General features: G+C 44.9%; 58 protein-coding genes, 9 tRNA genes and 1 other RNA gene (1 of these 68 running past the window's edge). 40 read left to right on the top strand and 28 right to left on the bottom strand.

What is annotated here, in order from left to right; genetic code table 11:
• On the top strand, positions 1-1,846 hold the 3' portion of the coding sequence (gene barA, locus AB4138_RS12755; protein ID WP_372074332.1) for a two-component sensor histidine kinase BarA. 968 nt of this gene lie to the left of the window's left edge; the window shows 1,846 of its 2,814 coding nt (coding positions 969-2,814); its start codon lies beyond the left edge, outside the window; it ends in the stop codon at positions 1,844-1,846.
• A gap of 125 nt (positions 1,847-1,971) precedes the next feature.
• Here the strand turns inward: barA and acpS are convergent, their stop codons facing one another.
• The 11 genes from acpS to rpoE form a co-directional block, all read right to left on the bottom strand.
• Positions 1,972-2,352: a holo-ACP synthase gene (acpS, locus tag AB4138_RS12750; protein WP_017059039.1), complete on the bottom strand. Its 381-nt coding sequence runs from the start codon at positions 2,350-2,352 to the stop codon at positions 1,972-1,974.
• 69 nt (positions 2,353-2,421) lie between these two features.
• On the bottom strand, positions 2,422-3,159 hold the full coding sequence (pdxJ, locus tag AB4138_RS12745; protein WP_017059040.1) for a pyridoxine 5'-phosphate synthase: 738 nt from the start codon (positions 3,157-3,159) through the stop codon (positions 2,422-2,424).
• Complete coding sequence (gene recO / locus AB4138_RS12740; protein WP_019826299.1) at positions 3,156-3,884, bottom strand: DNA repair protein RecO; 729 nt, start codon at positions 3,882-3,884, stop codon at positions 3,156-3,158. The genes pdxJ and recO overlap by 4 nt, the downstream gene beginning before the upstream one ends.
• A gap of 102 nt (positions 3,885-3,986) precedes the next feature.
• Positions 3,987-4,958, bottom strand: coding sequence for a GTPase Era (gene era / locus AB4138_RS12735; protein WP_017059042.1), 972 nt, complete (start codon positions 4,956-4,958; stop codon positions 3,987-3,989).
• Entirely contained in the window at positions 4,951-5,628 is a 678-nt protein-coding gene (rnc, locus tag AB4138_RS12730; protein ID WP_017066012.1) for a ribonuclease III, read from the bottom strand. The genes era and rnc overlap by 8 nt, the downstream gene beginning before the upstream one ends.
• A 26-nt stretch (positions 5,629-5,654) precedes the next feature.
• Positions 5,655-6,551, bottom strand: a complete 897-nt coding sequence (gene lepB / locus AB4138_RS12725) for a signal peptidase I (protein WP_017066013.1) — start codon at positions 6,549-6,551, stop codon at positions 5,655-5,657.
• A gap of 245 nt (positions 6,552-6,796) precedes the next feature.
• A complete protein-coding gene (gene lepA / locus AB4138_RS12720) occupies positions 6,797-8,590 on the bottom strand; it encodes a translation elongation factor 4 (protein WP_017059045.1) in 1,794 nt (597 codons plus the stop codon).
• Between the two features lie 137 nt (positions 8,591-8,727).
• The gene (locus AB4138_RS12715; RefSeq protein WP_017059046.1) at positions 8,728-9,198 is read right to left on the bottom strand and encodes a SoxR reducing system RseC family protein; all 471 of its coding nucleotides are present in this window, start codon (positions 9,196-9,198) and stop codon (positions 8,728-8,730) included.
• Positions 9,195-10,157: a sigma-E factor regulatory protein RseB gene (gene rseB, locus AB4138_RS12710; protein WP_017059047.1), complete on the bottom strand. Its 963-nt coding sequence runs from the start codon at positions 10,155-10,157 to the stop codon at positions 9,195-9,197. Before rseB ends, AB4138_RS12715 begins: the two co-directional genes overlap by 4 nt.
• Entirely contained in the window at positions 10,154-10,777 is a 624-nt protein-coding gene (locus tag AB4138_RS12705) for a sigma-E factor negative regulatory protein (protein ID WP_017063205.1), read from the bottom strand. Before AB4138_RS12705 ends, rseB begins: the two co-directional genes overlap by 4 nt.
• 26 nt (positions 10,778-10,803) lie before the next feature.
• Positions 10,804-11,382, bottom strand: a complete 579-nt coding sequence (gene rpoE / locus AB4138_RS12700; protein ID WP_008223963.1) for an RNA polymerase sigma factor RpoE — start codon at positions 11,380-11,382, stop codon at positions 10,804-10,806.
• A 389-nt stretch (positions 11,383-11,771) separates the two neighbouring features.
• On the opposite strand from rpoE, the gene nadB reads away from it, so the two are divergent.
• Entirely contained in the window at positions 11,772-13,388 is a 1,617-nt protein-coding gene (nadB, locus tag AB4138_RS12695; protein WP_017059049.1) for an L-aspartate oxidase, read from the top strand.
• Positions 13,389-13,523: 135 nt separating this feature from the next.
• On the opposite strand, the gene AB4138_RS12690 is transcribed toward nadB, so the two are convergent.
• Both AB4138_RS12690 and AB4138_RS12685 read right to left on the bottom strand, forming a co-directional pair.
• Positions 13,524-13,943, bottom strand: coding sequence for a protein YgfX (locus AB4138_RS12690; protein ID WP_324295273.1), 420 nt, complete (start codon positions 13,941-13,943; stop codon positions 13,524-13,526).
• Entirely contained in the window at positions 13,891-14,151 is a 261-nt protein-coding gene (locus AB4138_RS12685; protein ID WP_004735374.1) for a succinate dehydrogenase assembly factor 2, read from the bottom strand. Before AB4138_RS12685 ends, AB4138_RS12690 begins: the two co-directional genes overlap by 53 nt.
• A 167-nt stretch (positions 14,152-14,318) precedes the next feature.
• Between AB4138_RS12685 and ygfZ the strand changes: the two genes are divergently transcribed.
• The 3 genes from ygfZ (at position 14,319) to AB4138_RS12670 (ending at position 16,520) form a co-directional block, all read left to right on the top strand.
• Positions 14,319-15,290, top strand: a complete 972-nt coding sequence (gene ygfZ, locus AB4138_RS12680) for a tRNA-modifying protein YgfZ (RefSeq protein ID WP_137001312.1) — start codon at positions 14,319-14,321, stop codon at positions 15,288-15,290.
• Between the two features lie 4 nt (positions 15,291-15,294).
• Entirely contained in the window at positions 15,295-15,756 is a 462-nt protein-coding gene (locus AB4138_RS12675) for an aminoacyl-tRNA deacylase (RefSeq protein WP_029235114.1), read from the top strand.
• Between the two features lie 557 nt (positions 15,757-16,313).
• Complete coding sequence (locus tag AB4138_RS12670) at positions 16,314-16,520, top strand: DUF1107 domain-containing protein (RefSeq protein WP_009847660.1); 207 nt, start codon at positions 16,314-16,316, stop codon at positions 16,518-16,520.
• A gap of 111 nt (positions 16,521-16,631) precedes the next feature.
• Here the strand turns inward: AB4138_RS12670 and AB4138_RS12665 are convergent, their stop codons facing one another.
• Genes AB4138_RS12665 through AB4138_RS12655 form a run of 3 tightly spaced genes read right to left on the bottom strand, consistent with a single transcriptional unit; the run spans position 16,632 to position 19,645 of the window.
• Positions 16,632-17,855, bottom strand: a complete 1,224-nt coding sequence (locus AB4138_RS12665; protein ID WP_017063203.1) for an FAD-dependent 2-octaprenylphenol hydroxylase — start codon at positions 17,853-17,855, stop codon at positions 16,632-16,634.
• An 11-nt stretch (positions 17,856-17,866) separates the two neighbouring features.
• Positions 17,867-19,045: a 2-octaprenyl-6-methoxyphenyl hydroxylase gene (gene ubiH, locus AB4138_RS12660; protein WP_017059054.1), complete on the bottom strand. Its 1,179-nt coding sequence runs from the start codon at positions 19,043-19,045 to the stop codon at positions 17,867-17,869.
• A gap of 24 nt (positions 19,046-19,069) precedes the next feature.
• Positions 19,070-19,645: a YecA family protein gene (locus AB4138_RS12655; protein WP_372224069.1), complete on the bottom strand. Its 576-nt coding sequence runs from the start codon at positions 19,643-19,645 to the stop codon at positions 19,070-19,072.
• Between the two features lie 308 nt (positions 19,646-19,953).
• Between AB4138_RS12655 and zapA the strand changes: the two genes are divergently transcribed.
• The 5 genes from zapA to serA all read left to right on the top strand — a co-directional run bounded on the left by zapA (position 19,954) and on the right by serA (position 23,334).
• A complete protein-coding gene (zapA, locus tag AB4138_RS12650) occupies positions 19,954-20,262 on the top strand; it encodes a cell division protein ZapA (protein ID WP_004735366.1) in 309 nt (102 codons plus the stop codon).
• A gap of 11 nt (positions 20,263-20,273) precedes the next feature.
• A non-coding RNA gene (ssrS, locus tag AB4138_RS12645) (6S RNA) lies at positions 20,274-20,457 on the top strand.
• Positions 20,458-20,463: 6 nt separating this feature from the next.
• Positions 20,464-21,063 (top strand): 5-formyltetrahydrofolate cyclo-ligase, encoded by a 600-nt coding sequence (locus tag AB4138_RS12640; RefSeq protein ID WP_017059056.1) that lies wholly within the window; start codon positions 20,464-20,466, stop codon positions 21,061-21,063.
• 124 nt (positions 21,064-21,187) lie between these two features.
• Positions 21,188-21,844 (top strand): ribose-5-phosphate isomerase RpiA, encoded by a 657-nt coding sequence (gene rpiA, locus AB4138_RS12635; protein WP_372306244.1) that lies wholly within the window; start codon positions 21,188-21,190, stop codon positions 21,842-21,844.
• A gap of 260 nt (positions 21,845-22,104) precedes the next feature.
• A complete protein-coding gene (gene serA / locus AB4138_RS12630) occupies positions 22,105-23,334 on the top strand; it encodes a phosphoglycerate dehydrogenase (protein WP_017059058.1) in 1,230 nt (409 codons plus the stop codon).
• Between the two features lie 112 nt (positions 23,335-23,446).
• Here the strand turns inward: serA and AB4138_RS12625 are convergent, their stop codons facing one another.
• Both AB4138_RS12625 and AB4138_RS12620 read right to left on the bottom strand, forming a co-directional pair.
• On the bottom strand, positions 23,447-24,160 hold the full coding sequence (locus AB4138_RS12625; protein ID WP_017059059.1) for an oxidative stress defense protein: 714 nt from the start codon (positions 24,158-24,160) through the stop codon (positions 23,447-23,449).
• Positions 24,161-24,271: 111 nt separating this feature from the next.
• Positions 24,272-25,168 carry a LysR family transcriptional regulator ArgP gene (locus AB4138_RS12620; protein ID WP_017068706.1) on the bottom strand — a complete coding sequence of 299 codons (897 nt, stop codon included), beginning with the start codon at positions 25,166-25,168 and terminating at the stop codon, positions 24,272-24,274.
• Positions 25,169-25,310: 142 nt separating this feature from the next.
• Between AB4138_RS12620 and AB4138_RS12615 the strand changes: the two genes are divergently transcribed.
• Positions 25,311-25,940 carry a LysE/ArgO family amino acid transporter gene (locus AB4138_RS12615; protein WP_171732414.1) on the top strand — a complete coding sequence of 210 codons (630 nt, stop codon included), beginning with the start codon at positions 25,311-25,313 and terminating at the stop codon, positions 25,938-25,940.
• A 96-nt stretch (positions 25,941-26,036) separates the two neighbouring features.
• Here AB4138_RS12615 and mscS read toward each other — a convergent pair whose 3' ends face one another.
• The 5 genes from mscS to tkt form a co-directional block, all read right to left on the bottom strand.
• Positions 26,037-26,903, bottom strand: a complete 867-nt coding sequence (gene mscS / locus AB4138_RS12610) for a small-conductance mechanosensitive channel MscS (protein ID WP_372306241.1) — start codon at positions 26,901-26,903, stop codon at positions 26,037-26,039.
• Positions 26,904-27,280: 377 nt separating this feature from the next.
• On the bottom strand, positions 27,281-28,357 hold the full coding sequence (fbaA, locus tag AB4138_RS12605; RefSeq protein ID WP_010435694.1) for a class II fructose-bisphosphate aldolase: 1,077 nt from the start codon (positions 28,355-28,357) through the stop codon (positions 27,281-27,283).
• A gap of 155 nt (positions 28,358-28,512) precedes the next feature.
• On the bottom strand, positions 28,513-29,676 hold the full coding sequence (locus tag AB4138_RS12600) for a phosphoglycerate kinase (protein WP_017059064.1): 1,164 nt from the start codon (positions 29,674-29,676) through the stop codon (positions 28,513-28,515).
• 166 nt (positions 29,677-29,842) lie between these two features.
• A complete protein-coding gene (epd, locus tag AB4138_RS12595) occupies positions 29,843-30,892 on the bottom strand; it encodes an erythrose-4-phosphate dehydrogenase (protein WP_032545627.1) in 1,050 nt (349 codons plus the stop codon).
• A 213-nt stretch (positions 30,893-31,105) separates the two neighbouring features.
• Positions 31,106-33,100 carry a transketolase gene (gene tkt, locus AB4138_RS12590; protein ID WP_102333136.1) on the bottom strand — a complete coding sequence of 665 codons (1,995 nt, stop codon included), beginning with the start codon at positions 33,098-33,100 and terminating at the stop codon, positions 31,106-31,108.
• A 355-nt stretch (positions 33,101-33,455) separates the two neighbouring features.
• Between tkt and metK the strand changes: the two genes are divergently transcribed.
• The 9 genes from metK to AB4138_RS12545 all read left to right on the top strand — a co-directional run bounded on the left by metK (position 33,456) and on the right by AB4138_RS12545 (position 40,430).
• On the top strand, positions 33,456-34,610 hold the full coding sequence (gene metK, locus AB4138_RS12585) for a methionine adenosyltransferase (protein ID WP_017062234.1): 1,155 nt from the start codon (positions 33,456-33,458) through the stop codon (positions 34,608-34,610).
• Between the two features lie 368 nt (positions 34,611-34,978).
• Positions 34,979-35,776 (top strand): DUF2189 domain-containing protein, encoded by a 798-nt coding sequence (locus AB4138_RS12580; protein ID WP_017062235.1) that lies wholly within the window; start codon positions 34,979-34,981, stop codon positions 35,774-35,776.
• A gap of 80 nt (positions 35,777-35,856) precedes the next feature.
• Complete coding sequence (locus AB4138_RS12575; protein ID WP_017062236.1) at positions 35,857-36,357, top strand: SprT family zinc-dependent metalloprotease; 501 nt, start codon at positions 35,857-35,859, stop codon at positions 36,355-36,357.
• Positions 36,358-36,453: 96 nt separating this feature from the next.
• Entirely contained in the window at positions 36,454-37,185 is a 732-nt protein-coding gene (locus AB4138_RS12570; RefSeq protein ID WP_017063198.1) for an endonuclease, read from the top strand.
• A 153-nt stretch (positions 37,186-37,338) separates the two neighbouring features.
• Entirely contained in the window at positions 37,339-38,070 is a 732-nt protein-coding gene (gene rsmE / locus AB4138_RS12565) for a 16S rRNA (uracil(1498)-N(3))-methyltransferase (protein ID WP_017062238.1), read from the top strand.
• Positions 38,071-38,079: 9 nt separating this feature from the next.
• A complete protein-coding gene (gene gshB, locus AB4138_RS12560; protein WP_280617760.1) occupies positions 38,080-39,030 on the top strand; it encodes a glutathione synthase in 951 nt (316 codons plus the stop codon).
• A gap of 116 nt (positions 39,031-39,146) precedes the next feature.
• The gene (locus AB4138_RS12555; RefSeq protein WP_017062239.1) at positions 39,147-39,710 is read left to right on the top strand and encodes a YqgE/AlgH family protein; all 564 of its coding nucleotides are present in this window, start codon (positions 39,147-39,149) and stop codon (positions 39,708-39,710) included.
• 60 nt (positions 39,711-39,770) lie between these two features.
• Positions 39,771-40,193, top strand: coding sequence for a Holliday junction resolvase RuvX (gene ruvX / locus AB4138_RS12550; protein WP_004735480.1), 423 nt, complete (start codon positions 39,771-39,773; stop codon positions 40,191-40,193).
• A gap of 99 nt (positions 40,194-40,292) precedes the next feature.
• Entirely contained in the window at positions 40,293-40,430 is a 138-nt protein-coding gene (locus tag AB4138_RS12545) for a hypothetical protein (RefSeq protein ID WP_170791814.1), read from the top strand.
• 74 nt (positions 40,431-40,504) lie between these two features.
• Here AB4138_RS12545 and AB4138_RS12540 read toward each other — a convergent pair whose 3' ends face one another.
• Together AB4138_RS12540 and AB4138_RS12535 are read right to left on the bottom strand one after the other, a co-directional pair.
• Positions 40,505-41,614, bottom strand: coding sequence for a PilT/PilU family type 4a pilus ATPase (locus AB4138_RS12540; RefSeq protein ID WP_017062241.1), 1,110 nt, complete (start codon positions 41,612-41,614; stop codon positions 40,505-40,507).
• Positions 41,615-41,628: 14 nt separating this feature from the next.
• A complete protein-coding gene (locus AB4138_RS12535) occupies positions 41,629-42,666 on the bottom strand; it encodes a type IV pilus twitching motility protein PilT (RefSeq protein WP_017062242.1) in 1,038 nt (345 codons plus the stop codon).
• A 26-nt stretch (positions 42,667-42,692) separates the two neighbouring features.
• Between AB4138_RS12535 and AB4138_RS12530 the strand changes: the two genes are divergently transcribed.
• The 7 genes from AB4138_RS12530 (at position 42,693) to hemW (ending at position 47,543) form a co-directional block, all read left to right on the top strand.
• On the top strand, positions 42,693-43,397 hold the full coding sequence (locus tag AB4138_RS12530) for a YggS family pyridoxal phosphate-dependent enzyme (RefSeq protein ID WP_017062243.1): 705 nt from the start codon (positions 42,693-42,695) through the stop codon (positions 43,395-43,397).
• A 78-nt stretch (positions 43,398-43,475) separates the two neighbouring features.
• The gene (proC, locus tag AB4138_RS12525; protein WP_372306237.1) at positions 43,476-44,294 is read left to right on the top strand and encodes a pyrroline-5-carboxylate reductase; all 819 of its coding nucleotides are present in this window, start codon (positions 43,476-43,478) and stop codon (positions 44,292-44,294) included.
• A gap of 76 nt (positions 44,295-44,370) precedes the next feature.
• A complete protein-coding gene (locus AB4138_RS12520) occupies positions 44,371-44,928 on the top strand; it encodes a YggT family protein (protein ID WP_017067798.1) in 558 nt (185 codons plus the stop codon).
• A 29-nt stretch (positions 44,929-44,957) separates the two neighbouring features.
• Positions 44,958-45,248: a DUF167 family protein YggU gene (gene yggU / locus AB4138_RS12515; protein WP_017067797.1), complete on the top strand. Its 291-nt coding sequence runs from the start codon at positions 44,958-44,960 to the stop codon at positions 45,246-45,248.
• A gap of 28 nt (positions 45,249-45,276) precedes the next feature.
• A complete protein-coding gene (locus tag AB4138_RS12510; protein WP_017062246.1) occupies positions 45,277-45,708 on the top strand; it encodes a DUF4426 domain-containing protein in 432 nt (143 codons plus the stop codon).
• A gap of 48 nt (positions 45,709-45,756) precedes the next feature.
• Positions 45,757-46,356 carry an XTP/dITP diphosphatase gene (locus tag AB4138_RS12505; protein WP_017062247.1) on the top strand — a complete coding sequence of 200 codons (600 nt, stop codon included), beginning with the start codon at positions 45,757-45,759 and terminating at the stop codon, positions 46,354-46,356.
• On the top strand, positions 46,356-47,543 hold the full coding sequence (gene hemW, locus AB4138_RS12500) for a radical SAM family heme chaperone HemW (protein WP_017067796.1): 1,188 nt from the start codon (positions 46,356-46,358) through the stop codon (positions 47,541-47,543). The genes AB4138_RS12505 and hemW overlap by 1 nt, the downstream gene beginning before the upstream one ends.
• A gap of 138 nt (positions 47,544-47,681) precedes the next feature.
• Here hemW and glsB read toward each other — a convergent pair whose 3' ends face one another.
• Together glsB and trmB are read right to left on the bottom strand one after the other, a co-directional pair.
• A complete protein-coding gene (glsB, locus tag AB4138_RS12495) occupies positions 47,682-48,602 on the bottom strand; it encodes a glutaminase B (RefSeq protein WP_017062249.1) in 921 nt (306 codons plus the stop codon).
• Positions 48,603-48,951: 349 nt separating this feature from the next.
• A complete protein-coding gene (gene trmB / locus AB4138_RS12490; RefSeq protein WP_017062250.1) occupies positions 48,952-49,671 on the bottom strand; it encodes a tRNA (guanosine(46)-N7)-methyltransferase TrmB in 720 nt (239 codons plus the stop codon).
• Between the two features lie 165 nt (positions 49,672-49,836).
• Here trmB and mutY point away from each other — a divergent pair, with 165 nt between their 5' ends.
• The 13 genes from mutY (at position 49,837) to AB4138_RS12425 (ending at position 55,715) form a co-directional block, all read left to right on the top strand.
• On the top strand, positions 49,837-50,898 hold the full coding sequence (mutY, locus tag AB4138_RS12485) for an A/G-specific adenine glycosylase (RefSeq protein WP_065584120.1): 1,062 nt from the start codon (positions 49,837-49,839) through the stop codon (positions 50,896-50,898).
• 28 nt (positions 50,899-50,926) lie between these two features.
• Complete coding sequence (locus tag AB4138_RS12480; protein ID WP_010435637.1) at positions 50,927-51,199, top strand: oxidative damage protection protein; 273 nt, start codon at positions 50,927-50,929, stop codon at positions 51,197-51,199.
• Positions 51,200-51,268: 69 nt separating this feature from the next.
• Entirely contained in the window at positions 51,269-52,402 is a 1,134-nt protein-coding gene (gene mltC / locus AB4138_RS12475; RefSeq protein ID WP_017063191.1) for a membrane-bound lytic murein transglycosylase MltC, read from the top strand.
• A gap of 103 nt (positions 52,403-52,505) precedes the next feature.
• Positions 52,506-52,581: transfer RNA gene (locus tag AB4138_RS12470), tRNA-Phe, on the top strand.
• A gap of 74 nt (positions 52,582-52,655) precedes the next feature.
• Positions 52,656-52,731, top strand: a tRNA-Thr gene (locus tag AB4138_RS12465).
• Positions 52,732-52,738: 7 nt separating this feature from the next.
• A tRNA-Phe gene (locus AB4138_RS12460) sits at positions 52,739-52,814 on the top strand.
• Positions 52,815-52,870: 56 nt separating this feature from the next.
• A tRNA-Asn gene (locus tag AB4138_RS12455) sits at positions 52,871-52,946 on the top strand.
• Positions 52,947-53,328: 382 nt separating this feature from the next.
• The gene (locus AB4138_RS12450; RefSeq protein WP_372114055.1) at positions 53,329-54,954 is read left to right on the top strand and encodes a methyl-accepting chemotaxis protein; all 1,626 of its coding nucleotides are present in this window, start codon (positions 53,329-53,331) and stop codon (positions 54,952-54,954) included.
• Between the two features lie 235 nt (positions 54,955-55,189).
• Positions 55,190-55,265, top strand: a tRNA-Phe gene (locus AB4138_RS12445).
• 56 nt (positions 55,266-55,321) lie between these two features.
• Positions 55,322-55,397, top strand: a tRNA-Thr gene (locus AB4138_RS12440).
• Positions 55,398-55,422: 25 nt separating this feature from the next.
• Positions 55,423-55,498: transfer RNA gene (locus tag AB4138_RS12435), tRNA-Asn, on the top strand.
• 36 nt (positions 55,499-55,534) lie between these two features.
• Positions 55,535-55,610, top strand: a tRNA-Thr gene (locus AB4138_RS12430).
• 29 nt (positions 55,611-55,639) lie between these two features.
• A tRNA-Asn gene (locus tag AB4138_RS12425) sits at positions 55,640-55,715 on the top strand.
• Between the two features lie 344 nt (positions 55,716-56,059).
• Here the strand turns inward: AB4138_RS12425 and AB4138_RS12420 are convergent.
• Complete coding sequence (locus tag AB4138_RS12420; RefSeq protein WP_017060180.1) at positions 56,060-56,455, bottom strand: DUF2391 family protein; 396 nt, start codon at positions 56,453-56,455, stop codon at positions 56,060-56,062.
• Between the last annotated feature and the right edge of the window lie 637 nt (positions 56,456-57,092).

Raw genomic sequence — 57,092 nt, 5'->3', positions numbered from 1 at the left:
CAGTCAAACCGATTACCTACAAACCATTGAACGCTCGGCAAACAACCTGCTTAGCATCATCAACGATATCTTGGACTTCTCGAAACTTGAAGCCGGTAAATTAGCCCTAGAGAACATCCCATTTGAATTCCAAGCCAGCCTTGAAGAGGTAGTAAACCTTCAAGCAACCAACGCTCATGAGAAAGGCCTAGAACTGACACTGAAGATCGACCCTAAAGTACCGCCAGGTGTGGTGGGCGATCCACTGCGTATTCAGCAGATCCTAACCAACCTTGTTGGTAACTCAATCAAGTTTACCGAACGCGGCAACATTGATATCAGCGTTGAGCTTCGCTCACAAAGTGAAGACAACATCGAGCTGCAATTCATGGTTCGCGATACGGGTATTGGTATTTCTGAGCGTCAACAAGCTCAGCTTTTCCAAGCTTTCAGCCAAGCCGATGCAAGTATCTCTCGTCGTTACGGCGGTACAGGCTTAGGTCTGGTTATCACCCAAAAACTGGTCAGCCAAATGGGCGGAGAGATCAGCCTAACCAGTCGTCTTCACCAAGGCTCTACCTTCTGGTTCACCTTGAGACTATCAACGACTGATATGCCGATGACAGAGCTGATTGAGACGCAGTGTCTGCAAGACAAACAACTGCTGCTTATCGAGCCAAACATGCAAGCGGCATCGATTACTCAGCAAATCCTAACCCAAGAAGGCTTAGTGGTAACGTATCGTTCGGTGATGCCAGATGAGACGACCTCGTATGACTACGTTCTGCTTAACCTAGCCGCCAACCAAGAGTATCAATTTGATACTGTGAGTGGTTGGGCGATCGGTGCGAAGAAGATTGCTCAAAACGTGATTATTGGTACACCAAGTACCGAGCTAGCGTTGGGTGAGCAACTAATGAAAGAGGTCGATGTTCAGTGCATCACCAAGCCTCTTTCTCGTAAGAAGTTGCTGCAAACTCTGGTATCGAATCAGGCACCTACCTTGATTGCACCAGCGATTGAAACGCATTCTGAAGAGAAGTTACCGCTTACTGTGATGGCAGTAGACGACAACCCAGCCAACCTTAAGTTGATTACCGCGCTGCTTAAAGAGCGTGTAGAAACCGTCATCAGTTGTACCAGTGGTCAGCAGGCGATAGACAAAGCGACAGAGACGCCATTTGATATCATCTTCATGGATATTCAAATGCCACAGATGGACGGTGTAACCGCTTGTCAGAACATCAAAAAACTGGCGAACAATGCGAATACACCTGTAATCGCCGTGACCGCACATGCAATGATTGGCGAACGAGATCGACTGCTTGAAGCGGGCATGGATGACTACCTAACCAAACCTATTGAAGAGCATGTTTTACAGCAGGTTCTGATTCATTGGAGCTCGACCTCTGAGGTTGAGCACATCGAAAAAATAGATCCAGACCACCCAGCGGTCTCTGCTGAAGTCGACAACGGTCCGGTGTCAGAAACTGAAGCCAGCGTGCACACAAACATCATCATTGATTGGCAAGCTGCGATGAAACAAGCCGCCAATAAAGAAGACCTCGCACGCGATATGCTGCAAATGCTCGTCGACTTTATTCCAGAGGTGTATGAGGCAGCAGACAAAGCGATAGAAGACAGTGACTATCCAGTTGAAGAGCTGATACACATCATTCACAAGATGCATGGCAGCAGCTCGTACAGCGGCGTACCAAGGCTAAAATCGGTATGTGCGACAATAGAGAAAGAGCTGCGTTCAGGTACTTCTGTTGAAGACATTGAACCTGAGCTTTTCGAGCTTCAGGATGAATTAGATAAGGTTCAAGCAACCGCGATTCACTACTTGAAACAGGCCAAGGCCTAGCGGGTACTTGTTACTCACTAGTATTCTTTAGAGGGTTTACCCGCCAATAAAAAAGCAGAGCTCATGAGCTCTGCTTTTTTCTGTCTAGAGCCAAGAGCACTAGATATAAAGTCGCGATAATCTGTTTACGATTCGAGTAACACCGTTGCCACAGCGTAGTGACGCTCATCCGAGATAGTCAGATGAATCGATGTTGTGCCATTCGCCTCTGCGATTTCACGCGCTTTCTTGTGTAAGCTCAATACTGGCTTACCATGCTCATCGTTTGAAATCTCAAAGTCGTGGAAGGTAACACCCAGCGCAATCCCCGTACCTAACGCCTTAGATGCAGCTTCTTTAGCAGCAAAACGTTTTGCAAGGTAACGGCCTTTTTGCTTCAACTGTTGGAATACTTCAAACTCAGAATCCGTCAAAATACGCTGAGCAAAAGCGTCGCCACTTCGCGACAGCGCCTTCTCGACACGTTCGATTTCTGCGATATCTGTACCTAATCCAACAACTGCCATGTTTCCTCTACTACTTAACTTCTGTCTAATGATTAACTGTACATCGCTTAGTGCCGACGACTTGCCGAACTAAGCGTTGTTACGTGCTGTTTCCATGATTGCTTTCATGTCTGCAACGGCTTTGTTTAAGCCATCAAACACTGCACGTCCCATGATCGAGTGACCGATGTTCAGCTCGTAGATCTCTGGAAGTGCCGCAATCGGTGCTACGTTGTGGTAAGTCAGACCATGACCCGCATTGACTGTGATACCTAAGTCATCTGCATAGCTTGCGCCTGCTGCGATCTTCTTAAGCTCGTCTTGTTGATCTTCTTCTGTCTTAGCATCAGCATAGTGACCCGTGTGCAGTTCAATGAACGGTGCGCCACACGCTTTTGCAGCATCGATTTGCTCACGGTCAGCATCGATAAACAGAGATACCTTGATACCTGCTGCAGACAGTTTTTGTGTCGCCGCTTTGATCTTCTCTAGTTGACCAACTACGTCCAAGCCACCTTCAGTGGTTAGCTCTTCACGTTTTTCAGGAACCAGACAAACAAACTCAGGATTAGTATCGAGTGCAATTTGAACCATCTCGTCCGTTACGGCCATCTCCAAGTTCATGCGAGTTTGAAGTGTTTCAGCCAGAATACGCACATCGCGATCAACGATGTGACGACGGTCTTCACGCAGGTGAATAGTAATGCCATCTGCACCAGCACGTTCAGCGATTTCAGCTGCGTGTACTGGATCTGGGTATTTAGTACCACGTGCATTACGTAGTGTTGCAATATGGTCGATATTAACGCCTAAAAGGATTGAGCTCATTTTCCAATACTCCGTGCTCTGGAGAGGGCTATTGTTGGCATAAATAGCTCTCTACTTTTTAATGGTTTGCCGCCAAGATACGGCTTTAAGGCTATGCGTGTAAAGCGTTTTGCCGCTTTTAACTGCTCTTTAGTGATAAACCTACGTTCGCTGATTGCAATAAGTTCATCGCCCATAAAAGTCAGGTTATCTCGACGTACTGAAGCGATGAAACCTTTCTGCTCTCGATAGCGATAAGTCATGCTCGGATCAATCGCTTCGCCAGTGCCCGCGCAGTGTAAAAAGTCGACGCCGTAACCCATAGCAGATAATAGAGCCAGCTCAAAGCGACGCAGTGCTGGCTCAGGATTATCATTATGCGCCAGCTCTGTTAAAGCATGAAGATAGTCGTGAAAAAGTGCAGGCATCGGTACTTCCGCCATCAATACCCGACCGATAAGCTCGTTCACGTACATGCCTGAATACAGATTAATACCGGCGAGAGGGAGCCCCAAGCTGATGGGTTCAGCTTGGCGTAAGGTTTTCATCGAACCATTACCAGACCACTTAAGCAATAGCGGCGTAAAAGGTTGTAATGCACCTTTCAAATTGGAACGCTTGCTGCGAGCGCCTTTAGACATCAACGTCACCCGACCGAACTCTTCGCTGAAGACGTCCAAGATCAGGCTCGACTCACTGTATGGTCGACGGTGCAACACAAAGCATCGCTGTAACCCTTCGCTCAATCACTTACCCTTATTACAGATACAAAAAGAGAGAGTTCGCACTCTCTCTTGGATTTATCTTCAGTTCAACTTTCTTAATCTCAGAAAGTGACGTTCAATATATTATAGATCGTCGATGTAGCCTAACGAGCGAAGTGCACGCTCATCATCAGCCCAGCCAGATTTAACCTTGACCCAAGTCTCTAGGTAAACCTTACGGCCGAATAGCTCTTCCATATCGATACGCGCTTCACGACCAATCGTTTTGATCTTCTCGCCCGCTTTACCAATCACCATTTTCTTCTGGCCTGTACGCTCAACAAGAATCAGTGCATTGATGTGGAAGCCATCGTTATCTGGGTTGTAATCGAAACGTTCGATTTCAACCGTTACCGAGTAAGGTAGCTCGTCACCCGTAAAGCGCATCAGCTTTTCACGGATAATTTCAGAGGCCATAAAACGTTGCGAGCGATCAGTCACGTATTCTTCAGGGAAGTGGTGTGTCGCTTTAGGTAAATGTTCACGTACGTGCTTACGCAGTACATCAATATTTTTACCTTGCTTCGCTGAGATTGGCACTACATCAATGAAGTCCATCTTCTTAGAGACTTCCATCATGTGCTGCATCACGTTAGTACGGTCTTGAACGTTATCTACTTTGTTGATGCAAAGTACAACTGGGAAGTCAGTCTTCTTCAGTTTGTTCAGAACCATCTCATCGTCGTCAGTCCAGTGAGTACCATCGACAAGGAAGAATACTAGGTTTACATCACTCAATGAGCTGTTCGCCGCACGGTTCATCAAGCGGTTGATGGCACGCTTTTCTTCAATATGAAGTCCAGGAGTATCAACAAAGATCGCTTGGTAATCACCCTCAGTTTCAACGCCCATAATACGGTGACGTGTCGTCTGTGGTTTACGTGATGTAATAGAAATCTTCTGACCCAGAATATGGTTCAGAAGCGTCGACTTACCTACATTTGGGCGACCGACAATAGCGATGAAGCCACAGTGTTGGTTTTCCGGTAGGCCTGTTTTTTTGCTATCAGATGAAAAGAATGCATCGATATCGAAATCTTGGTTGTTATCAGACATTGCTTAGTTGCTCTAATGCTGTTTCAGCAGCCGCTTGTTCTGCCTTGCGGCGGCTAGTGCCTTTACCGATAACAGGTTTATCCACACCTGCCACTTCACACTCAACCGTAAACTCTTGGTTGTGTGCTTCACCTTTAATATTAGTCACTGTGTAGACAGGTAGAGGATTTCTTCGACCTTGCAAAAACTCTTGTAGGCGAGTTTTCGGATCTTTTTGAGATACTCCAGGCTGAATAGCATCTAGGCGAGATTGGTACCAGCTTAAAATAATGCCGCGAACCGTCTCGGTATCACTATCTAAATAGACAGCGCCGATGACCGCTTCAACCGCATCCGCTAGAATAGAATCACGACGGAAACCGCCACTCTTCAACTCACCTGGACCTAATTTTAAGTAATCTCCTAGTTCGAATTCACGACCTAGTTCTGCCAATGTATGACCACGTACTAATGTTGCGCGCATGCGGCTCATATCACCTTCGTTTACCTTAGGAAAACGGTGGTAAAGATCATCAGCGATAACAAAACTTAAAATTGAATCGCCCAGAAACTCAAGACGTTCGTTATGTTTACCTGCGGCGCTGCGGTGAGTCAGCGCCAAGTGGATAAGATCGGCATCATTAAACTGATAGCCAATCTTTCTCTCTAGTTTATCAATTGGAGAATTCATGCTCTCTCGATGTGTTATGTGATCGATTAATGAATCCCACCGATGCGATTAAAACGCACACCAGTAGGAATCCATGTTGGAAGTACACTGTCTGAACCGCGTTCGAATTCGAAGCTGATCCAAATAGCAACGGCCTTACCAACAAGGTTTGCTTCAGGGACAAAGCCCCAGTAACGGCTATCGGCACTGTTGTCACGGTTATCACCCATCACAAAGTACTGGCCTTCTGGAACGACCCATTCGTTAACACCATTGCGAGGCTGATATGCTTGCACACGATCGCGGCGCAATGGGTTAACTAAAATCTGGTGTTCTACGTCTCCAAGCTGTTCGTTCAGCTGAATCAGAGGCACACCATCTTGAATAAATTGGCTCTCTTCAACATTACTTAGTTTCACTGGTTCACAGCTACTTGTACCCTTCGCCTGAATGCAGATCTCTTTACGACTGCTGTAGCGAATCGTGTCACCTGGCATACCAACAACACGCTTAATGTAGTCGATGTTTGGCTGAGGTGGGTACTTAAATACGATTGAGTCACCGCGTTCTGGCTTGCCTGTTTCTACCAATTGAGTGCGCCATACTGGGTCTTTTAGACCGTACGCGTACTTCTCTACCAAGATGAAATCACCAACCAAAAGGGTTGGCATCATCGAGCCAGAAGGGATTTGAAACGGTTCATAGATGAATGAACGCAAGATCAAAACAAATGCAATTACCGGGAAAATGGACACACTGTTCTCAACCCACCAAGGTTGAGCCGTAACTTTTGCGCTAGTTTCAGCGTCTAGGCCATTCGATTGTGCTTCAACGTCAGCAAGCTTTTGCTGGCGCTTCTTCGCCCACACAAACTTTTCCAACGCCCATACAATGCCGGTCACTAGAGTTACGATCACTAAGATAAGCGAAAATGTATTAGCCATTGATATCCCTTAAATTTCATTTCTTTAAAAATAACGAAAGTGAAAGAGCATAACTCTTTCACTCTGCTTAATATTTCTAATTTGTATCAATCATGCTGACTAAATGCTGGGAAGATTACGAAGGAAAAATCGTTTAGTTCGAGGCGCAAAGTGCAGTGACTAGTGGGCCTAATTGCAATCTTTGCAACAAAGAAATAAACGATTTTAACCAGTAATGTTCAGCAGATAGTTAGTGCGATTGATACCTAGTCTTTGCCAACATGAAGGATTGCAAGGAAAGCTTCTTGAGGCAGTTCAACGTTACCGATCTGCTTCATACGCTTCTTACCTTCTTTTTGTTTCTTAAGAAGTTTCTTCTTACGACTGATATCACCACCGTAACATTTTGCGATTACGTTCTTACGCAGTTGTTTCACTGTAGAACGAGCAATGATGTGGTTACCAATCGCTGCTTGAATCGCGATATCGAACATCTGACGAGGGATGAATTCTTTCATCTTCTCTACCAGTAGACGACCACGAGACTGAGCAATATCTTTGTGCGTAATGATAGCTAGTGCATCAACTGTTTCGCCATTCAGCAGTACGTCTACACGTACCATGTTTGATGGCTCGTAACGTTGGAAGTTGTAATCCAATGATGCATAGCCGCGAGACGTTGACTTCAGACGGTCGAAGAAGTCTAGAACTACTTCTGCCATAGGAAGATCGTACGTCACAGCAACTTGGTTACCGTGGTAGACCATGTCTACTTGTACGCCACGCTTCTCAACACACAGTGTGATTACGTTACCTAGGTAATCCGAAGGTACCAGAATATTACAGCGTGCAATTGGCTCACGAATTTCTTCTAGGTCATTAACCGCTGGCAGTTTAGCCGGGCTATCAACGTAAAGAACCGTTTTATCTGTTTTTACAACTTCATACACTACTGTTGGAGCAGTTGTGATTAGGTCTAGGTCGTATTCACGCTCTAGACGCTCTTGGATGATCTCCATGTGAAGCATTCCTAAGAAGCCACAACGGAAACCAAAACCAAGTGCTGCTGAACTTTCTGGTTCAAAGAACAGTGATGCATCGTTCAGGCTTAATTTGCCTAACGCGTCACGGAAGTTTTCGTAGTCATCAGATGATACAGGGAATAGACCAGCGTATACCTGAGGCTTCACTTTTTGGAAACCAGGTAGACGTTCAGTGCTGCCGCCTTTTGCAAGCGTCAACGTATCACCAACTGGTGCACCTAGGATGTCTTTAATACCACAAACAACCCAACCTACTTCGCCAGTATTTAGCTCTGTAGTATCGATTTGCTTAGGCGTGAAGATACCTAGACGGTCAACACCCCATACTTGGTCTGTCGACATTACTTTGATCTTATCGTTCTTCTTCAGCTTACCGTTTTTGATACGAACCAAAGAAACTACGCCAAGGTAGTTATCGAACCAAGAGTCAATGATCAACGCTTGTAGAGGCGCTTCAGGATCACCTTCCGGTGGCGGGATTGCCGTCACGATGTTTTCTAGAACATCATCAACACCCAAACCTGTTTTCGCAGAACAGCGAGTCGCTTCCATCGCATCGATGCCAACGATCTCTTCGATTTCTTCAGCAACACGTTCTGGTTCAGCAGCTGGTAGGTCAATCTTGTTCAAGATTGGCACTACTTCCAGTTCCATTTCGATTGCTGTGTAACAGTTTGCTAGAGTTTGTGCTTCAACACCTTGGCCAGCATCCACTACAAGTAGTGCGCCTTCACAAGCCGCTAGAGAACGAGATACTTCGTAAGAGAAGTCTACGTGTCCAGGAGTGTCGATAAAGTTAAGTTGGTAAGTTTCACCATCTTTAGCTTTGTAATCTAAAGTCACACTCTGCGCTTTAATTGTAATACCACGCTCGCGTTCTATATCCATAGAATCGAGGACCTGAGCTGCCATCTCACGTTCACTTAATCCTCCACAAACTTGGATTAAGCGGTCAGAAAGGGTCGACTTACCGTGGTCGATGTGGGCGATAATCGAAAAATTACGAATGTGCTTCATAGGCTTGGTGTGACTAAACTCTTTGAATAGGGATAATAAGAAAGCCGCGACGCGTCCAATCTACAGTCAGCATTGGTGGCGGCATTTCAATCAAGTTGGCAGATTCTACCCAATTTAAGGGCAAGAAGCATCATAAATTAGACGAGAGACTCACCTAGGATTCGAATCAAGACGACTTCTTGCTTGGATTTGTCTTCCATGGGTTTGGCTAACCGCTTCGCTAAGGCAATCCCACCAGCAGTAAACAGTGCTGCACTTAAGATAACAATGCCCTCGCCGCCCTGGAGTAAGGGTTGTAACAAGAGTTGCCCAAAACCAGCACCAATCATCAACATGAAAAGTGGGATGAGATAAACAATCGCCGCCGACTGAAGTAGGCTTTTTTCTGGAAAGCCAATTTCTACGATTTGTCCAGCTTTGACTAAGCTTTTGGTTTTAAGCTGCCAAAACAAAGATTTATTGCCAACAGCCTTGGTCACAATACCCGTACCGCAGTTTTTTTGAGAAGAACAGCTGCTACAACTGGTTTGTTGTTCGCAGCTCAATTGAACAAAGTATTGCTTACCTTTTTGTTCAACCGAGCTAACGGTCGCCAGCGCGGTCATCATTGCGCTTGTACCGATTTATTAAATGTAACTGACTGAGCAATACGTTTTGCAGTTGCCGGCGGAATGTCACCAACCACAGAGATCTCTTTATCGCCAATCACTAAGCTGTGCAAGGTTCTACGCCCTTGACGCACCAGCTGCCCTTTCAATGAATGCTCATCTTTTTCCGCGATATAAACCGAAAAGTTAAACAGTCCATCACTGAAAAGCTGACTTTCAACCATTTTATCGGTCGCAGCCATTTGATAGCGGCTAAGCTCTTTTGATTTAAACCCTTCAGGAATCCACGACGCTTGCCAGTTAGTTTCACTCACTAAGCCTTCCGGTAATGATAAAACTTTCGGCAATTGAGCTTGGCTCAAGCCACCCATAGCCTCAGCAATCTTATCGTTCACCACGTAAGAGATAGTGCGGTACTGTTCAAGCACTTCGCCATCACGATCCAAAAGGTCGGCACGCAAAGGAAGATTCGTTTTTTCGTCTACCCAAACCACGTAAGAGTAGCGAAGGCCATCTTTCGGCACGACACGCAGCACTTGAGTGGTGCTACCTGCTTCACGAGAGCGACCAACTTTCACAAAGTCGTAGTACTGATTCAGAGATTCGATATCTCGATTAATCATCGGAATAACAGGCGCAACCATGCTGCCTGACTGAATCGTAAATGGCTCTGTACCCGGCTCGATGTAGCTAACTTCGTTGCCACGTCGAATGACTTCACGAACAGGGCCGCTTAGATAAACAAGGTGTGCAAGTTGTTGGTCGTCGTTAACCGCATGGCGATAAACAAGAGGCTCAATACTGCTCTTCTTTATCAAAATGTAGGAGAGTTCGTAATTTAGATGCTGACTGGCCTCGTTCATTTGATGCAACAAGGCCTTTGCAGTGGTTTCCTCTGCAAAGGCTGTTGGAGACATCAAGCTGAACAGTGTCAGTGCACTGACCAGGATTTTCTTCATTCAATGTCCGATTCTAGATGTGCATCTTGCATTGGCGATGCATCACTGTTTAATCTTAGCTGCAGCTCATAATCTTCTAACAATGCATGAACGCGTTTGCGCTGCTCTTGCAAGTTAGCTTCAGATGCTGGTTTCTCAACAGAGTCACGCGTTAAACTTACTGGTTCCGCAGAACCGGCAAATGGAATCGTCTGGAGTACAGGCAACTGCTCTGGTGCTGCAGGGTCGCTACCACCATATTGTTGAACACCTAATACAACGGCTAATGAAACACACGCTGCCACGGCAACTTGTCCAAACTGTTGTAACCACGCCGGAAGCTGACGCTTCGCTTGCTGAGGTTTAGGTTGCTCTTCAATTGGAGCAACAGTAGGTTCAACATTCACTTGGTGCAGGTTCGACATTGAACCATGTGCAGGCTCGTTCTCAAGCGCTGCCGCTACACTATTAGCAATGTTCCACTCTGGAGTTTCTGGCGAATCCCCACGCATAACATCACCAATTAAATGGTAACTCTGCCAAGTATCCATGCTTTCTTGATCAGATTCTAGATCTACAATGAGAGCTTTATCGATCGTTTCACCATCCATGAGTGCCGAAAGCTTTTCTTTATCAGCCATTATTTTCACCATAATTATTACAAGTTCTAGCGTTGCAAAAGAGGTTTGATTTTCTTTTCCACCGCTTCACGAGCTCGGAAAATACGCGAACGTACGGTTCCTACAGGGCAATCCATTACTTCTGCAATCTCTTCGTAGCTCAAACCTTCGAGCTCTCGCAACGTCATTGCAGTTTTTAAGTCTTCTGGTAGCGCTTCAATCGCTCCAAAAACAACTTGTTTCAATTCTTTTGACAGCGTTAAGTTCTCAGGGTTCGATATTTCTTTTAACGCGCTGCCTGTTTCGTAATATTCTGCATCTTCTGCATCTACATCGGTTGCTGGCGGCCTACGGCTTTGGGCAACGATATGATTTTTAGCGGTGTTCACGGCAATTCGGTATAACCATGTATAGAAGGCACTCTCGCCACGAAAGTTAGGTATCGCGCGGTAAGCTTTAATAAAAGCTTCTTGTGCTACATCAGGTACATCACCGGAATTATTCACGTATCGAGAGATAAGATTACAAACTTTGTTTTGATACTTAACCACTAGTAAGTTAAATGCCTGCTTATCTCCACTCTGAACTCGCTCAATCAACACTTGATCGGTTAGCTGCTCGTTCATTCGAGCGGGTACTCCTATTGTTATAACCCTCACCTTCACAGATATGGGGACTAATTATGCGAAATGTAGTATTGACACCACCGTCTACAAGAGCACTATTGTGACTAAGCCAAATACCGAAAGTTCCAACTTTCTTAAAATTATTTGCCATTATTGTTTCACAATGTGATGTAATAAAAATAGCTATCCCTATCAATTTGGGGAAACTTGAGCAAAAGCAATGGTATTGAGCAATTAAATATTTCTAGATAGCTGTCTATATATTGATTTTGCATAGCGTTTAAGGATGACTCTGGAGAGATTATAACAGTCTTAGCCAAACTCCTAAAACAAGACAAAGTCAATTGAGAGTGGACAACTCGACTATAGCCCGGGATTTAATAAGTTTTATGAACGCAAACCGTGAACATCAGTGTGATGTATTAGTGGTAGGAAGTGGTGCGGCAGGCTTGTCATTAGCCTTACGCGTAGCAGAACATGCAAAAGTAATTGTATTAAGCAAAGGACCACGCAGCGAAGGATCGACGTATTACGCACAAGGTGGTATCGCCGCGGTGTTCGATGAGTCGGACAGTATTGAGTCTCATGTAGAGGATACTCAAATCGCTGGGGCTGGGTTATGCGAAGAAGATACAGTTCAATTCATTGCTGAAAATGCGAAAGAGTGTGTGCAATGGCTGATTGATGGTGGTGTTCCATTTGATAAAGATGAGAACAGCACAGAAGGCCAACCAAAATATCACCTCACTCGTGAGGGTGGCCACAGTCACCGCAGAATTCTGCACGCTGCCGATGCAACTGGCATGGCGATGCAAACCTCACTACAAGATAACGTCAACAACCACCCAAATATCGAGATCTTCGAGCGCCACAATGCGCTGGATTTGATCACGGAAGATAAGATTGGTGGTTCAAAAGACAAGGTGATCGGTGCCTACATTTGGAACCGTAACCAAGAACATGTTGAAACCGTGCGCGCTAAGTTTGTTGTATTAGCAACAGGCGGCGCTTCAAAGGTTTACCAATACACCTCTAACCCAGATGTTTCTTCAGGTGATGGTATTGCTATCGCTTGGCGTGCGGGTTGTCGTGTGGCAAACCTTGAGTTCAACCAGTTCCACCCAACTTGTTTATTCCACCCAGAAGCGCGTAACTTCCTACTAACGGAAGCACTGCGTGGTGAAGGTGCTTACTTGCGTCGTCCAGATGGTTCTCGCTTTATGAAGGACTTCGATGAGCGCGGTGAACTGGCGCCACGTGATGTGGTTGCTCGTGCAATTGACTTCGAAATGAAGCGCTTAGGTGCCGACTGTATGTATGTTGATATCAGCCACAAGCCTGAAGAATTCATCACAGCGCACTTCCCGATGATCCATACTCGCTTGATGGACTTGGGTATCGACATGACCAAAGAGCCGATCCCTATCGTACCAGCCGCTCACTACACGTGTGGTGGTGTCATGGTGAATAAGCAGGGTCAAACCGACCTAACGAACTTGTATGCGATTGGCGAAGTGAGCTACACCGGCTTACACGGTGCAAACCGAATGGCTTCTAACTCACTGCTTGAGTGTGTGGTTTACGCATGGGCAGCAGCAAAAGATATCGTTGAGAACATCGACCAATCTCAACTGTGCGCTGAACTGCCAGCATGGGATGAAAGCCAGGTCACCAACAGTGATGAAGAAGTTATCATTCAACACAACTGGCACGAACTGCGCCTATTCATGTGGGATTACATGGGCATTGTTCGAACGGATAAACGACTAGAGCGAGCATTGCGTCGCATTCAGATGCTGCAACAAGAAACTCATGAGTACTACAGCTACTTCAAGGTTTCGAATAACCTATTAGAACTGCGTAACTTGCTACAAGTGGCAGAACTAATGGTTCGTTGTGCAATGCAACGTAAAGAGAGCCGCGGCCTCCACTACACGTTGGATTACCCTGAACTTGCAGAAGACAGTGGCCCAACGATTCTGACGCCAGAGAAACGCCAATCATAATAATTGGTTAAACGTGCTTAGCGAATTAGCCGTCAGCGGAAAATGATTAAACGAAAGGGAGCCGAGTGCTCCCTTTTCTTTTGTCTAACGCTTTCTTTTATCTAATACTTTCTTTCATCGAATAGTTTGGCTTCTCTAGCGCGCTCGTTGTAAGTTCGCCAGAAAATGGCGATATTCTCGCTCGCAACAGCTGTCCCGCCAAAGCAGTACCGAGTGCCCACATTCAAACTGCAATTTAACGAAGAACTGCGCCCAGATCTTATCAACGGACTTGAGTCGGTAAGTTCGGTCATTGAGTCGAATATCACCATCCTCTCTGTAATCAAAACGCCCATAGACACTATTTAGAATCACATGATTGTTTCTGAACAAGCGGATCATTAAAGCTAAGCAATAAAGGCTGGCGGCAAGTGGAATAGAAGACAGGACGATGAAAAACAAAAGGCACCCAAAAATAGTGCCTTTTGCAAATAATGCGGAATACGAAGGGTTAAGCTGAAGCTTAACGAACCTTGCTGAGGTTGTGTGCGACAATTTTATCAACCATTGATGCATGGCCTAGGTTTTCACTGCGTCCGTGTCCCATTACCCAAGTAAACAAATCTGGATCATCACACTCTAATAGAGAAACAAACTCGCGCTGTTCCTGCTCTTGCAATGAATCAAAACACTCTTCGAAAAATGGCATGATGACTACATCAAGTTCTAACATGCCGCGACGGCAACCCCATTTAATTCGTGCTTTCTGCTCTGCAGTGTACATTGGCTATCCTCACCTATAATTTTTCTTTCTCGGAGTGTAACAAGTCATACGCCCTGCAACTACTATGTGAGTCACAGTCCCTATCTAAGCTCACAAAAAAACCTAGGCTGACAAAGAAACAGAACCGGATTAACATAGAGCCAAATAAAATTCTTAGGAAAGATAAAATGGATTGGAAAAACATATTTCAGCCACTCGCTCATACGCAAAATGAATCGCTTCCAGAACTGATGATGACACACGTATCAGACTGGAGTGCAATTACCATGATAGGCGATGACAAAAAGTCGTACCTACAGGGTCAAGTAACGTGCGATGTCGTCACTCTTCCTAATGATGAATCCACATTAGGCGCGCACTGTGATGCAAAAGGAAAGGTATGGAGTATCTTTCGTTTGTTCCACCACAACGGTGGCTACGCACTCATGCAACCTAAATCAGCGATTGAAGTCGAGCTCGTTGAAATCAAGAAGTACGCGGTGTTCTCTAAGGTCGATATCGAGCAAACGTCTGACGTTGTTATCGGTGTGATGGGTTCGTCAGCTAATCAATACATTGATTCTATTTCAGAAAGCCAAGGTAATGTGCGTGCTATCTCTGGTGGTACAGCGGTTCAAGTTGAAGATAACCGCTGGGCTCTACTTGTGACAGAAGAAGCCGCTGAAGCCTTGGTATCAAACAGCGCTGCGGAGAAAGTATCAGAAACACTTTGGCAATATCATGAAATTCTTGATGCTCAGCCTAACCTATCGAAAGCAGAGCAAAACGAGCACATCCCTCAAGCGCTTAACCTGCAAGCGATTGGCGGTATCAGCTTTTCAAAAGGCTGTTACACAGGTCAAGAAACGGTTGCTCGTGCTAAGTACCGTGGCATGAACAAGCGTGAGATGCGCATTGTGTCGGGCACAACTGCGGACGTGCTGTCGTTAGAAAACCCTATTGAACTGGAACGTAGTGTGGGTGAGAACTGGCGTGGCGCAGGCCGACTATTAAACGTCTATCAATTTGCTGATAACCGAGCGATTGGTTTGATGGTACTGCCAAACAACCTTGATGACGATGTTCAGCTGCGACTGACCGCGCAGCCTGATCAAACATGGAATATCCTGCCACTGCCGTACAGCCTTGACGACGAGTAACCACGTGGAAACGCAGATTACACAATGGCTGGATCAACAGCAGGTGAATTATCGCCTGCTGATGCAAAGCAAGCCAACCACCAGCATTGAAGAAACCGCACAAGAGCGAGGCATCGACGCCTCTCAAATGGTGAAGTGCATCCTGCTCAAGGATATGGGCAACCAGTATGCGTTAGCCTGTACTGCTGGCGATCGCTCTGTCGACCCCAAGAAAGTACGCTCGGTACTGAATTGCCGTCGAATGACCTGCGTGTCGCTCGCTGATGTTGAAGCGATCACCGGTTTTAAAGTGGGTTGTGTTGGTCCGCTCGCTCTCAAGAGACACATGCCGATCATTTTTGATCCTTCCATTCAAAACAACTCGACCGTAACCATTAGCTCCGGCGACCGAATGGCTGGCGTTGCGCTGGATCTCAATGATCTTATGGCGCTATGTGCACCGACCGTCGCGGACATCAGTCGATGATCGTTTAGATCATGCTTCGCAAACTTCATTTTAATATTTCATTGAGTACATTTTTAGTGTGAACCTCGTCATAAGAAGAGCACACCATTAATAAATAGTTACTCAAAATAAAAGCATAAGTAGTCACAAAGTTAAATTTGCGTTATTGTAAATTTACTGACTAGCTATTAAGCAAATCAGTGCAAGTGAATCCACTGAGTAACATCAGTATCCACTTTTGTGTAATGCATCTGTGACTATTCGCCCGTTTTAGACGGGCTTTTTTTTGTCCGAAATTTACAATTTGATTACACAAACAAAAAAATCCCGCCTATTCTTATACTTGTAACATTGTCACTGCTTAATACTGAACAGAAAAGTTCACGGCAGTTCACTACTCAGTATTATTTTGGGGAGGAGCTCACGTAAAAATAGATATTTACTGAAGAAAGTGCTTAGAACAGCACAAATATCTAATTAACGTCAACGCTACTGCATATAACTCCATGCTTATCACAATTATTATCTCGGAGTTTTTCTATAATATGCAGGCTAGGTAAATATAAGGATAATTAAGAATGAGACTGTTTAAGCGCTATACACCGAGTATGATTGCTAAACATGTAAGTCGACTTTTCAAAGGACGAATCTACATTTACGGCGTAGGAAAATTTGAGTTTGATAACGGTAAGCTAGTGCTACCAGACCGAGCAGAAAAACGTCACTTTCAAACAGTGAAAGAAATAAATAGTGAAATCATGAAACTGCGCTGCGCGTACGCATGACCTGATTATCTACAGAATTAAAAACAAAAAGGGTTGGCATTATGCCAACCCTTTTTTCGTACCAATTTTCGTATCAATGATGATTCGATATACCACCAGAACACTATGTCATTATCGATGAGTCACTGGACGCTTAGCTAAGTCAGGAAGATTGCCAGACAAACCCAGTGCGCGCTTCATGATCTCATCTTTCGCACCCGGTAATTGGCCCGCAAGCTTCATACCAATGCCACGAATCAGCTTCTTAGCTGGGTTATCGCCTTCAAACAGATCTTTAAAGCCCTGCATTGAAGCAATCATTTTCGCCGCCTCTGCTTTTCTCCAGCGCTCGTAGCCGCGAAGATTACGCTTGGTGCCAATGTCTTCACCCGCAGACCATAGCTTTAACAGCTCTTGCGCTAGGCTTGCTGCGTCTAATAGGCCAAGGTTCACGCCCTGCCCTGCTAATGGGTGAATGGTATGAGCAGCATCACCAACCAAAGCCACACGCTCTACCGCAAAGTCACGCGCATAACGCATGCGCAGTGGGAAGGCAAAACGGTCACCAACCACTTCGCATAAGCCCAGCTTTGCATCGAACTCAGCTGTTAACTGCTTGTTGAATTCAGCATCCGACATTGATACGAGGTTCTCGGCACGATTTGGTTCCGTAGACCAAACAATCGAGCTCATGTTGCTTGGTTGCATTGGTAGGAATGCCAATGGGCCTTGAGGCGTGAAGATTTGACGAGCAACGCTGTGGTGCGGCTCTGTGGTTTTGATGTTCGCGACAATCGCACTGTGTCCGTAATCCCAATGTGTTAATGGGATATCTTGCTGCTTACGAACCCAAGAGTTTGCGCCGTCTGCTCCAACAACTAACTTAGCTGTCAGTGCTTGACCATTGTCCAATGTTAACCAAGCTTCACTTTCACCAATCGCCATCGTTTTACACGTTGCGGGCATATACAGGCTGACGTTGTCTTGTTTCTTAACCTGATCAAGCAGCGCTAATTGAATCACACGGTTTTCAACGATATGACCAAGATTAGGCTGAGCCAAGCGTGTCGAGTCAAACTCAATACGAGCGAAACTGTCTTGTTCCCACACTTCCATCGCTTGATACGGTGCAGCGCGTCTTTGTTCGATACCTTGCCATGCACCTAGGTTACGAAGAATCACTTCACTAGAACGACTCAACGCGGATACACGCACATCAGGCAGCTCACTCAGCCCTTCACTAGGCGCTCTGCCTTCAATGACAGCGATTCTTAGGTCACTGTCTTTTAGGGCAGCAGCAAGCGCTAGGCCAACCATGCCACCACCAACAATCGCGATATCAACACTTTGCATCATTATTTATTACCTTATCTTTCTACTAGGCCAAGCGTATGACGCAAAAGTGGACCTTTAAGTGGTGGAAGGTTATCTATTACGGCTAACCCAAGATTACGCCCAATGCGAGCGGTCATATAATCGTTTGAGAACAGGTGAACTAGGCTTGAAGTCAACGTGATCGTTGCGTCTCGGTCTTGTTCTCTACGCTTTCTAAAGTTAACAAGACCACGGTAACGACCTACATCATCTAACTGGGTACACAACTCTTCTGCCAAGGAAGCCACATCTCGGATGCCTAGGTTAAAGCCTTGCCCCGCAATTGGGTGAAGCGTTTGAGCAGCATTACCAACAATGGCAAATCGATGAGAGATATTTTGCTGTCGGTGACGAAGAATCAGAGGGTAACTCGCGCGCTTGCCGACCTTCTCTAATCGGCCAAGTCGCCAGCCAAAGTCATTCTGCAATTGCTCAAGAAATTCATTGTCGTTTAGCGTCATCACTTTTTGTGCTTGCTCTGGTGTTAAACACCAAACCAGCGATAAACGGTTGTCACTCATCGGTAATAGAGCAACTGGCCCATGATGGGTAAAACGCTCAAATGCGCGACCTTGGTGAGGTTCACTCGCCACAATATTGGCAATCACAGCGACTTGCTCAAAGTCGTGCTCACTCAATGAGATATTGAGCTGTTGGCAACAGGTTGAGATTGCACCGTCAGCAGCAACCAGTAACTTAGTGGTTACTGTTTGCCCACTTGTCAGTTCAATCGTCGTCAACGCTTCTTCACGTTCAACTTTACTAACAGACTCAGGACAAAGCATGGTAATTGCCGCTTCTGATTCAAGTTTCTGCTGATAGATTCGACCCACATCTGCTAACTCGACCACGTAGCCAAGCGCATCTACAGCAAGCTCTTCACTGTAGATGTCTGTCATTCCGGCATGCCCGCGATCCGAAACATGGATATCTTTAATCGGGGTCGCGACCGGAGCGATAGATTGCCATAAGCGCAAAGAATCCAGGATCTGCACCGTGCCATAGGACAAAGCAATCGAACGAGAATCAAACCCAGGGTGAGCTTGATGATCAACCTGATAAGGCTCCACTACCGCAATCGACAGTGAACCTTGGCTTAGGTGATTCAAAGCAAGGGCTAAGGTTGCCCCTGCCATTGCGCCACCAGCAATTACAACATCATACTGAGCCATCATAACCTCAAACCGGCCAACGAATTAATGAATGGTAGGCGCCGCATCTTCAGATGGGCGAGCACCAAATTCAGCATGAATCGTTAGTGCACACGCTTTTACGTGCTCAATAACGTGCTCTAGAAGCTGCGCTTGCTCTTCCAGATCATCTTCTTCGTCAATGCCTAGCTTAGCCATCTCTTCTAGATCAGCTAATGCTTCTTTTGTACTGTCAGACGCTTTGTTCAATTGAGCGCCAACCAAGCCTAGACCAGAAATGAAATGGTTAATCCAATCAGACACACCATCAGCCAAGTCAAATAGGCTTGCGCTTGCGTCTTCGTCCGGCAGCAGCATAGACAGTTCCATGCCTGAGCCTGTGATTTCACTGGTTGTGACTTTCAGTGTTGCTTCCGCAAGCGTTAGCGCGCGATCTGGCCAGCCCATGCCTTCATTGGTGTAATCGAAGATCAGTGGTTGCCAGCTTTTATCTGCAAGGTTTAAGCCTCCGCTTAACATACCCGTTAATAAACCATGCATCTCAGCAGGGGTTACGGCTAGACTTGCCGATTGAAGTTCAGTCGCAACCGTTAGGTAGTCAGGTAAAGTAGTTTCGCTCATCAGATAGCTCGCTCAGTTATTCTTTATATCGATAGTATAATCGTACCACTTCACCCCAATTCTGGTAAGCATCGATCCCCAGCAATTGAAGGATGACTGACTACCAATTGTTCAATTTGCTGAATTACTGTGTGCTCAAGCTCTCATTTACAAACAGTCACTCTGAAAAGCTTGAATCTTAATAGCGGTTTACCTATAGTTTCTCCCTCAGAGGAGATTGCTTCCTCATCGGTACTTGCACTTTTTCTTTCTCAAAAAATGGCGAAGGGCAACAGCCTTAAAATAGCGCGTTAAAGAGTTCATCCATCATGAGTAATCAAGCGGTAGACGTTGAAATATTAGGAAAACTGACTCGAGTGAATTGTCCACCAGGGCAAGAAGAGTCATTGATTGCAGCGGCGGCCGATCTTGATAATCGATTGAAAGAGATGGCTGAACGTACTAAGGTAACCAATGAAGTGAAGCTGCTGACTATCGCAGCTCTGAATATTTGCTACGAATTACAAACCAAGAAGTTTGAAGCAAATGATGAACAAAACGCACTGACCGAGCGAATGGAACAGCTCACGACATCACTTTCAGATGTCCTCAGTAAAGTTAAGCACGGACAGCAATAGCGTACACAAAATTTACCCTGGAGTGTTTGTCAGAGGATTCACGTCCCCGAGCCGATAAGCAATCCCTAAGGGTTAGTACTTGAGTGCTATTGAGCATGCTCGGCCCGACCGAGAAGCCTACGGTAATCATTGCTGATCCGCCTTGAACTCGCTGGTTCAAGGGCCATCTATTCTCAACGGCACTTTGGGGTATCCCTTCTTATGAAGACGCTCACACGCAGCGAATTTCGCAAACAGATCCGTATCAAACGCAATGCCTTATCTGGCGACCAACAAACTCAATCCGGTATCGACTTAGTTAAGCAGTGCATGCAGCTTGATGAAATTCAGTCTGCTCAGCATATTGCCCTCTATATCTCTATCGATGGCGAACTCGATACTCAGCCTTTAATCGAATGGTTATGGGCGCAAGGTAAGCAAACTTATTTACCAGTATTGCACCCCTTCTCTGCCGGGCACCTGCTGTTTTTACACTACTCGCCAACCACACCGACGGTCTTGAATAAGTACGGTATTGTCGAACCTCAGCTCAATCAAATGCTGGTTAAACCTTGTCAGCAACTCGACCTTATTCTTACGCCCCTTGTCGGCTTTGACTCCCATGGCCATCGTTTAGGTATGGGCGGCGGATATTACGATCGCACCTTGGCAAAGTGGTTCGAGACGGGCGAAGGTGCAGCTCCTATTGGTTTGGCTCATGATTGCCAACATGTTGATACGCTACCGATTGAAGAATGGGACATTCCGTTACCTAAAATCGTGACTCCGAGTAAAACTTGGCAATGGGAAAACAACCATTAAAGCGCTATAATCGCGCCGCAAACGTTAACCTCGATATAGAAACGTTAACTCAATATCTAAACGTTAACTTCATCATTACGCAAACGATCAATTCAAAGCGCAAGACCTTATTCAGGAGAATGGCATGACTCAAGATGAAATGAAAAAAGCAGCTGGCTGGGCAGCACTTCAATATGTTGAAGAAGGCAGCATTGTAGGTGTAGGTACTGGCTCTACAGTAAATCACTTCATCGACGCACTAGGCACAATGAAAGACAAAATCAAAGGTGCGGTTTCAAGCTCTGTTGCTTCAACGCAGCGACTAGAAGAGCTAGAGATCAAAGTGTATGAGTGTAACGATGTCGCTAAGCTAGACATCTATGTTGATGGCGCAGATGAAATCAACCCAACTCGCGATATGATCAAAGGCGGCGGCGCTGCTTTGACTCGTGAAAAAATCGTAGCGGCTATCTCTGATAAGTTTGTGTGTATTGTTGACGGTACTAAAGCAGTTGATGTGTTGGGTAAATTCCCACTGCCTGTTGAAGTAATCCCAATGGCACGTTCATACGTGGCACGTGAGTTGGTTAAGCTTGGTGGTGACCCAGTTTACCGCGAAGGCTGCACAACCGATAACGGCAACGTGATCCTAGATGTGTACGGCATGGCGATCGAAAACCCGAAACAACTAGAAGATATCATCAATGGTATAGCTGGTGTGGTGACGGTTGGTCTGTTCGCTCACCGTGGTGCTGATGTGGTTATCACCGGCACGCCTGAAGGTGCAGAAATCGAAGAATAAATAATAGAAGATTGAGTTTTCTGTTACTTCATTACATACGGTGCCCTAGGGCGCCGTTTTTTTTGCTTTATTGCTGTAAAATTATGTCTTATTCCGTAATTTTCTTACCCAAAACATTTTTTTTTTGTTACTTTATTGTTCAGAAGACGCACAGGGAAAACGTTTGTCTCCTAACAAAGTGGTGAATTTGTTCCCCTTTCAGCCATTTTGTAGCACGTGCGCCGCATTTGCCCAACCTTTCCATTTTAAGGACGAGAACAATGGCCAAAGTTTCACTGGAAAAAGAAAAAATTAAAATTCTACTTCTAGAAGGTCTTCACCCTTCTTCTGTAGAAGTACTGCAAGCCGCTGGTTACACAAACATTGAGTACCACAAAGGCTCGCTACCGGAAGATGAACTTCTTGAAGCAGTAAAAGATGCTCATTTCATTGGTATTCGTTCTCGCACTAATATCTCCCAAGAAGTTATTGATGCAGCTGAAAAGCTGGTTGCCGTCGGTTGTTTCTGTATTGGTACTAACCAAGTCAACCTTCAAGCAGCAGCAAAACGCGGTATCCCTGTGTTCAACGCACCGTTCTCAAACACTCGAAGCGTTGCTGAGCTCGTTCTTGGTCAGGTTCTATTGCTACTACGTGGCATTCCAGAAAAGAACGCGCTTGCACACCGTGGCATCTGGAAAAAGAGTGCCGACAACTCTTACGAAGCCCGTGGTAAGCGTTTAGGTATTATTGGCTACGGTCACATCGGTACTCAACTGGGTATTATTGCTGAAAACCTTGGCATGCGTGTTTACTTCTACGACATTGAAAACAAACTGTCTCTGGGTAACGCAACGCAAGTTCATACCATGACGGAATTACTGAACAAGTGTGACGTAATCTCTTTGCATGTACCTGAAACCAACGAAACAAAAGACATGATGGGTAAAGAAGAGTTCGAGCGCATGAAGCCTGGCTCTATCTTTATCAACGCAGCTCGTGGCACGGTAGTCGATATTCCTGCTCTGTGTGGCGCTCTGGAGTCTGGACACCTTGCAGGTGCGGCTATTGATGTTTTCCCAACAGAACCAAAAACCAATGCAGACCCGTTTGAGTCTCCATTAATGCAGTTCGATAACGTGATCCTAACGCCTCACGTGGGTGGTTCAACTCAAGAAGCACAAGAGAACATTGGTGTTGAAGTTGCTGGTAAGCTAGCGAAATACTCTGATAACGGCTCTACGCTATCAAGTGTTAACTTCCCTGAGGTATCACTACCACTGCATACTGGAACGTCTCGTTTATTACACATTCACGAAAACCGCCCAGGCATCCTAACTCAGATCAACACCATCTTCGCTGAGGAAGGGATCAACATCGCGGGTCAATACCTACAGACTGCGGCTGATATGGGTTATGTCGTTATCGATGTAGAAGCCGATCGCTCTGAAGAAGCACTGCTTAAACTGAAAGAGATCGAAGGCACAATCCGTGCTCGTCTTCTTCACTAATCATCGCACTCAAAATGCATAAAAAAGGCTCTCATCATGAGAGCCTTTTTAGCATTTGGCCTATCGTAGGTAATTAGGTCGTCATGATCCAAAACCTTCTATAGCACTGTCATTACTCTTCGATCTGGTAGATCACATTCACGCGATCACGAATGGTGATCGTTGAGTCTTCATAAGAGTTCGATTCTGTTCTTGCATCCATCGCCATTGAACGCATGAGTACTGGCTGAGAAGATTGGGCGTTGTAATCCACGCGCCATACATCACCTAACTCGCGCTCAAAACCACTCGCCAATGATTTAGCTTTTGATGTCGCATCTTTAATGGCTTCTAAGCGCGCTTGCTCTTGATACTTAGCTTGGTCGCGAACTTGCAGTTGGATGTTGTCGATCTGATTAATGCCTTCTCCAATCGCAATATCCATGTACTCATTAAGGTTAGCTAGCTCAGTCACTTGAACGGTCACATTACGTGAGGCGCGGTAGCCAACCAGTTCCGGTTTGCCATCTTTCGGGTAATGATATTGAGGAGATAAATACAGGTTAGAGCTGTGTACACTCGCCTCATCAACACCAGCTTGATGCAGCTTGTTTAGAAAGCCTGTCACGACTTTATCAACGGTATTTTTAGCCTGTTCAGCAGTCATCGTCGATTCCACGACTCTCACAGAGAATGTCGCCATATCAGGTGTAGCGATCACTTCACCATAGCCTGTCGTTGAAATATGAGGAAAGGATGGAGAGTCAGCCAATGATGGAAAACTCACAGCACTCAACGCCGCAGTAAGAGTAAGAGACGTTGCTAACATCTTTGGTACAAGCTTCATTAGGTATGACCTATGCTAAACAAATGTCCTTTCATCATAGAGCAATTTATCGTTTAGCCAATCCAGAGCACACACTTCTAACAGAACTTTGACGCTAAAAAAACCAACAGTTTACTGAGGTAAGTGATTGTGAGCAAAACTCAATATTGCTTGGGATACCTCTTTTAATACTCCGCTCTCAAGCTGCCAATGGTGCCAATAGATGCGATAAGAGAGCAGAAAGCCAGGGGTAATATCAATCAGAGCACCAGACTCGAGCTCATCGATAATCTGTAATCGGGGGATCAAGCAATAGGCTACACCCGATAATGCCAAGCGCACAAATGCTTCTGAACTGCCGACTGTATGATTGATCACACTGTCTCTCGGTACGTTAAAATGATCATGCAGAAACTTCTTATGCAGATCATCGTATTGATCATAGGAAACCGCAGGCGCTTTGCTTAAAGTGGCGTAGTTTACGCCCTCTGCAAAGTAACGCTGATGAAAGTCAGGGCTAGCCACGCACACATAATCCATCCTACCGAGATAGTCAGCACTGCAGCCAGGAATCGCTTGAGACTCCAAACTGATTGCACCGGCCACCTCGCCACTTTTAATCTTTTCAATGGTTCTCGACTCACCATGAATCGCGAGGTTCAACTCGACTTGGCGAGACTTAATCACATCCGACAAAGCTGGTAGCAACCATGTCGCCAAACTATCAGCGTTGGTGGCTATGGATATCGATAGTGGTTGATTACCCTCTTCATTCATCAACTCAGGCACAAGCTCGTGCTCTAACAAACGAACACGGCGATATAAGCCCAGTAGTTTTTTACCCGCAGGCGTTGGCCTAGGCGGGCTTTCTCTCACCAAGGCTGGCTGAGCCAACCACTTTTCCAGCTGTTTGATGCGTTGAGATACCGCCGACTGGGAGATATATAACTGCTCAGCAGCCCTTTCGAAGCTACGTTGTTTTACTACAGCATCCAGTGCTTCAATCCATTTATAATCCAATCCGCGCATCAATTTGCTTCCTTTTTAAGCTAACTCATCACCACATTAGCAACTCTAATAATGGATTAAAATCATTAATTATACTTATTTAAAGGGTCAGAGTATCTTCGCCATATAGCACGTAAATATCGTTAAATAAGTGGAGGTTAAAATGAGTTTTTGGGTTTTATTACAAGGTTTTGGTCTAGGGGCAAGTATGATTATCCCTATTGGCGCTCAGAATGCGTACGTCCTAAATCAAGGGATAAAGCGCAACCACCATTTAACCACCGCGACAATCTGTAGCCTGCTCGATACTCTGTTTATCTCATTGGGTATCTTTGGTGGCGGTGCGATTCTGTCGCAAAATGAATTGCTACTCACCTCAGTGACGTTAGGCGGCATCGCTTTTCTAACCGTGTATGGTTTGTTATCACTGCGCAGTGCCTTTAAAGCACCCTCAAGCGAGGAGTCGAAAGGAGAGATACTGGCTCGCGGCAAGCGCACCGTTATTTTAGGGGCATTGGCAGTAACAGTATTAAACCCACATCTCTATTTGGATACCGTGGTAATTCTTGGATCCATTGGTGGGCAATTTGAAGGCAACGACAGAATTGCATTTGCTATGGGGACTATATTGGCTTCGTTCGTCTGGTTCTATTCTTTGTCATTAGGCGCTGCAAAACTAGGCCCGACGCTATCTAAACCTAAGGTTAAGAAAGGCATTGATATCGCAGTCGCAACCATGATGTTCGCCATAGCAACGGTGCTTACCGATGGACTTATTGAGCAATACTGGTAAATCTATTTAGCTTCATGAAACCAACAAAAAAGGCGGATAACCTAAGTTATCCGCCTTTCCTTATAAAAGCTTATAGTTATAAAAACTAACTAGGAATTAAGCTTCTACTTTATTCATGTGTACATCCATTTGCGGGAATGGAATTTCGATACCCTCGTTATCCAAGCCTTCTTTGATTGCTTGCATCAGGTCGAAATAAACATTCCAGTAGTCAGCAGTGCTAACCCATGGACGAACAACGAAGTTAACTGAAGAATCAGCAAGCGTATGAACACCAACTTGAACGCCAGGTTCTTTCAGTACACGCTCATCAGATTCACAGATCTTAGTCAGTAGCGCTTTTGCCTTCTGAAGATCAGCGTTGTAAGAAACACCAATCATTAGATCAATACGGCGCGTCGCATGACGAGAATAGTTTGTGATTGGGCTGCCGATAACGCTACCGTTAGGTACTACAACCATTTTGTTGTCTGGCGTTGTTAGAACCGTTTGGAAGATTTGAATAGAATCAACTGAACCTGCCACACCACCAATTTCCACATAGTCACCAGACTTAAATGGACGGAATGCAACGATAAGTACACCAGCAGCAAAGTTAGATAGTGAGCCTTGTAGTGCAAGACCAACGGCTAAACCAGCCGCACCAATAACAGCAACTACAGATGCCGTTTGAACACCTAAACGACCAAGTGCAGCAATTAAAACAATCACAAACAACAAATAACGAACTAAACCATGGACGAACTCCACAACTGCTCGGTCCATTTTCTTCTTCTGAAGAACCTTAGACACGCTATTCGCTACTGCTTTAACAATAAGGTTACCAATAAATAGAATTATCAGTGCTGAAATGATATTTACGCCATATTGGATAAATAAATCTGAATTATTTGTTAACCACTGCTCTACTTGAGACAAACCATCCACAAGTGGAGTCTCAATCGCTGTCGAACTATCAGCCATAATGTGCATCCTCTATATAATATGCTATGGGCTAAACTGCCTTAAGCCTCATTTACTCTGCAATATAATAAACAGTGTAATTACCGTTAAGTCATTGTGTTAAAAGTAAATTAAAGCCAAGTCCTTTTTATAAACTGAACCAAGTTCAGTTTTTCGGCACGATATCCTATCTTTGACAGATTGCAAAGTCATATTTATGTAAGCTTTTGAATTATTAAAACTTACCGATAAACACAAATACCGATAACTAAAAGACTACGAAATTTATTCACCGCACGCTAGGTTTTTCACATATTTAGTACAAGTTTTTATCAGATATAAAAAAACCCGCTCAATGAGCGGGTTTTTAAAACTTAAAGAGTACTTAATTCAAAGAATTATAGTACGTCTACAGCGTTAAGGTCAGCAAATGCTTTCTCTAGACGAGCAACCATTGAAGCTTGACCAGCACGTAGCCATACGCGTGGATCGTAGTACTTCTTGTTTGGAGCAGCTTCGCCAGTTGGGTTGCCGATTTGACCTTGTAGGAAATCGAAGTTGTCAGCAGAGTACTGACGGATACCGTCCCAAGTTGCCCACTGTGTATCAGTATCGATGTTCATTTTGATAACACCGTAGCCGATAGACTCTTGGATTTCTGCTTCAGAAGAACCAGAACCACCGTGGAATACGAAGTTTAGAGCGTTAGGTGCGATACCGAACTTCTCTGCACAGTATGCTTGAGAGTCACGTAGGATAGTTGGAGTAAGTACAACGTTACCAGCTTGGTAAACACCGTGTACGTTACCGAAAGATGCAGCGATAGTGAAACGTGGGCTAACAGCCATTAGTTTCTCGTAAGCGTATGCTACGTCTTCTGGAGAAGTGTAAAGCTCAGATGCGTCCATATCAGAGTTATCAACGCCGTCTTCTTCACCACCAGTACAACCAAGTTCGATCTCGATTGTCATGTTCATTTTAGCCATGCGCTCTAGGTACTTAGCACATGTTTCGATGTTCTCTTCTAGAGACTCTTCAGAAAGGTCTAGCATGTGAGAAGAGAATAGAGGCTTACCAGTTTGTGCGAAGAACTCTTCACCAGCGTCTAGTAGACCGTCGATCCATGGAAGAAGTTTCTTAGCAGCGTGGTCAGTGTGCAGGATAACTGGAACACCGTAAGCTTCAGCTACAGCGTGTACGTATTTTGCACCAGCTACAGCGCCAAGAACTTGTGCGCCTTGACCTTCAAGTTTAACGCCTTTACCTGCGAAGAATGCAGCGCCGCCGTTAGAGAACTGAACAACTACTGGAGCTTTAACTTTAGCAGCTGCTTCTAGTACTGCGTTTACAGAGTCAGTACCAACAACGTTTACAGCAGGAAGAGCAAATTTGTTTTCTTTTGCTACTTCAAATACTTTCTGTACGTCATCGCCAGAAATCACACCAGGTTTTACAAAATCGAAGATCTTAGACATGGAAATAGTCCTATTTATTCTATCGTTTTAAGATTAAAAAACTTAAGTTTAAAAACTTGCAATCGTTTGCTCACAACTTATGCCATTCTAGCAAAAAAGTGTGATATGCAGCAAACGTTAAAAGGCGAGATTCACATCTCGCCTTTCTAAATCAATTATGCTTTAGCACGCTCTTCAAGCATTGCTACTGCAGGAAGTACTTTACCTTCAACGAATTCAAGGAAAGCGCCACCGCCAGTAGAGATGTAAGAAACGTCAGCTTTGATACCGAACTTATCGATAGCTGCTAGCGTGTCACCACCACCTGCTACAGAGAAACCTGCAGACTCAGCGATTGCTTTAGAGATACCAGCTGTACCCGCTTCGAAGTTCTTGAATTCGAATACGCCTACAGGGCCGTTCCAAAGGATTGTTTTCGCGTTGCCGATGATTTCAGCTAGTGCCGCAGTTGAATCTGGACCAAGGTCGAAGATCATGTCGTCGTCTTGAACTTCAGAAACGTGCTTGATTTCAGCTTCTGCGTTTTCGTCGAATGCTTTAGCACATGCAACGTCAGTTGCTACTGGGATAGCACACTCTTTCATTAGCTTTTGAGCCGTTTCAACTAGGTCAGCTTCGTATAGAGACTTACCTACGTTGTGGCCTTCAGCAGCGATGAATGTGTTCGCGATACCACCACCAACAACAAGCTGGTCAGCAATTTTAGAAAGAGATTCTAGAACGGTTAGTTTAGTAGAAACTTTAGAACCACCAACAATAGCCACTAGTGGGCGAGCTGGGTTGTCCATTGCTTTACCAAGCGCTTCAAGCTCAGCAGCTAGAAGAGGGCCAGCACATGCTACAGGAGCGTAAGTACCAACGCCGTGTGTAGAAGCTTGAGCACGGTGAGCTGTACCGAATGCATCCATTACAAAGATGTCACATAGTGCAGCGTATTGCTTAGAAAGTGCTTCTTCGTTCTTCTTCTCGCCTTTGTTGAAACGAACGTTTTCAAGAACAACAAGTTCACCAGCGTTCAGCTCTAGGCCGTTTACGTAATCTTTAGCTAGTTTAACTTCGCAGTCTAGTGCGTCGTTTAGGTAGTTAACTACAGGAGCTAGAGAGAACTCTTCGTTGTATTCGCCTTCAGTAGGACGACCAAGGTGAGAAGTAACCATTACCTTTGCGCCAGCTTCTAGGCAAAGTTTGATAGTTGGTAGAGATGCAAGGATACGTGCATCTGAAGTTACTTTACCGTCTTTTACTGGTACGTTTAGGTCAGCACGGATAAATACGCGTTTACCTGCAAGTTCCAGGTCAGTCATCTTGATCACAGACATGATTTGTCCTCTAAAATTTAAATAAATATAAAGTTTTGGAAACTCAGCAACCCTGCTAAGCCTATAAATTATTCAACTGGTAATTCTTTCACTACTAATAATATGTGGACTCTTAGTATTTATTTCAAGCTAAAAAATAAATAATCCGCACATTTGCTTCTAGGTCTTACTTCTTGCCTTCAGAAGCTTGCATTGCAAGAACCGTATCCAGCATTCGGTTCGCAAAGCCCCATTCATTATCACACCACACTAGCATTTTAACTAAGTGGCCGTTGCTCACTCGCGTTTGTGAACCATCAACGATTGCGCTATGGGGATCGTGATTAAAGTCGATGGAAACGAGCGGCGCTTCAGTATAGTCAACTATATTGTGTAATGTACACTGGGATGCATTAACAATGGTTTGATTTACGTCATTAACTTTCACATTTGCATTAATTGTGACACTTAAATCCATCGCTGTTACGTTTACCGTCGGCACACGCACAGATATAGCTTCAAATTTGTTGGAAAATTTCGGGAAGATTCTTTCAATACCTTTATGCAACTTGGTATCGACAGGAATGATCGATTGGCTTGCTGCTCGAGTACGACGCAAATCGCTGTGGTACGCATCGATAACTTGTTGATCATTCATTGAAGAGTGAATAGTCGTAATCGTACCGGACTCGATACCAAAGGCGTCATCAAGAACCTTAATGATAGGGACAATACAGTTGGTGGTGCACGAACCATTGGAAACGATTTGGTGGTCCGCTTCGATGGTATCGTGGTTCACACCATAGATAATGGTGTTATCGAGGTCATTGGCACCGGGGTGAGAAAACAGTACCTTTTTCGCCCCTGCAGCAATGTGCGCGAGGCCGTCATCTCGGCAACCATAAACACCGGTACAATCGAGAACGATATCCACCTCAAGGTCACGCCAAGGCAACAGCTCAATATCAGCAAGATGTAAGATACGAATGGTATCAAACTCACCCTTGTCTTCAGCACCAATGCCATGATGGACATAAATGTGCTCTTGATCGTTAGAGATTTTCTTACCGAAGCGGCCGTGACTGGTGTCGTACTGCAATAGGTGAGCCATAGCGTCAGGCTGAGCAAGCTCATTGACCGCTACTACTTTGATTTGTTGGCTTTTGCCACTTTCATAGACAGCGCGCAATACATTACGCCCTATTCGTCCAAATCCATTTATCGCGACTTTTAGCATAGTTCCGTACATCTAACCAAAATTTCGTGCAACAGATGATAACTGAATCCTACCCAAAAGGCATTACTTGAATAACTCAGCTTGTTCATGACAGATTGATCTGTTGCTTATAGAGATGAGTCTAGGAGAAACAAATCCCAGAGACAAAAAACCGAGCTCAGCGCTCGGTTTTTTTATTCATTTCATTGTTAGCACTAAGCTAGCAATCAATGATTAAGCAAGAAGCTCTTTCGCGGTGTTTACTACGTTTTCAGTAGTGAAACCGAACATCTTGAATAGCTCGCCTGCTGGTGCAGATTCGCCGAACGTTGTCATACCGATGATCTTGCCACCGAAACCAACGTACTTGTACCAGAAGTCAGCGATGCCAGCTTCTACTGCGATACGAGCAGTAACGTCAGATGGAAGTACAGACTCACGGTATTCAGCATCTTGCTTGTCGAACGCGTCAGTTGCAGGCATAGATACTACGCGTACTGCTTTACCTTCAGCGGTTAACTGTGCAGCAGCTTCAACAGCAAGCTCAACTTCAGAACCTGTTGCAATGATGATTAGCTCAGGCTTGCCTTCACAATCTTTCAGGATGTAACCACCCTTAGCGATGTTAGCTACTTGCTCAGCATTACGATCTTGTTGTGCAAGGTTTTGACGAGAGAAGATTAAAGATGAAGGACCATCTTTACGCTCAATAGCCAGTTTCCAAGCAACAGCAGACTCAACTTGGTCACATGGGCGCCATGTGCTCATGTTTGGCGTTAGACGTAGAGAAGCGATCTGTTCAACCGGTTGGTGAGTAGGACCATCTTCGCCTAAGCCGATAGAGTCGTGCGTGTAAACTTGGATGTTCTGAACTTTCATCAGAGCAGCCATACGCATTGCGTTACGCGCGTATTCCATGAACATTAGGAACGTTGCGCCGTATGGTACGAAACCACCGTGCAGAGCGATGCCGTTCATGATAGCCGTCATACCGAATTCACGTACACCGTAGTGGATGTAGTTACCAGAGAAGTCAGTTGCTTCAAGAGACTTAGAACCAGACCACATAGTTAGGTTAGAAGGCGCAAGGTCAGCAGAGCCACCCATGAATTCTGGTAGCATTTGACCAAACGCTTCTAATGCGTTTTGAGATGCTTTACGTGAAGCGATGTTTGCTGGGTTAGCTTGAAGATCAGCAATGATTGCGTTTGCTTTCTCTTCCCACTCAGCTGGAAGTTCGCCGTTAGTGCGACGTTTGAATTCTGCTGCTTGCTCAGGGTAAGCCGCTGCGTATGCGTCAAACTTAGCATTCCACGCCGCTTCTTTTGCTGCGCCCGCTTCTTTCGCATTCCACTCAGCTGCGATATCTGCTGGGATTTCGAAAGGACCGTGTTCCCAACCAAGTGCTGCTTTAGTTGCTGTAATTTCATCAGCACCTAGTGGAGCGCCATGGCAGTCGTGCGTACCAGCTTTGTTTGGAGAACCAAAACCGATGATAGTTTTAGTACAGATAAGCGTTGGACGAGGGTCTGCTTTAGCTGCTTCGATAGCTGCATTGATTGCTTCCGGATCGTGACCGTCTACTGCTGGGATTACGTGCCAGCCGTATGCTTCAAAACGCTTAGGAGTATCGTCAGAGAACCAACCTTCCACTTCACCATCGATAGAGATACCGTTGTCATCCCAGAAAGCAACTAGCTTACCAAGACCTAGCGTACCAGCTAGTGAACATGCTTCGTGAGAGATACCTTCCATCAGACAGCCATCACCCATGAATGCATAAGTGTAGTGGTCTACGATGTCGTGGCCTTCTTTGTTGAACTGTGCAGCCAGTGCTTTCTCTGCCATTGCCATACCAACAGCGTTAGTGATGCCTTGACCTAGAGGACCCGTCGTTGTCTCGATACCAGGAGCGTAACCGTACTCTGGGTGACCAGGAGTCTTAGAGTGCAGTTGACGGAAGTTTTTCAGATCTTCAATTGAAAGCTCGTAGCCTGCAAGGTGAAGCAGAGAGTAAATCAACATTGAACCATGGCCGTTAGACAGGATAAAACGGTCGCGGTCAGCCCACTCTGGGTTTGCTGGGTTGTGGTTCAAGTGGCCACGCCAAAGAACTTCAGCGATGTCAGCCATACCCATAGGTGCGCCTGGGTGGCCTGAATTTGCTTGTTGAACACCGTCCATGCTAAGTGCGCGGATTGCATTGGCTAGATCTTTACGAGAAGGCATGTCTGCTCCTGGATACATAAGCGATTTAAAAAAGAGATAGTGCTAATGTTTTCATTTTAATTAGCGCGGGTATTCTCTCAAACGACTATTGCGACTGCAAACGTTTTACTGGCATTTTAACGGTCATTTTTCGCAATTTTCGAACATTTACATCACTTGGCAGTGGCTTATCTCAATCGATACGCAAACGATTAGTTATGACATATCATAAAAAAGAGCTTGTAATTCGACCGCTGGAATTTAGAATAGCCGTCTAGATGTAGAAACACCTACAAAATATACTGTATTTAATGGCGCGCTTCCTAGCTTGCGACGCCATAAACTATTTACACCAAAAACTAAAAGTGGAGCTCTCATGGCTAAGCACCTATTCACTTCTGAATCTGTTTCAGAAGGCCATCCAGATAAAATTGCAGACCAAATCTCTGATGCTGTTCTTGATGCCATCTTGGAACAAGATCCAAAAGCACGTGTTGCTTGTGAGACTTACGTTAAAACCGGCATGGTTATGGTTGGCGGTGAAGTAACAACGTCTGCATGGGTTGATATCGAAGAAATCACTCGTGAAACAGTACGTGAAATTGGTTACGTTCATTCTGATATGGGCTTTGACGCTGACTCTTGTGCTGTTCTAAACACAATTGGTAAGCAGTCTCCAGACATCAACCAAGGTGTTGATAAAGAAGACCCTAAAGAGCAAGGCGCAGGCGACCAAGGCATCATGTTTGGTTACGCGACTAACGAAACACCAATCCTAATGCCGGCTCCAATTACTTACTCTCACCTTCTTGTTAAGAAGCAAGCTGAAGTACGTAAGAGCGGTAAACTTGACTTCCTTCGCCCTGATGCGAAATCTCAAGTTACGTTCCAATACGACCAAGGTAAAATCGTTGGTATCGACGCTGTTGTTCTTTCGACTCAACACTGCGATTCAGTAACAACACCGGATCTACGTGAAGCAGTAATGGAAGAGATCATCAAACCAGTACTTCCTGCTGAGTGGATCAACAAAGACACTAACTTCTTCATCAACCCAACAGGCCGTTTCGTAATCGGTGGCCCAATGGGTGACTGTGGTCTAACAGGTCGTAAGATCATCGTTGATACCTACGGCGGCGCAGCTCGTCACGGTGGCGGTGCATTCTCTGGTAAAGATCCATCAAAAGTTGACCGTTCTGCAGCTTACGCGGCTCGTTACGTTGCGAAAAACATCGTTGCTGCTGGCATGGCTGACCGTTGTGAGATTCAACTGTCTTACGCTATCGGTGTTGCTGATCCAACATCTATCATGGTTGAAACGTTTGGTACTGAAAAAGTAGCTCACGAAATTATCATTGAAGCAGTTCGTCAAAACTTCGACCTACGTCCATACGGTCTTCAAGAGATGTTGAACCTTCTTCAGCCTATCTACAAGCAGACTGCTGCATACGGCCACTTCGGTCGTGAAGAGTTCCCTTGGGAAGCGACTGACAAAGCAGCAATCCTTGCGGACTTCGCTGGCCTAAAATAATTTAGCCACTGCGATTTGTTTCTTCAAAGCCCTTACTTCTTAGTAAGGGCTTTATTTTTATGTACTTACCTTACTTTCACTCGCCATTCTCTTCTCTAATGCCCTTCTTTACCGTTAACCACTTAGTATAAAAAACCGCTGATAATTTGTGTTTTCTAACACTACTGACAATAGTTAAGGTAACTCCTAAGAGATCAAGCTCACATTTAACTTAAATTAATTCAGCCTGATAACGCTCGTTAAATGCACGCTAGAACAAAAACTGGGATGACAAAGAGCAATTTAGCTCAACACCATAACTCTCACACAAGCCACATCGATGAGCCTTATGGAATTATAACTAGGACGTTATTTAACTAGGGGGATCTATGCCTCGTACCGCGCACCCATCCGAACTGAACGATAAAAAACACAAGGTCAGCGATAAGGATTACGCTCGCACCATTCCTTGTAACCAAATCAGTATTTCCGCACCCTTTCATTGGTTGTCGCTTGCTCTGCATGACTTAGTAAGAATGCCATTAATCAGCGCATTCTACGGTTTGTGCTTTATGGGAGCGGCAATCGCCATTGTTCAGCTTGTCCAATGGCAAGGAACACACTTGGTCGTAATGCCAAGCCTGATCGTGTACATGCTAATAGGGCCGTTTCTTGCTCTGGGCTTGTATGACGCAGCTTGGGAAAGAGAAAAAGGCCACAACGCAAGCCTACTGCACTCGATGAAAGCCATCACTCGCAACTCCACCCACCAATGGGCCTTTGCGATCGTATTGATGGTTGCGATGATATTCTGGATGCGTATCGCTGCGTTATTGCACGCGCTCTACCCTTCAGTGCAAGGCGCACCACTGGCTGAGTTCGCTCCCTTCTTAATTACGGGTTCTGTGATTGGTTTTGTTATCGCAAGCCTCATATTTAGCATCTCAGCATTTTCAATTCCGTTAATGATGGAGAGACGCGTTGATGTGATGAGTGCGATTTTCACTAGCTTTAATGCCGTGAAATCGAACATCCCTGCAATGGTGGTTTGGGCGAGTATTATTTGTGCCGGTATTTTGGTGGGTTTTGCCACCTACGGCATCGGAATGATCGTCACCATGCCGCTACTTGGCTATGCTACATGGCACGCTTATCACGAGATCATTAAGAAAAAACATCACGTGTAAAGCATCGCTAGATCAACAAGCAATGTTATGATTAGGCCTTGGTTTAAACGCTGAGGCCTTTTATTTGGAGTTAACAACGTTTGTCTTACACCCCGCAACAACACCGAGCAAATAAGAAATTGGCCGAATGCCTAGCTATCGCAAATCAACATTTCTCTCGTGAATTTCCACACCCAACTATCACCTTCAAGTTAAGAGGCAAAGCGGCGGGAAAGGCCTACCTTCAGCTCAACGAAATTAAGCTCAACCACGTACTATTTTCTGAAAATGAAGATGCCTTCATCAACGAGGTTGTGCCACATGAACTCGCACACCTGATCACGCATCAGGTTTTCGGACGTGTTAGGCCTCACGGAAACGAGTGGAAATACGTGATGGAAAAAGTATTCAACGTGCCAGCCAGAACAACTCACAGCTTTGAAATCGCGTCAGTTCAAGGGAAAACCTTTGAATATCGATGTGAGTGCACCACTTACCCATTATCAATCAGACGACACAACAAAGTACTTCGGAATCAATCGACCTACCGCTGCCAATTGTGCCAGCAAACCTTAGCTTTCACGGGAACTCAACTAAGCTAGTGACAGGTTGATTTACTCGGTAGAACAAATCTAATAGAGAGATCTAACATTTGAGTGCTAGACTGATGTTTATCATACTTTTATCAGTCTTTTTCTATGCAAAAACTCACCTTCAAAGCATTTGGCCTACCTGTATCTTTTTACTTAACAATAGTATTTGGCCTACTGGTAACCCAAAGCGTTCTCGCCGCACCACCGAGCTCATTTTCCAAAGCAAAAAGAGAAGCGGTGAAGATTTACCTCGACCATCCGACTTCATTTTATTGCGGCTGTGACATTACTTGGAAGGACAAAAAGAAAGGCATTCCCGACCTTGATGGCTGTGGCTATCAAGTCCGAAAACAACAAAAGCGGGCGAGTCGAATTGAGTGGGAACACGTGGTTCCAGCTTGGCAATTTGGCCACCAGCGTCAGTGTTGGCAAGATGGTGGGCGCAAGAACTGCACTCGCAATGACAAAATATTCAAATCCATGGAAGCCGACCTTCACAACCTAACTCCGGCCATTGGCGAGGTTAACGGTGATCGCTCCAACTACAACTTCAGTCAGTGGAATGGCATGGATGGTGTGAGCTATGGTCAGTGTGAAATGCAGGTCAACTTCAAGCAGCGTAAAGTTATGCCGCCAGACAGAGCAAAAGGCTCTATCGCGCGTACTTACCTTTACATGAGCCAAGAGTATGGTTTCAAACTATCTAAGCAACAAACCAACCTAATGATGGCGTGGAACAAGCAATTTCCTGTCGACAAGTGGGAATGTACTCGTGATGAGCGAATCTATGCCATCCAAGGTAATCACAACCCATTTGTTTACCCTGCTTGTAAATAACGTCGCTCGTACAATCAACATTCCTAACTATCTCAAACAAGAGTTTCAGAATTGCCCCTGAAACTCTTGCTCTACCCTTGTTTTTTCAACTAAAAGCATCCATGTTAGGCAGAGACAAAATACCCAAATGAACATATTTATAGGTTTACCAGCATGAGAATCCCTCGTATTCATCACCCAGAACGCATTCATCAGTTAGGTTCACTCGCTTTAGGCGAAGATGCCGCGGGTCATGTTGGTCGTGTCCTTCGCATGAAAGAAGGCCAAGAAGTCCTTCTATTTGATGGCAGTGGCGCTGAATTCCCTGCGACGATAGCCGAAGTATCAAAGAAAAATGTCACCGTTAATGTTTCTGAACGCATCGAACGCAGCAGCGAATCTCCGTTAGACTTACATTTAGGCCAAGTGATTTCACGTGGCGACAAAATGGAGTTCACGATTCAGAAATCGGTTGAGCTTGGTGTGAACACCATTACCCCTTTAATTTCAGAGCGCTGTGGCGTTAAGCTTGATACAAAACGCTTCGAGAAAAAACTCGCACAGTGGCAAAAGATTGCTATCGCGGCGTGTGAACAGTGTGGCCGCAATACGGTTCCAGTCATTCGCCCTATCATGCAACTTGAAGAGTGGTGTAGCGAACCGAGTGAAGCATTAAAGCTGAACTTACATCCTCGTGCAAAATACTCAATTAATACCCTTCCAGAACCTATCAGTAAGGTACGCCTATTGATCGGCCCTGAAGGTGGCTTGTCGGCTGAAGAAATCGGCATGACAGAACAATACAAATTTGAAGAGACGCTACTCGGCCCACGTGTACTTCGTACCGAAACAGCAGCTCTAACCGCAATTACTGCCTTACAAGTCCGTTTTGGCGATCTAGGCTAGGAGAAAAAAATGATCAAACTTGGCATCGTAATGGATCCAATTTCATCCATTAACATCAAAAAAGACTCTAGCTTTGCCATGATGCTTGAAGCTCAGCGTCGTGGTTACGAAATCCATTACATGGAAATGGATGATCTACATTTAGATCAAGGCGTAGCCATTGCTGACACTAAGGTTGTTGAACTAAAAGAAGATCCAAACGGTTGGTACGAGTTCAAATCAGAACAGACTATCACGCTATCCGATTTAGATGCGGTACTAATGCGTAAAGATCCTCCGTTTGATACTGAGTACATCTACGCAACTTACATTCTTGAGCGTGCTGAAGAGAACGGCGCACTGATCGTCAACAAACCACAAAGCCTACGTGACTGTAACGAGAAGTTGTTCACGGCATGGTTCCCTGAACTGACACCGACCACCATCGTGACTCGTAAAGCTGAAAAAATTAAAGCGTTCCGAGAAGAACACGGCGACGTGATTCTAAAACCACTTGATGGCATGGGCGGCGCGTCTATCTTCCGTGTGAAAGAAGGCGATCCAAACGTATCAGTTATTATTGAAACCTTGACCAACCACGGTCAGAACTACGCAATGGCACAAACTTTTGTTCCAGACATCAGCAATGGTGATAAGCGTATTCTTGTGGTTGACGGTGAGCCAATGCCTTACTGTCTAGCGCGTATTCCTGCAAAAGGGGAAACTCGAGGTAACCTTGCTGCTGGCGGTACAGGTGAAGCTCGTCCTCTAAGTGAAACAGACTGGGCTATCGCAAGAGCAGTTGCTCCAGCACTGAAAGAGAAAGGCTTAATCTTTGTTGGGCTTGATGTTATCGGCGACAAGCTGACTGAAATTAACGTGACTAGCCCTACTTGTATCCGTGAAATTGAAGCCGCTTTTGATATTTCAGTTACAGGTAAATTAATGGATGCAATTGAGCGTCGCGTTAACGCTAAATAGCCTAAACTAAAGAAAGCCTTAGCTATTCGAAAACACAGAAATATCTAGGCAAAGAACAATGAGCGGCTTTACGCCGCTCTTTTTCCTTTACTGGGAACACACTGGCAGGAGGCTCTATGAATTTAACGAACCACTTTCTGGTTGCTATGCCCGGAATGAAAGACCCATACTTTCAAAATTCGGTGATTTACCTTTGTGAGCACAATGACGAAGGCGCGATGGGTTTGATGATCAACGCCCCTATTGATGTCACTGTCGGTAGCATGCTTAAGCAAGTTGAGGTTGATTCTGATCAGCCAAAACCCAACCAAGCAAGTCTTGATAAGCCTGTATTGAATGGTGGACCGGTCGCAGAAGACCGTGGGTTTATTTTGCACAAACCTAAAGGCAACTATCAATCCAGTATCAGCATGACGGATCAAATCTCAGTGACAACCTCAAAAGATATCTTGATGGTGTTGGGCACAGAAGATGAGCCGATGAATTATTTAGTCGCACTTGGGTATGCAGGATGGGAACCCGGACAACTGGAAACAGAACTGACCGAGAACTCATGGTTAACCGTTGAAGCCGATCCGAAGGTCATCTTCGATACACCGATTTCTGACCGCTGGAAAGTCGCTGTACAGATGTTAGGCATTAATGCAGCTCAGCTTTCAGCAGACGCTGGTCACGCCTAGCTCAAATCAACTAAGTAAAATAAACAGACACTCTCAAACACAGATAAATTTGGAAACCCCATGTCACGAACAATTATGGCATTTGACTACGGTACAAAAAGTATCGGTAGTGCGATAGGACAAGAAATCACGGGCACCGCAAGCCCTCTAAAAGCTTTTAAAGCCAAAGATGGCATCCCAAATTGGGACGATATCGAAAAGCAAATTAAGGAGTGGCAGCCGAATCTTATCGTGGTTGGTCTTCCTACCGATCTTCATGGTAAAGATCTAGCCGCGATTACACCAAGGGCGAAGAAGTTTGCCAATCGCCTAAAAGGGCGCTTTGGTGTCGATGTTGAACTGCATGATGAAAGACTTTCTACGACAGAAGCAAGGGCCGACCTTTTTGAAATGGGCGGCTACAAAGCACTAAGTAAAGGTAATGTCGATAACCAGTCTGCAGTCGTCATTTTAGAGAGCTGGTTTGAAGCACAATATTCATAACGAAAATTAAGAGCTCAAAGATTAAACTCCTTTGTGATCCTATAATGATATTACGGCGTAATGTCGAAGCAATTCATTATTAGGTAAGTGGGAGTTCACATGAAAATTTTTCTAGCAATCTTCGTAGCTCTAGCAATATCAGCATGCAGTTCGACAAGCTCCAATAATGCAGGTTATATGAATCATACTTCGACTGACGCAGACGTAATCAGCGAGCCTAAGAACAAGAAGCGTTGATAATACAGACGCAGTCGAACGATGAATATGATGAACGCCTGATTTTAACCTAGAATCAAATCAGGCGTTTTTTATCACCCCATATCTATCTTCACACCAGCCAACGCCCCAGTTCCGTAGTCGTCATCACCACGTCTAGTTTTGAGCATTAAGCGCAAGTCATTAGCAGAATCGGCACTGTGGAACGCATCCTCTTCGCTGATCTTGCCTGCTATCACTAAATCATACAAAGCTTGGTCAAAGGTCTGCATACCTATCTCTTTCGATTTAGCCATGGTTGCTTTCAGTTCGTGTAGTTCACCACGACGAATCAAGTCAGAAACACGAGGGCTATTCAGCAGAATCTCGAATACACCATGACGCCCGCTGCCATTCTTGTCGCGAATGAGTTGCTGAGCGACGACACCACGCAGGTTCATCGATAGGTCAAACAAGAACTGTTCTTTCTGCTCTTTCGGCACCAAATGAAGAATACGCTCTAGCGCTTGGTTAGCGTTATTGGCGTGCAAGGTTGCCATACACAAGTGACCCGTTTCAGCAAAGGTCATCGCGTATTCCATGGTCTCACGGCTACGGATTTCGCCAATCAAGATCATGTCTGGTGCTTGGCGTAGCGAGTTCTTAAGCGCGACTTCATAGCTCTCGGTGTCGAGTCCAACTTCACGCTGTGTCACGATGCACTTTTTATGTTCATGCACAAATTCAATCGGGTCTTCAACCGTCAAGATATGTCCCGAGCGATTGGTGTTGCGATAGCCTGTCATTGCAGCCATTGAGGTCGACTTACCAGAGCCTGTCGCACCAACCACCAGCACAAGTCCGCGCTTAGCTATTGATAGGTCCTGTAGTACATCAGGAAGCTTTAGTTGCTCAAAGGTTGGGATGTTAGTCTCGATACGTCGAATGACCGCTCCAGGTAGCTCTCGCTGAAAGAATGCACTGACACGAAAACGACCAAAGTCACGCACAATCGCAAAATTAGCCTCACGCGTTTGCTGATATTCATCACGTCGGTCTTGTTCCATCATCGCATCAAGTAATTGAGCAACTTGAGCCGCATTCAGCTTCTCTCCTTGGGGGCGTAATTCACCATCCACACGAAAAAGGATTGGCGCATCAACCGTGATATAAAGATCCGATGCCTTTTGAGAAAGCATTCCCTCAAGGATTTGATTCAATTCCATTGTGTCCACCTTGATTAAAACATTGAGGTTTCAATTTCGATCTTTTTCTCGACCTCTTCCGAATCAACCAAGCCCTGCGCCATCAGCTGCTTCGCATTTTGTTCCATGGTCTGCATGCCGTGCGCTGCGCCCGTTTGAATGATCGAGTACATCTGCGCAACCTTATCTTCACGAATCAAGTTTCTGATCGCAGGTGTTGCCATCATGATTTCATGACACGCCACACGACCACCACCAACACGCTTTAGCAGCTTCTGGGCTATCACCGAGCGCAGTGATTCAGACAACATCGAACGAACCATATCTTTATCGCTACCTGGGAACACATCGATAATACGGTCGATCGTTTTAGCCGCAGAACTGGTGTGCAGAGTACCAAAGACCAAGTGACCCGTTTCTGCTGCGGTTAACGCTAAGCTAATCGTCTCTTGGTCACGAAGTTCACCAACCAGAATCACGTCTGGGTCTTCACGTAAGGCACTGCGCAGTGCCGCTTTAAAACTGTGGGTATCACGGTGAACTTCACGCTGGTTGACTAGGCATTTATTATTGGTGTGAACGAATTCAATCGGGTCTTCAATCGTCAGAATATGCTTATTGTGGTTGCGATTTACGTAATCAACCATCGCCGCAAGAGTCGTTGATTTACCAGAGCCAGTTGGACCAGTGACGAGCACTAACCCTTTTTCGTAGTTAGCAATCCTTTCGAAGATCTCAGGTGCACCTAACTGATCTAAAGTCGGGATTTCGACAGGGATAGTTCGAAAGACAGCTGAGCAGCCACGGGCTTGGTTAAACGCATTAACACGAAAGCGACCAACATTGGGTAATTCAAAAGAGAAGTCGACTTCCAGTTTTTCTTCAAACTCGCCGCGTTGTGAATCGCTCATGATCTCAAAAACCAAACGATGCACATCAGCATGACTCAAAGCTGGGATTCCAAGCTTCCTTACTTCACCATCTATACGTACCATTGGAGATACACCCGCAGAAAGATGTAGATCTGACGCGTTATGCTTTACACTAAAATCTAGTAACTCAGTGATATCCATTTATTTTCCCTTAAGTAAAGTCAGCTATGAGTAGTATTCAACAAAATATCGAACAAATCACCTCACAGATTCGTAGTGCTGAGCAAAAGTGCGGACGAGCTCCAGAGTCCGTGCAACTTTTAGCCGTCAGCAAAACTAAACCTATTGATGCGATTCTAGAAGCCGCACTCGGAGGCCAAGTTGCCTTTGGTGAAAACTATGTTCAAGAAGGTGTAGATAAAGTAAAACACTTTTCAGAACAACATTCTAACCTAAATTTAGAGTGGCATTTTATTGGTCCAATTCAATCCAATAAAACCCGCCCAATCGCGGAAAGCTTTCAATGGGTGCATTCCGTCGATCGCGATAAGATCGCACAAAGGCTTAATGATCAACGACCAAGCGAACTTCCACCTTTGCAAGTGTTGATTCAGGTAAACACCAGTGGTGAAGAGTCCAAATCTGGAACCTCAGAAGAGACAGTTTTTGCACTCGCGGAGTTGATTTCATCGCTCCCCAACCTCACCTTAAGAGGATTGATGTCGATTCCTGCAAACGTATCTGACTATCAATCTCAGCTTAATGCATTTTCTCAACTGGCAGAGCTTAAAGACAAGCTAGCCGCGAAGTATTCAGACATTGATACCCTTTCGATGGGGATGAGTGGTGATATGGATGCAGCAGTTGAGGCTGGCAGCACAATGGTTCGTATTGGAACAGCTATTTTCGGCGCTCGTGATTACGCGAAATAGCCGTAGTAAGTAACGACAAGTACAAGTATTGATACCGCTTCGCCTTATCCGCGCAGCGACACGCTCAGGATTTTATATATGGTACATAAGAACATCGCCTTTATTGGGGCGGGAAACATGGTTCGCTCAATTGTAGCTGGCTTAGTTGCTAGTGGTTACCCAGCGCAAAAGATTACTGCGACAGCACCTTCAGAAACCAGAAGGCTGCCGTTAGAACAAGAATACGGCATCAATACCACCAGCGATAATATTGCCGCAGCTGAAAAAGCAGACGTTGTTGTGTTATCAGTGAAACCACAGATGATGGCTGATGTATGTAAACCCTTACAAAGCATCGACTTTAGCAACAAACTGGTTATCTCCATTGCTGCGGGTATTAATGCGAATCGACTCAATGAGATGTTAAACTGCCAACTGAACCTTGTTCGTGTGATGCCAAACACGCCATCACTGCTAGGTAAAGGAATGAGCGGTCTTTATGCCGATGCAACTGTCAGCCAAGATGATAAAGACTTTGCATCTCAGCTGATGCAAGCTGTAGGTGAAGTAAGTTGGGTTGAACAAGAGTCTGGAATCAACAACATCATTGCGGCGGCGGGTAGCGCTCCGGCTTACTTCTTCCTGTTTATGGAAGCGATGCAAGCTGAAGCAATCAAGCAAGGTTTTGACCAAGAAACAGCTCGTAAGCTAGTGCAGCAGTCTGCATTAGGCGCGGCAGAGATGGTGGTAGCAAACCAAGATACTGAATTATCAACACTGCGTGAACAAGTGACATCCAAAGGCGGCACGACCGCAGAAGCACTACGCACGTTTAACGAACATCAACTATCAGACATCGTAGCAAAAGCCATGCAAGCGGCGGTTGCTCGAGCTGAAGAGATGGAAAAACTGTTTTAGTACCAATCAAGGTAAACAAGCATTTTGCCGCTCTGGTTATATCTAAGCGACAAGTAAATCCGAAAAAGGAAACAATATGAACTCGATGAGCTTTCTGATCTCGACCGTTTTTGATCTTTACATCATGGTTGTGATCTTGCGTATCTGGCTACAAGCATCACGTGCAGATTTCTACAACCCATTCTCACAATTCATCGTAAAAGCGACACAACCGGTTGTTGCCCCACTACGCCGAGTTATTCCATCAATCGGCAGCCTTGATCTAGCGACCGTTGTTTTCGCTTATGTGCTGTGTGTACTTAAGTTCGTTGCTCTAAACCTGATTATCTCTGGCGGCGCTGCCGTTTTCGATATTAGCTTCCTTATCTTTGGTGCACTGTCTCTGCTCAAAGCGGCTGGTGGTTTGATCTTCTGGGTTCTACTTATCCGTGCAATCCTAAGCTGGGTAAGCCAAGGTCGTAGTCCAATCGAGTACGTATTCCATCAACTGACTGAACCAATGCTAGTGCCTATCCGCCGTATCCTTCCGGACATGGGTGGTTTCGACCTAAGCGTACTGGTTCTGTTCATTGTTCTGCAATTTGCGAACTTCCTAATGGGCGACATGATTGGCCCTATTTGGTATCAGCTATAATTCAAGTACAAACATCAGGTACTTTGACGATGCCAAAAGCGGTTTGGGCCGAGGAAGACGATATTCTTCTTAGGCTCTATATCCAACCCAAAGCAAGCCGAGACAAAATTGTCGGCTTGCACGGTCAGGAACTGAAAATTGCCATTACTGCACCACCGGTTGATGGCAAAGCCAATGCCCATTTAGCGAAATACCTTGCGAAACAGTTTAAGGTCGCAAAAGGGCAAATTAAGATAGAAAAGGGAGATCTCGGTAGGCACAAGCAAGTTCGAATATGCTCGCCAAGCCAAATCCCAACTGAAGTCAAAGCCATCCTATGATGGCTTTTTGCTATTTATTGGAGTCATTATGCGTTTATGGATAACAGCACTACTCACCGCTCTTGTTGCCTTACCAAGCTCAGCAGGGCAATTTAAGAACATTAAGGATGTCGAGGTTCATTACTCGGCTTTTAATTCCACGTTCTTAACTTCGCAAGTCGCTAAGCAATACAAACTTAAGCGAAATGGATACTCAGCAATCCTCAACATCAGCGTGTTAGACAAGGCTTCTCTAGGCAAGCCTGCGACAACGGCTAAAATTACGGGAACAGCGAAGAACCTCGTTGGAAACACCCGTACTTTGAAGTTTCGAGAAATCAAAGAAGGCGATGCGATTTATTACCTTGCTGAGTTCCCCGTAACTCACGAAGAAAACATCACCTTCGACATCGATGTGAACGCAGGCCTAAAAGGCACTGGTCCACTGCGTTTCACACAGAAATTCTATATAGAAGAGTAAGCTCAAACCTTACTTTTCATTTATTAACTTATTTAGAGCTACATTCCCATGAGTAAGATTGTTTTAGCAACAGGCAACCAAGGTAAAGTTCGCGAGATGGCAGATATTCTGTCTGAGTTTGGTTTTGACGTTGTCGCGCAAAGTGAATTTAACGTTTCAGAAGTCGCTGAAACAGGAACGACTTTCATTGAAAATGCCATCATCAAAGCTCGCCACGCAGCGAAAGAAACAGGGCTGCCAGCCATTGCTGACGACTCAGGTTTAGAGGTTGATTACTTAAATGGTGCGCCAGGTATCTATTCAGCGCGTTACTCAGGTGAAGGGGCAACCGATAAGCAGAACATCAAAAAACTATTAGATGCGATGCAAGGTGTCGAAACTGAAAAGCGTACTGCGCGTTTCCACTGTGTGTTGGTGCTAATGCGTCACGAGAATGATCCAACACCTCTAGTGTGTCACGGTAAATGGGAAGGTCGTATTCTTACTGAAGAACACGGTGAGAATGGCTTTGGCTACGATCCTGTGTTCTTTGTACCAGAAGATAACTGCGCCTCAGCAGAGCTTGAATCTTCGCGTAAGAAGCAACTATCACACCGTGGTAAAGCGCTTGCGTCACTATTCAAGACTCTCAAGGAGCAAGCTCTGTAATGCACAATGCAGCGCTAATACCACCCGCACTTAGCCTCTATGTACACATCCCATGGTGTGTACAAAAGTGTCCGTATTGTGATTTTAACTCTCACGCTCTGAAAGCCGAGATCCCTGAAAAAGAGTACATCGATGCACTGCTTGAAGATCTCGATACTGATATCGAAAAATATCAGCTCAATGGTATGCCTCGCCCACTGCATTCGATCTTTATTGGTGGCGGTACCCCAAGCCTGTTTTCTCCTGAAGGAATTGGCCGATTGTTACAAGGCATTGAACAGCGCATCCCGTTCAAACCTGAAATAGAAATCACCATGGAAGCCAACCCGGGAACTATCGAAGCTGAGCGTTTTGCAGGTTACCAAAAGGCAGGCATTACTCGAATCTCGGTGGGTGTGCAAAGTTTTGAGCAAGAGAAACTGGAAAGACTTGGGCGTATTCATGGTCAAGATGAAGCGGTAAATGCTGCTCATTTAGCGCATAAGATTGGATTGAATAGTTTCAATTTAGACTTAATGCACGGCTTACCCGAACAGAGTATTGAACAAGCGTTGGCTGATTTGGATAAAGCGATAGAACTCGACCCTCCGCACTTATCTTGGTATCAGCTAACAATAGAACCTAACACCATGTTCTATTACAAAACACCAACGCTGCCTGATGATGATGACCTTTGGGATATCTTCGACCTAGGCCATAAGAAGCTCGCAGACGCAGGGTATGTGCAGTACGAAATTTCAGGCTACAGCAAGCCGGGATATCAGTGCCAACATAACCTCAACTACTGGCGCTTTGGTGACTATCTAGGTATTGGCTGTGGCTCTCATGGCAAGCTGAGCTTTACAGATGGACGCATTGTTCGTACCACTAAGGTTAAGCACCCTAGAGGCTATCTAGCTGCGTACCAAAACATGGTAAAACCTTATCTATCAGATGAATTTGAAGTGCCGAATGAAGACCGCCCTTTTGAATTTTTCATGAACCGCTTTAGGTTAATGGAAGCATGTCCAAAGCAGGATTTCATTGATACGACAGGGCTTGGTTTTGACTCGATTCAAAAAACGATTGAATGGGCAAAAGAGCTAGGCTACTTGAAGGAAACCGACACTCACTGGCAGATCACTGAAAAAGGAAAGCTGTTTCTCAATGATCTGTTAGAAGCCTTTATGGCAGAAGAAGACGAGTAGTTCGAGATTCGAGATTCGAGATTCGAGATTCGAGAAGCATTGCGTAAGGGTTGGCTTTAGGGTCAACCCTTTTTGTTTTATAGCCCTCTCTCGGAGCGAAGCGTTCTATAGGACAACGTCCGTGCTCGAATCTTTCTCTTAGAAAATAGAACGACCAATTCTCTCTGAAAGCAACTCTAGAGCCTTAGTACCTGCGAGCGAGTTGCCAGAAGGATCAAGCTCTGGAGACCACACCGCAATCGTCATTTCGCCAGGAACGATAGCAATAATACCGCCACCAACGCCCGATTTTCCTGGCATACCAACACGGTAGGCAAACTCACCAGCCCCATCGTACAAGCCACACGTCGCAAGCAAAGCATTCAACTGCTTGGTTTGAACTGGCGTGATGATCTCTTTCTTGGTTTGAACCGACACGCCTTTGTTTGCTAAATAGCTAAAGGTTTTTGCCAAATCCACACACGTCATTTTAAGCGCACAAGCGTGGAAGTAGTTATTCAGAACTGGGATAACATCATTCTCAAAATTACCAAATGAACGCATCAAATAAGCAATGGCAGCATTACGATCGCTGTGCATCATTTCTGAAGCCGCTACCACCTTGTCATACACAATATGAGTATCACCCGATAACTGACGCACAAACTCTAACAAGCGGTGCCTAGGCGCAGACAAGCGGCTTTGTAGTAGGTCTGCAACGACAATTGCCCCCGCATTGATGAACGGGTTGCGGGGAATACCATACTCCATCTCAAGCTGAATCATCGAGTTAAAGGCTTGACCAGAAGGCTCTTTGCCTACTCTTTGCCAAATCTCTTCAGGCTTATATAGCACCATAGCTAGCGTCAGGCTCAAGGCTTTAGAAATAGATTGCACAGAAAATGCTTCTTCAGCATCGCCTGCTTTAATCACCTCACCTTCATTGGTGTATACCGCGATCGCCAGTTTCTGGTTCGATACGCGAGCCAGTGCAGGGATATAATCAGCGACCTTTCCCTGTCCAATTAAAGGACGAACTTCGTCTAAGATCTCGGCCAAAATAGCTTGAGTTGGTTTCATGTGCGCTTACTTCTATATTGTTATTTTTGTAGGGGTGTAACATATACCAATCGTAGTAAATAACTGTTCACTCTAGCTTGTTAAAATGCTCGATAACTGCGTTAGAATTTTTGATTGTAGAGTAACTACTTATCGAAAAATGCTGCCTTGTTCTCAAGCCTTTTTCCTACGCTATTTCTGATCACTTACTTACTGTGATTGGTATTACTTTCTGTCGTTAAGCCTTTACTGAAATAAAAGCCTAAGGACAAAAAAGCCAACATTACAATAATGTTGGCTTTAATCAATCCCATAAAGTGTAGGGGTTAAACCCTAAGTCGGATTACCCTTCACTTAATTTGATTCGAAGTTACTTAGTACGCTTGAACTTAATGTCCCAAACACCATGACCTAAACGGTGGCCACGAGCTTCAAACTTAGTTAGCGGGCGCTCATCCGGACGAGGGATGTAATCACCATCTTCAGCGATGTTTTCGAAGCCTGGAGCTACGTTCATCACTTCAATCATATGTTCTGCGTAGTTTTCCCAGTCTGTTGCCATGTGGAAAACACCAGTATCAAGTTGAAGCTTGCCGCGAACCATCTCTGCAAACTCAGCCTTAACGATACGACGTTTATGGTGACGAGCTTTGTGCCATGGGTCAGGGAAGAACAGTTGCAGAGTATGCAGGCTGCTATCTGGGATCATGTGTTCAAATACTTCTACAGCATCGTGACACATTACACGCAGGTTAGTTACGCCAGCATCGCGAGCTGTACCTAAACACGCACCAACACCCGGGCTATGAACTTCAATACCTAAGAAGTTTTTCTCAGGTGCGTTCTTTGCCATTTCAACCAGTGATGCACCCATACCGAAGCCAATCTCTAGTACAACCGGGTTATCGTTGCCAAATACTTCTTTCCAGTTAAGAAGCTCTGGGTTGTAGTCGATACCCATTGTTGGCCAACATTCATTCATCGCGTTCTCTTGGCCTTTTGTTAAGCGGCCTTCGCGGCGAACAAAGCTACGGATCTTACGAACCAGTTTGCCGTCTTCAGTATATTCGTTAGTGGTCACTTCACTCATTGATTTTTGCCTGCACATTGATTAATCAAAGCGGGGATTATCCAAAGAATTGCCTCCGGTGCAAGTCTTTCCGTGGATAAATTCCCACACAATTTGTCTGTTTTACATCCAACGTTAAGTGTGGTGCAATTTCGCTTCTAATAATAGCAAAGCATAGAGCATGTCGTGACTCCTTTCGCAACCGCCATATTAAAGTGGTATGACGCCTACGGGCGTAAAGAATTGCCTTGGCAACAAAACAAAACCGCCTACACCGTTTGGCTATCTGAAATCATGCTTCAGCAGACTCAGGTTGCTACGGTGATTCCTTACTACCAACGCTTCTTAGAACGCTTTCCAACGGTTATCGACCTAGCGAACGCCGAACAAGATGAGGTACTCCACTTATGGACAGGGCTTGGTTATTACGCACGAGCTCGCAATCTACATAAAGCAGCCAAGATCGTTGCTGAGCAATATGGTGGTGAATTTCCGCTGTCTATCGAAGAGATGAACGCGCTACCGGGGATTGGTCGCTCAACAGCAGCAGCCGTCTTATCATCGGTTCATAAACTTCCTCATGCGATTCTTGATGGCAATGTAAAACGAACGCTTGCGAGAAGTTTTGCCGTTGAAGGTTGGCCGGGGCAAAAGAAAGTCGAAAACCAGCTTTGGGAACACGCCGAAGCACATACTCCGAACAAAGATGTCGATAAGTACAACCAAGCAATGATGGACATGGGTGCCATGGTTTGTACCCGTAGCAAGCCTAAGTGCACCTTGTGCCCGATTGAAAGCATGTGTGAGGCCAAGAAGCTCGATAGACAGCTCGACTTCCCTGGCAAAAAGCCTAAGAAAGAAAAGCCAGTAAAAGACACATGGTTTGTGATTCTGTATCACGACAACCAAGTGTGGCTCGAACAGCGCCCTCAATCTGGTATCTGGGGCGGATTGTTTTGTTTCCCTCAAAATGAAAACGCAGAGATCGAACATCAACTAGATCTTCGTTCGATCAAAGACACTCAAACCAATTCGATCAAGACCATGATTGCGTTTAGACACACTTTCAGCCACTACCACTTAGATATCACGCCAGTATTAGTGAAATTAGATAAACAACCAGATTTGATAATGGAAGGGGCTAAAGGTCTCTGGTATAACTTATCAAAACCGGAAGAAATTGGCCTAGCCGCTCCTGTAAAGCAGCTTATTGAGAGCCTACCCTTTGAACTGAACGACGACGTTTGAATCAACGAACGCGATAAGAGGAACCACTATGAGCCGCACTGTATTTTGTGCTCGCCTTCAAAAAGATGCTGAAGGCCTAGATTTTCAACTTTACCCAGGTGACTTAGGTAAGCGTATCTTTGACAACGTGTCTAAAGAAGCTTGGGGACAATGGCAAAGCAAGCAAACTATGCTTATCAATGAAAAGAAGCTAAACATGATGGATCCTGAGCATCGTAAACTTCTTGAAACTGAGATGGTTAACTTCCTTTTTGAAGGTAAAGATGTCGTAATTGATGGCTATACTCCACCAAGCGAATAAGACATTTATTTAAGCAATTTTTAATGACATCATGGTTAACGCTGCGATGTCATTTTTGTATGAGGAACTATGAAAAAGCTAAGTTACTTCCTAACAGCCATGTTATTAACTGGCTGCAGCCGTGAATTTGTCGAAAGCATTTATGATGTCAATTACGAGCCAACCAACCGGTTTGTGAAGAATTTAGCTGAGCTACCCGGACAATTTGAAAAAGATACCGGGGCGCTAGATTCATTAATAGATAGCTTTTCAGGCAACATTCAAAAACGTTGGGGTAGCAGTGAAATCAAGATAGCAGGTAAGAGTAACTATGTGAAATACATAGATAATTACTTAAGTCGTTCAGAAGTGAATTTTAGCCAAGGCCTGATAACGGTGGAAACGGTTTCCTCTACCGAACCGAAAAAACACCTCAAAAATGCGATCATGACGACCCTTTTGACGCCAGATGATCCGGCGCATGTCGATCTATTCTCTTCTAAAAGCATCAAGCTAGAAGGCAAACCTTTCCTCTATAATCAGGTCGTAGACCAAGAAAAAAAGCCCATTCAATGGACTTGGCGAGCGAACCAGTTTGCGGATTACCTGATCGCGAATAACCTAAAAACCAAAGAAGTCGACTTTAAAAAAGCCTACTACGTTGAAATCCCAATGGTGGCCGACCACGCTAGCCAGCGTAGTTATCAATATGCCGACATCGTTCGACGAGCGTCTCAGCGTTATGACATCCCTGAAGATTTAATCTACGCTATCATCAAGACAGAGAGTAGCTTCAACCCGTACGCCGTAAGCTGGGCTAATGCTTATGGTCTTATGCAGGTGGTACCTAAAACCGCTGGTCGAGATGTATTTGAACACGTCAAAAAGAAACCTGGTGAACCAAGCCCTGAGTACTTATTCAATCCAGAAAACAACATTGATGCTGGCACCGCATACTTTTACATCCTTAAAAATCGTTATTTGAAAGACGTAAAAAACCCATTAACGCTTGAATACAGTATGATTTCAGCCTATAACGGCGGTACTGGTGGCGTACTCAATACCTTCAGTAAGGACAGAAAGCGAGCAATGCAAGACTTAAACTCGCTGCAACCGAGCCAAGCCTACTGGGCGCTTACCAAGAAGCATCCAAATAAAGAGTCGCGCCGATACCTCGAAAAAGTAACGCAATTCAAAAAAGAATTTAACCAAGGTAAAACATAACCCTCACTTTTGAATAAAAAAACAACGAACGAACGGTTTTTTTAATTATTTTCAAAAAAGGAGTTGACGGTTATGCAGAAAATCCGTTTAATAGCGCTCCGTTGCCCGGATAGCTCAGTCGGTAGAGCAGAGGATTGAAAATCCTCGTGTCGGTGGTTCGATTCCGCCTCCGGGCACCACAATTTGATTTGTTGGTGTCAACACTCTTTAACAGGGAGTAACAACACGGACAAAAGCATAAAGAATTTAGTGTGCCGACTTAGCTCAGTAGGTAGAGCAACTGACTTGTAATCAGTAGGTCACCAGTTCGACTCCGGTAGTCGGCACCATTCTTTTGCCTCGATAGCTCAGTCGGTAGAGCAGCGGATTGAAAATCCGCGTGTCGGTGGTTCGATTCCGCCTCGAGGCACCATTATTTGGTGCTTAACAAATAATGGTCTTTATAGACCTGATGTTGACACAAATAATTCCCCTTTAGTTCAGTTGGTAGAACGGCGGACTGTTAATCCGTATGTCGCAAGTTCAAGTCTTGCAAGGGGAGCCACATTCAAGAAAGCCAAGTCGAAAGACTTGGCTTTTTTTCGTTTGAACAAAAACAAACTCTATTCAATATACACATCAGCTCCTCACTAACTCTTAATCAGTCTCGATAAATTGAGTTATCTCCTTTTAGTACTCTTACTACAGCAGTTGATTCTAAGTTCTATAAAGCATATCCACTACAACAGAACCAACGCCTTATAAAGTTCATGACCCGCTAATATTCACATTAAAACAAATAGAACCAAGTCCTGTTACTTTTTTTTCTTCGAAAATTTAATCTCTATCATACTTTGATGTCTTTCTAATATCTGCCTTACACCACTTAGATTAAGATTCGATGAATTATACCTAATACTAATTATTGAATCGCTGCGCGGGGAAATATGAAACTAAAAACGCAAGCTTACTTATTATCGGGCATCATCTTGATCGCCCTGCTAGCACTGACGGCTACAGGCTTATGGACCTTAAGAGTTGCTAGCAACATGGACAACAAAGCTCGCGTAACAGAGCTGTTTAAGAGCGCATACAGCATTCTTACTGAAGTCGAAAAAATGGCGATTGATGGCACACTAGAAGAAGAGCAAGCCAAGCAACTAGCTACTCGCCTTCTACGCAACAACATCTATAAAGATAATGAATATGTTTACGTAGCCGATGAGAACATGACGTTTATCGCGACACCATTAGATCCTCAACTGCACGGAACCAGTTTTAACGACTTTAAAGATGGCGACGGCAATAGTGTTGGGCAGCTAATCCAAAGAGTACTTGGTAATCGTACTGGCGAGATCATTGAGTACACCTGGACACAAAAACTGCCAGATGGAACGATTGAAGAAAAACAGTCTATTGCAGAGAAAACGCCACATTGGGGTTGGGTTGTCGGCACTGGTATCGGGTTCAATGAAGTTAACGCTCGTTTTTGGTCTACTGCTCAATGGCAGCTATTCCTTTGTGTCGTGATTGCTGGTCTTATTCTGGCGAGCCTAATTGTATCCATTAAACGCATGCTAGCGCTTCTTGGCGGCGAACCTAAAGACGTACGAGAAGCAGTACAAGCCGTAGCACAAGGTCGAATTCAAACCTCTTTCGAAACTCAGGCAATTGACGGCAGTATCTATCACGCCGTACAACAAATGAGTAAGTCATTGGCTGAGCTAGTATCAAACCTTGACGCTTCAATGCTGGCATTAAGAGGCGAACTGCAGCGCGTAGAAGATCGCGCTGGGTCAATTGGTCAACTGACAGACACCCAACAGCAATCAACAGAGATGATCGCGACAGCAATGACCGAGATGGCCTCTTCAGCCAATAACGTAGCTGCTTCAGCTAGCGATACCGCGCGCAACACCGACGAGGCCGACAAACAGAGCCAGCATACCCAACAACTCATTCACAACACAGTAGATAACATTCAAGGCTTAGCAGGCCAACTAGGCACAGCAAGCGAAGCTGTCGCTAACCTAGATAACGATGTAAACAACATTGCAAAAGTATTGGATGTGATTGGTGATATAGCGGAGCAAACTAACCTATTGGCACTAAATGCAGCCATTGAAGCAGCTCGAGCTGGCGAACAAGGTCGTGGATTTGCTGTTGTAGCAGATGAGGTTCGTAACCTTGCAGGCAGAACACAATCGAGCACAAAAGAAATCCAATTAATGATTAATAACCTTCAAGAGGGATCTCGCAACGCAATTCAAACCATGGAAGTGTGTGCCGCGACCAGTGAAAGCACCGTAACAGAGTCTCAAAACGCCTCTGAAGCACTACAACAGATTGTTGTCGCATTAGAGTCCATTTCATCAATGAGTCATCAAATCGCAACAGCGGCCGCTGAGCAGACTCAGGTGAGCGATGATATATCGAAGCGTATCAATATGATCGAAGAGAGCGGTAACCAACTGAGCAATGTCGTAACAGAAAGTCATAACAGCACCCAAACTCTTGCCTCTCTTTCCAACGAATTAGAAGCTTGGGTTAATAGGTTTGAAGTAAAACACTAAACTCCCTAGAAAATTTTCAAATAAAAAAGCACGTTTTCATACGTGCTTTTTTTATTTCGGCGCCCATTCAGTGTAGTTAACCGTAGTTTTACTATCTTTTAGGGCATGCTAGACCTAGGTTTTTCACCCCAAATGAGCAAAAACAACCCACTAAGTATAGAAAAACATCAAACGATACTTTTTTTGCAATTTAATGTTGACCCAGAACGCGAAAACACGTTTAATACACCTCGTCGCCCGGATAGCTCAGTCGGTAGAGCAGAGGATTGAAAATCCTCGTGTCGGTGGTTCGATTCCGCCTCCGGGCACCACAATTTATTTGTTGGTGTCTTAGACAACAACAGTAAAGCACAAAGAAATATTATGTGCCGACTTAGCTCAGTAGGTAGAGCAACTGACTTGTAATCAGTAGGTCACCAGTTCGACTCCGGTAGTCGGCACCATTTCTTTTAAAGCTTTAAGAATAATTCCCCTTTAGTTCAGTTGGTAGAACGGCGGACTGTTAATCCGTATGTCGCAAGTTCAAGTCTTGCAAGGGGAGCCAAGTTAATCATCAAGCATAAGCTTTTTGATTCATGATGCCGACTTAGCTCAGTAGGTAGAGCAACTGACTTGTAATCAGTAGGTCACCAGTTCGATTCCGGTAGTCGGCACCATTCTCTTGATTAGAGACTAAACAATCAATTCCCCTTTAGTTCAGTTGGTAGAACGGCGGACTGTTAATCCGTATGTCGCAAGTTCAAGTCTTGCAAGGGGAGCCAATTAAAAGAAGCCGCATCATTGATGCGGCTTTTTTGCATCTAAAGATCCTAACTTATTAATACAACTACCCTCACCTTTCAAATACCATATTCAATTCAGAAACCAACCGTTTTTATATCCTTCCAAAGCTACAAATCTTCGCTACTTAATGCTCTTCAAAATCTCCCAACAACAAACGACACATTCACGTAAGAGTCAGTCACAGTACGTTGCTACTCATTTTATTGACTAGGAGATCGGTTGAAAAAATCAATACTAAGTTTGGAGGTAAGAAAGCTAAATAACGAATCAAGTAAGCGCTGAAAAGCTCTGTAAGACACTTCAATCCAAATTGATACACAGATTACTCTTTATCAAAACTATCCACTACAATAGCGCCCATAGAGGCTGGCATTGAAATAACAATCACTCTTTTGATCGATACGACGGGATCACTCAATAGAGGTAATTTGTCCAGGCAAGTCAGTACCAAAGCAACGACCAATGCCGTCATAACATAAGCAATCACTATTCTGAAAATAAACACCGGCAACCGAGCAACAACATCTTTTTGAAAGACACTCTCATACGTATAGAAGCCTAAGAACACCGCAGACAGTAAAAATAGCAGCAATAGATTAGCGGTAGGTAAAGTCTCCCCTAACTTCCAAGCCTCTTCAGAAAAAGAAATCGGCACGGCCAAGGCAAAAGATCCCACAAAGATCTGGCTCGCATCTTCAAAGTTAAAACTCAATTTCATAATTCGACCCATTAGGTTTAAGGCTTTATCTAATTCTGAAAAGAATCACAAAACTATCCGCCGATGATTTGGGGGATTTTTATTTCTACTAAGCAAACAGTAGTGACCTTCTAGCTTCATCTTAGTCGCAATAACCAAAACATAGCTTGAACTAACCAGCAAGAAATCAATATGCTCAGAGCAAAACGGTCAACACGACTGATTAATATCGAGTCAACAAACACATCAAAATCGAAGACAGAGTGGTAACCCCTAATATACCAGCACCTAGAACCAAAGAATCTAAATCCGCAGGGTGATAAACGTCACTTCACGAATACGAGGGATGCTCTATTTCTTAGCTTATATACCCCTCAGGCACCACTTGGGAACACACTTAGCGACCCTCACCTTTAAGCTGAATCTAGCCTACTTTCACCCTTTGAAGTACTTAGAACGAGTCGCTCAATACCATCGAGAGTGGTTTTAAGCTCAATGCATAACAAGAGACATTAAGTCGACTCATTATGAGCTCTAGCGTTCTTAAGAGAAGCCTCCATGATAGAGCCCTAATTACACGTATCCTATAGATTCACAGATAGAGCAGAAGTCAGATTTCGTAGCCGAAAGGCTGTTAACTAATACCAATTAAAGTAAA

Origin of the sequence: Vibrio sp. 10N.286.52.C3 (assembly GCF_041468865.1) — a bacterium.
In the GTDB taxonomy this organism is placed as follows: Bacteria; Pseudomonadota; Gammaproteobacteria; order Enterobacterales; family Vibrionaceae; genus Vibrio; species Vibrio crassostreae_C.
This window is presented reverse-complemented; position numbering and strand designations above follow the sequence as displayed.

Bases quoted from the DNA above. Each gene is read 5' to 3' on its own strand.
- yggU (WP_017067797.1), top strand. From the start codon at position 44,958: ATGCCAAAAGCGGTTTGGGCCGAGGAAGACGATATTCTTCTTAGGCTC.
- serA (WP_017059058.1), top strand. From the start codon at position 22,105: ATGGCCAAAGTTTCACTGGAAAAAGAAAAAATTAAAATTCTACTTCTA.
- AB4138_RS12520 (WP_017067798.1), top strand. From the start codon at position 44,371: ATGAACTCGATGAGCTTTCTGATCTCGACCGTTTTTGATCTTTACATC.
- AB4138_RS12620 (WP_017068706.1), bottom strand. From the start codon at position 25,168: ATGCGCGGATTGGATTATAAATGGATTGAAGCACTGGATGCTGTAGTA.
- acpS (WP_017059039.1), bottom strand. From the start codon at position 2,352: ATGGCAGTTGTTGGATTAGGTACAGATATCGCAGAAATCGAACGTGTC.
- AB4138_RS12705 (WP_017063205.1), bottom strand. From the start codon at position 10,777: ATGGCTGATAAAGAAAAGCTTTCGGCACTCATGGATGGTGAAACGATC.
- gshB (WP_280617760.1), top strand. From the start codon at position 38,080: ATGATCAAACTTGGCATCGTAATGGATCCAATTTCATCCATTAACATC.
- AB4138_RS12570 (WP_017063198.1), top strand. From the start codon at position 36,454: ATGCAAAAACTCACCTTCAAAGCATTTGGCCTACCTGTATCTTTTTAC.
- AB4138_RS12545 (WP_170791814.1), top strand. From the start codon at position 40,293: ATGAAAATTTTTCTAGCAATCTTCGTAGCTCTAGCAATATCAGCATGC.
- AB4138_RS12640 (WP_017059056.1), top strand. From the start codon at position 20,464: ATGAAGACGCTCACACGCAGCGAATTTCGCAAACAGATCCGTATCAAA.
- rnc (WP_017066012.1), bottom strand. From the start codon at position 5,628: ATGAATTCTCCAATTGATAAACTAGAGAGAAAGATTGGCTATCAGTTT.
- nadB (WP_017059049.1), top strand. From the start codon at position 11,772: ATGAACGCAAACCGTGAACATCAGTGTGATGTATTAGTGGTAGGAAGT.
- AB4138_RS12580 (WP_017062235.1), top strand. From the start codon at position 34,979: ATGCCTCGTACCGCGCACCCATCCGAACTGAACGATAAAAAACACAAG.
- AB4138_RS12615 (WP_171732414.1), top strand. From the start codon at position 25,311: ATGAGTTTTTGGGTTTTATTACAAGGTTTTGGTCTAGGGGCAAGTATG.
- AB4138_RS12715 (WP_017059046.1), bottom strand. From the start codon at position 9,198: ATGATGACCGCGCTGGCGACCGTTAGCTCGGTTGAACAAAAAGGTAAG.
- hemW (WP_017067796.1), top strand. From the start codon at position 46,356: ATGCACAATGCAGCGCTAATACCACCCGCACTTAGCCTCTATGTACAC.
- mltC (WP_017063191.1), top strand. From the start codon at position 51,269: ATGAAAAAGCTAAGTTACTTCCTAACAGCCATGTTATTAACTGGCTGC.
- AB4138_RS12420 (WP_017060180.1), bottom strand. From the start codon at position 56,455: ATGAAATTGAGTTTTAACTTTGAAGATGCGAGCCAGATCTTTGTGGGA.
- AB4138_RS12510 (WP_017062246.1), top strand. From the start codon at position 45,277: ATGCGTTTATGGATAACAGCACTACTCACCGCTCTTGTTGCCTTACCA.
- AB4138_RS12625 (WP_017059059.1), bottom strand. From the start codon at position 24,160: ATGAAGCTTGTACCAAAGATGTTAGCAACGTCTCTTACTCTTACTGCG.
- trmB (WP_017062250.1), bottom strand. From the start codon at position 49,671: ATGAGTGAAGTGACCACTAACGAATATACTGAAGACGGCAAACTGGTT.
- AB4138_RS12555 (WP_017062239.1), top strand. From the start codon at position 39,147: ATGAATTTAACGAACCACTTTCTGGTTGCTATGCCCGGAATGAAAGAC.
- AB4138_RS12655 (WP_372224069.1), bottom strand. From the start codon at position 19,645: ATGAGCGAAACTACTTTACCTGACTACCTAACGGTTGCGACTGAACTT.
- rseB (WP_017059047.1), bottom strand. From the start codon at position 10,157: ATGAAGAAAATCCTGGTCAGTGCACTGACACTGTTCAGCTTGATGTCT.
- AB4138_RS12535 (WP_017062242.1), bottom strand. From the start codon at position 42,666: ATGGATATCACTGAGTTACTAGATTTTAGTGTAAAGCATAACGCGTCA.
- glsB (WP_017062249.1), bottom strand. From the start codon at position 48,602: ATGAAACCAACTCAAGCTATTTTGGCCGAGATCTTAGACGAAGTTCGT.
- proC (WP_372306237.1), top strand. From the start codon at position 43,476: ATGGTACATAAGAACATCGCCTTTATTGGGGCGGGAAACATGGTTCGC.
- fbaA (WP_010435694.1), bottom strand. From the start codon at position 28,357: ATGTCTAAGATCTTCGATTTTGTAAAACCTGGTGTGATTTCTGGCGAT.
- era (WP_017059042.1), bottom strand. From the start codon at position 4,958: ATGTCTGATAACAACCAAGATTTCGATATCGATGCATTCTTTTCATCT.
- AB4138_RS12450 (WP_372114055.1), top strand. From the start codon at position 53,329: ATGAAACTAAAAACGCAAGCTTACTTATTATCGGGCATCATCTTGATC.
- AB4138_RS12480 (WP_010435637.1), top strand. From the start codon at position 50,927: ATGAGCCGCACTGTATTTTGTGCTCGCCTTCAAAAAGATGCTGAAGGC.
- lepB (WP_017066013.1), bottom strand. From the start codon at position 6,551: ATGGCTAATACATTTTCGCTTATCTTAGTGATCGTAACTCTAGTGACC.
- AB4138_RS12600 (WP_017059064.1), bottom strand. From the start codon at position 29,676: ATGTCTGTGATCAAGATGACTGACCTGGAACTTGCAGGTAAACGCGTA.
- zapA (WP_004735366.1), top strand. From the start codon at position 19,954: ATGAGTAATCAAGCGGTAGACGTTGAAATATTAGGAAAACTGACTCGA.
- pdxJ (WP_017059040.1), bottom strand. From the start codon at position 3,159: ATGAGCTCAATCCTTTTAGGCGTTAATATCGACCATATTGCAACACTA.
- lepA (WP_017059045.1), bottom strand. From the start codon at position 8,590: ATGAAGCACATTCGTAATTTTTCGATTATCGCCCACATCGACCACGGT.
- ruvX (WP_004735480.1), top strand. From the start codon at position 39,771: ATGTCACGAACAATTATGGCATTTGACTACGGTACAAAAAGTATCGGT.
- metK (WP_017062234.1), top strand. From the start codon at position 33,456: ATGGCTAAGCACCTATTCACTTCTGAATCTGTTTCAGAAGGCCATCCA.
- AB4138_RS12530 (WP_017062243.1), top strand. From the start codon at position 42,693: ATGAGTAGTATTCAACAAAATATCGAACAAATCACCTCACAGATTCGT.
- ygfZ (WP_137001312.1), top strand. From the start codon at position 14,319: ATGGATTGGAAAAACATATTTCAGCCACTCGCTCATACGCAAAATGAA.
- AB4138_RS12540 (WP_017062241.1), bottom strand. From the start codon at position 41,614: ATGGAATTGAATCAAATCCTTGAGGGAATGCTTTCTCAAAAGGCATCG.
- rpoE (WP_008223963.1), bottom strand. From the start codon at position 11,382: ATGAACGAGCAGCTAACCGATCAAGTGTTGATTGAGCGAGTTCAGAGT.
- AB4138_RS12690 (WP_324295273.1), bottom strand. From the start codon at position 13,943: ATGCATCAATGGTTGATAAAATTGTCGCACACAACCTCAGCAAGGTTC.
- AB4138_RS12505 (WP_017062247.1), top strand. From the start codon at position 45,757: ATGAGTAAGATTGTTTTAGCAACAGGCAACCAAGGTAAAGTTCGCGAG.
- rsmE (WP_017062238.1), top strand. From the start codon at position 37,339: ATGAGAATCCCTCGTATTCATCACCCAGAACGCATTCATCAGTTAGGT.
- mscS (WP_372306241.1), bottom strand. From the start codon at position 26,903: ATGGCTGATAGTTCGACAGCGATTGAGACTCCACTTGTGGATGGTTTG.
- AB4138_RS12665 (WP_017063203.1), bottom strand. From the start codon at position 17,855: ATGATGCAAAGTGTTGATATCGCGATTGTTGGTGGTGGCATGGTTGGC.
- AB4138_RS12670 (WP_009847660.1), top strand. From the start codon at position 16,314: ATGAGACTGTTTAAGCGCTATACACCGAGTATGATTGCTAAACATGTA.
- rpiA (WP_372306244.1), top strand. From the start codon at position 21,188: ATGACTCAAGATGAAATGAAAAAAGCAGCTGGCTGGGCAGCACTTCAA.
- epd (WP_032545627.1), bottom strand. From the start codon at position 30,892: ATGCTAAAAGTCGCGATAAATGGATTTGGACGAATAGGGCGTAATGTA.
- tkt (WP_102333136.1), bottom strand. From the start codon at position 33,100: ATGCCTTCTCGTAAAGATCTAGCCAATGCAATCCGCGCACTTAGCATG.
- ubiH (WP_017059054.1), bottom strand. From the start codon at position 19,045: ATGGCTCAGTATGATGTTGTAATTGCTGGTGGCGCAATGGCAGGGGCA.
- AB4138_RS12685 (WP_004735374.1), bottom strand. From the start codon at position 14,151: ATGTACACTGCAGAGCAGAAAGCACGAATTAAATGGGGTTGCCGTCGC.